We start from the raw sequence: 54318 nt of genomic DNA on the forward strand, positions 1-54318 counted from the left end.
GCTTCCGCCGTCCTCGTCCTTGCCGGTCAGGTACAGCTGGTCGATGTTGACGTCACAGGAGTTGCCCTCTTCGCACGAGATCTTGATCTCGTTGGTGCCCTTGTTGAGCTGGACGGCCGACCAGCTGTACGTCCAGCCCTTCTCGTAGTCGCCCTCCGGGGCATTCGAGAAGTTCTTGAGGTTGAGCGGGCGGCTCTGGGCCTTGCCGTTGACCGTGAGCGTGGCGTTGGCGTCCTTGCCGGGTACGCCGTAGACGACGTACAGCCGGTAGGAATCGGCCTTCGGGACGTCCTCCGCCTTCCACGTCACCGACGAACCCACCGAGTTGAAGTTCCCGACGTAGAACCCCCCGTCCGACTTGGCGCCGGGGACGTCGGACGCGATGGCCGCGTTGCCGCCGAGGAGGAGGGTCTTGGCCTCGGCCTTGGGGAGTTCCTGGGCTTCCGCCTTCTTCGACTTGCTGGCCGACGGGCTGGGGTCGGCGCTCTCCCCGGTGGTCGGGGTCGTCGAGGCGCCGGTGTTGTTGCCGGACGCGTCCTCGCCGTCGTCGCCGCCGAGCATGGCGATGCCGATGCCGATCACGACCGCCGCCACCACGGCGATCGCGCCGATGAGGAGGCCCTTGGTGTTGGGGCCACGGCCCCGGCCGCCGCCCCCGCCTTGGTGGCTCTGCTGCCGGGTCGTCGGAGGGCCGCCGGAGAAGCTCTCGGGGGCCTGGTAGTGCGCGTTCGGCCGGCCGGGGCCCGCCTGCTGGTGGCCGTACCCCTGCTGCGGGACCTGCCCGTACTGCGCGGTGGCGGCCTGCGGAGCCTGCTGGGTCTGCTGCCCGTACTGGCGTTCACCGACCGGCCGCGCACGGTTGACCGCGTTCGGGTAGCCGTAGCTCGCGCTGGGCGGCTGGGCTCCTCGGGCCTGCCCGTCCTCGTAGAGGTAGCCGAACGGGTCGTCGTCCTCGGGCGTGCTCGCGCCGTTGTTGCCGGGCGTCATCCCTAGGTCTCCTCAGCGGTGCGGTACTTACACGTACGGGTGGCGGGTTATTGCTCGGGGGTGTAGGAGAGCGAGCCTACCCGCTCGTGGTGACCGAAACGGGTGACTCGGACCTCATCGCCGGGCCCGCCCCTCGCCCACCAGGCCATTTCCTGCCACCGCACGCCTCTGACCTGCGGATATCGACCCATGTCTCCAGCGTCACCCCGGACGCTATCCGGCCCGCCTGTGCTGCCTGGGACGAGATCGTTTCTCGACGTACATCCGCTCGTCAGCTGATTTCAACACCTCGTCCGCCGTCATTCCGCAATGGGCCCATCCGATACCGAAACTGGCACCTACGCGCATTGCGCGGCCGTCGACCCGAATCGGCTGAATGATCTCGTTGCGCAGGCGTACGGCGAGGTCCTGGGCGTCCGCGCGGCCGAGGCCGTCGGCGAGGACGACGAACTCGTCGCCGCCGAGCCGGGCCACCGTGTCACCGTCGCGCACACCCCGGCTGAGCCGCCGGGCGACCTCGATGAGGACGGCGTCGCCCGAGTTGTGCCCGAACCGGTCGTTGATCGACTTGAACCCGTCGAGGTCGCAGAAGAGCACCGCGAGCCCCTTGGTCCCGTCGTCCCGCTCGTCCTCGGGCGCGACGGTGTGCACATGGTGGTCGAAGGCGTCGAACGGTCCGCCGGGCCGGTTGAAGTCGAATGCGTGCCCGCTGTGCCCCGCGGCCTCGTAGTCGTCGAAGGACGGGTGTGGCAGCCGCGCCGCGTGCTCCCCGAACTCGCCGTGCCCGGCGCCGGACTCCCCCTGCTCTCCGAAGGGCCCGAAGGCCGCGTTCATCGAGTCGGCCGCCGCGCCGGCCGGGAGCGACTGGGGGCGCTGACAGAGACGGGCGGCCAGGCGCGAACGCAGCTCGGCCGAGTTCGGCAGGCCGGTGAGGGCGTCGTGCGAGGCACGGTGCGCGAGCTGCAGCTCGCGCCGCTTGCGCTCCTCGATGTCCTCGACGTGGGTGAGCAGGAAGCGGGGCCCGTCGGCGGCGTCCGCGACCACGCTGTTGCGCAGCGACACCCAGACGTACGTCCCGTCGCGCCGCCCGAGCCGCAGCTCCGCGCGCCCGCCCTCGGCGGAGGTCCGCAGGAGGGTGCCTATGTCCTCGGGGTGGACGAGGTCGGAGAAGGAGTAGCGCCGCATCGCGGAGGCGGGCCGCCCGAGCAGCCGGCACAGCGCGTCGTTGGTCCGCAGGATCCGGCCGTGCTGGTCGCCGCCCATCTCGGCGATGGCCATGCCGGAGGGGGCGTACTCGAAGGCCTGCCGGAAGGACTCCTCGCTGGCGCGCAGCGCCTGCTGTTCCCTTTCGAGCCTGACCAGGGCACGCTGCATGTTGGCGCGCAGGCGGGCGTTGCTGATCGCGATGGCGGCCTGGAACGCGTACATCTGGAGCGCTTCGCGTCCCCATGCGCCCGGTCGCCGGCCGTTGCGCGGCCGGTCCACGGACACGACACCGAGCAGTTCCCCACAGGACGCGCCGCCGGCGCCCGGGGTGTACATCGGGGCGAAGAGACGGTCCGAGGGATGCCACTCGTCCTCGAACCGGGGAGCGGGGCCGTCGGTGTACCACTGCGGTACGTCGTCCTCGTCGAGCACCCAGCCCTCGGTGTGGGGTATGAACCGCAGGTCGCCCCAGGCCTCGCCCATGGTCAGCCGGCGTTCCCAGGATTCGCGGGAGCCGACGCGGCCGGTGATCAGGGCCTCGGCGGCGCTGTTCCCGGCGAGGGCGGCGACGACCAGGTCGCCGTCGGGGCGGACGAGGTTCACGCAGGCCAGTTCGTAGCCCAGGCCGTTGACCACGCCGTCGGCGACGGTCTGCAGCGTGTCGGCCAGGCTGCGCGCGGTGTTCATGTCCGCCATCACCTGGTGCAACTGCCGCAGCGTCGTCAGACGGACGTAGGGCTCCGAATCGGTTTCCATTCGCCCTCCCCCCGAGATCTCGTGGCAGCTCCAGGCTCCAGGTAACCTGCTTAACTCGCGGGCTTACTACCGCTTACAGTTCCCGCTTACAGCTTGCAGCGTCCCCGCCACTGAATCACAGCGCGAAGCCCACTCGGTACACAGGGTCAACAAAATATGGCTCCTGTGACTCAAGTCACAACAGAACATGAGCAATTGAGTGGAGTTTATGCGTTTCTCTCGTGCGTTTCCTGAACAGAATTCAGAACTCTGTGTAGGCGCTGTACGGGTGACTGACCGTGGCGGATGGCCGGCAGCCGGGCCCACCAGGGCTCCTGGCATGAGCCTGTCAGTGACACCGTGGAGCACCTCCGTCTGACGGCGGACGAGTCGGACAGGGTCAAAAGCGATCCCGACCGGACACGGAACCACATGGAGGCCGTCCGCGAGGGCGGGGGTCTTCCCCGTGGACGGCCGGGGTGGACGGCCGGGGTGGACGGCCGGGGTGGACGGCCTTTGCAAGGCCTTTGGAACCCCTCTGGAGCCCTAGGTCGCAGGTCCGGGGCCGGATCGGGCGGGGGCCCGATGTGGTGGGCGAGGGCCGGGAGCTAGCGTGCGGGCGTGCCGAAGAACTCGCTGTCAGACCCTCCCCCGGCTTCGCCCGCCCCCTCCCCGGTTTCGCCCGGCCTTCCCCTCTCGGTACATGCTGAGGGGGTGAGCGAAGACGAATTCCGCGCCGCGATGTCCCGGCTGGCGGCCGGTGTGGTCCTGGTCACCGCGCACGAGGCGGCGCTGGACCCGGAGGGGCCACGCGGCGAGGACGTCGGGATGACGGCCACCTCCTTCATGTCCGTGTCCCTCGACCCGCCCCTCGTCATGGTCAGCCTCCGCGAGGGCTCCCGGATGGACGACCTCCTCGCCGAGCAGCCGCTGTGGGCGGTCTCCGTCCTCGCCGAGCACCAGCGCACCGCCGCGGCCCGCTTCGCCATGAAGAACCGCGTGAGCGACCGCCTCCTCTTCGCGGACCTCGCGCACACCAGGGGCGGGATCACCGGAGCCCCCCTGATCGAAGGCGCCCTCGCCACCCTGGAGTGCCGCACCGAGCAGCGGGTGACCGCCGGCGACCACACCCTGGTCATCGGCCGGGTCCTCGCCTCGACGGCGGCAGGCGCGAACACGGGCCCGCTCAGCTACTTCCGGGGCCGCTACCGGCAACTGGCCCCGTAGGACGGGACGGGACGCGCGGCGAGGGACCGGCGGGGCCTGGGAGGACGCGGCAGGGCGCGCCAGGGAACCGCGCGTACGGACCGCGCGAGGGCCTCAGCCCCAGTCCCGCCCCTGCCGCCCCCGTTTGGTGTCGGACCGCTGCTTCTTCTCCCGCAGCCGCCGCTCGTTGATGCCGCGCGGGATACGGGTCGCCCGCCGCGGTTTGGGCGGCGGCGCGGTCGCCTCCGCGAGCAGCGCGGCCAGACGGACGGCGGCGGTCTCGCGGTTGCGCCACTGGGAGCGGTGCTCGGAGGCCCGGACGCTGACGACGCCGTCGACGAGCCGTCCCGCGAGCCGCTCCAGCGCCCGCGCCTTCCACACCTCGGGCAGCGCCTCGGTGTTCGCCAGGTCGAACCGCAGCTCGACCTGGGAGTCACTGGTGTTGACGTGCTGCCCGCCGGGACCGGAGGAGCGGGAGAAACGCCACTGGAGCTCGGCCTCGGGGAGCGAGACGGAGCCACGGATGACGTGAGGACCGGACATGCCCCCATGGTCGCGCGGATGTCCGGTCCACGTCACGCCCTTTTCACCGCGCCCGGGAAGCATGAGTAAAGAAAGTAAAAACCGCTGGAACCTCTGGCGCCCCTCCCGACGTTCATAGGGGTACAGGTAGCTTCGTCCCCGGCACGAAGCCCCGTAAGGCACGTACGCAACGAGGGAAGGACTCCCAACCATGGCTGTAAGCCTGTCCAAGGGTGGCAACGTCTCGCTCACCAAGGAGGCTCCGGGCCTGACCGCCGTCACCGTGGGCCTCGGCTGGGACGTCCGCACCACCACCGGCACGGACTTCGACCTCGACGCCTCCGCGATCGCGGTCAACCCGACGGGGAAGGTCTACTCCGACGGCCACTTCGTCTTCTTCAACAACAAGCAGACCCCGGACCAGACCATCGTCCACACCGGTGACAACCGCACCGGCGAGGGCGCGGGCGACGACGAGGCGATCAACGTCAACCTGGCGGGCCTCCCCGCCGACGTCGACAAGATCGTCTTCCCGGTCTCGATCTACGACGCCGAGAACCGCTCGCAGAACTTCGGCCAGGTCCGCAACGCGTACATCCGCATCGTCAATCAGGCCGGCGGCGCCGAGATCGCCCGCTACGACCTCTCCGAGGACGCGGCCACCGAGACGGCGATGGTCTTCGGCGAGCTGTACCGCAACGGCGCCGAGTGGAAGTTCCGCGCCGTCGGCCAGGGTTACGCCTCGGGCCTCGTCGGCATCGCCCAGGACTTCGGCGTCAACGTCTGACGTCTCCTGACGGCCCGACGGCTCGGCCCCACGGCTCGGCCCGACGGCTCGGCCCGACGGCCCCATGGCTCGGCCCGACGTCCGGAAGGGGCGTCGCCGCCCCGCCGCACGCACTGCCGAAGGCCCCGCCACGACACTCACCGTCGCGGCGGGGCCTTCGGCCGTCCCGGACGCGCGCGCCCCCGCCGCGAGCCCCACTCACCCCCGGTTCACACCCGCCAGTCGGCGGAGTACTGGATGTGCAGCGAGGCGGGCACGCCCCGCCGGTACCACGGGCGCGACCAGGGCCCCGCGCCCAGTTCGACACAGAAGTGCTGGGCGCTCGGATGCCGGTACGGGGAGGACGGGGCCTCGTCGACGAGGTGGCGCAGAAGGGTCCGGTCGGGCCGCTCGGTCCCGCGCCGTTGTCGGACCCGGTCGATAGCGTGCGGGTCATGCTGCTCACACCCCTGCGCACCGCCGAGGACGGAACCGTCCCCGGCCCCCTCCTCACCGAACTCACCGCCCTGTACGCCTCCCACCGCGACTTCTACGCCCTGAGCGGTGACTTCCCGGACGCGAACGACATCCGACCCGAACAGGTGGCCGCGGCACTGTCGGTGGAGCTGGCCGACCCGGAGGCGGAGATCCTGCTCGCGCGCGACGCCAGGGAGGGCGGCGAGACCGGGCGGGGCGGCGAGGGGCGGCTCGTCGGGGTCGCCATCACCCTGGCCCGTCATCCCGATCCGGCCGACCCCGACCCGTGGATCGGGCTGCTGCTCGTCGACGCCACCGCGCAACGGCGGGGGTACGGGAGCCGGTTGGCGAGCCTCGTCGAGGAACGGTTCCGGCGGGCCGGGCGTACCGCCGTACGGTTGGCGGTACTCGACAACAACCCTGAGGGCCTCGCGTTCTGGACGGCCCTCGGCTACGAGGTCGTGGAGCACCGCAGGGACCGTCAACTGGGGCGCCCCTGCGCCGTGTTGCGCAAGACGCTGCGTACGGCACGTCAGGCCGCGCGAGTCGCCGTACTCGATCCGGACGGCGCGGTCTTCCTGTTCGAGTACCACAACGAGGAGGTGGGCTCGCACTGGGCCCTGCCCGGTGGCGGTCTGAAGGCCGGTGAGACACCGCGCGAGGGAGCCCTGCGGGAACTGCGCGAGGAGACGGGCTGGACGGACGTGGAGCCGGACGCCTTCCTCCACACCTGGACCCACGACTTCACCCGCGCCGGCGTCCCCGTCCGCCAGCACGACCACATGTACGTGGCCCGGGGCCCGCGCCGCGAGCCGGTCGGCGGCCTCCTCGCCGCCGCGCGCGCCGAGGAGGGCATCCTGAGCTGGCGCTGGTGGACCCGCCGGGAACTCACCGAGGCGAGCGGGGCGGTATGGCCGCCCGAACTGCCCCGGCTGCTGACGGAGTTCGAGGACTCGGAGCGGTCGCCGCGACGAGGGAACTGACTCCCCTCAGGCCCGCGGCGGTCTTCCCTCCCCGTACAGCCAGTCCTTCCAGACCGGGCTCAGGTCCGCGTCCGGAGCCGCCTTTCCGGCGAACGTCTCCACGTACGCCGTGAAGCCGGCCGTGTCCGCGTTGCCGTGGCGGTGGGCGGTCGCCCAGCCCCGGAGCAGCCCGAAGAAGGCGTCGTCGCCGACGGCCTCGCGGATCTTGTGCAGCACCATGGCTCCGCGCTCGTACACCGGGCTGTCCGAGATACGGGCGGCGCTCGGCGGCTTCGCGGGCGGGAAGTCCCAGACGGCCTCGCTCTCGTCGGCGTCCTGGGAGTACTCGCCCTCGTACAGCGCGTCGAAGGTCTCCTGAGCGGTGTCTCCGCCGTGGTCCTCCTCCCACAGCCACTCGGCGTAGGTGGCGAAGCCCTCGTTGAGCCACATGTCCCGCCAGCTTCTCGGGGTCACGGAGTCGCCGTACCACTGATGGGCCAGCTCGTGGACGAGAAGCGGGAGGCCGGGCGCGCCGGGGAAGACGGGGCGGTTCTGGGTCTCCAGCGCGTACGCCACGTCCTCCGGCCGGTCGACGATCGCACCGACGGAGGAGAAGGGATACGGGCCGAAGTACCCCTCCGCCCAGTCGACGACCTCGGGGATCCGGTCCAGGACCGCACGGCTGTCCTCGGCCTGGGTGGGATCGACGGCGACGTACACCGGAAGCCGGTCCGTGCCCCGGTCCATGCCCCGGTCCGTGCCCCGGCCCACGCCCGCTTCGACCGTCGAGCGCCTGATCTCGAACCGGCCGATAGCGATCGTGGCCAGATAGCTCGCCATCGGCTCGTCGACGCGCCAGGAGTACGTCGTACGGCCGCCCTCGCCGGACTCGCTCGTCAACTCCCCGTTGGAGACGGCCCGCAGGCCCTCGGGGACGGTGACCGTGATGTCGTAGGTCGCCTTGTCGGAGGGGTGGTGGTTGCCGGGGAACCAGGTCATCGAGCCGGTCGGTTCGCCGAGGGCGAGGACGCCGTCGGCGGTCGGCAGCCAGCCCTCCCGGGAGCCGTCCGGGTCGGTGATCGTCTTCGGGGTCCCCGAGTACCGCACCCTCGTACGGAACGTCTCCCCCGCGCCGAGTCCGCCCCCGGGGGTGACCGTCAGCTCCTGTCCCGCCCGCTTCCAGCGCGCCGCCGCGCCCTCGACGGCGACCGACTCGACGTCCATCCCCGACAGGTCGAGGTTGAACGAGCCGAGGTCCCGGGTCGCCCGAGCGGTGATCACGGCGGTGCCGCGCAGGCGGCCGCCGGCCCCGGCCTCGGACGGGGGTGTGTATCCGAGGGTGAGGGTGTAGTGCGTGACGTCGTAGCCGCCGTTGCCGAGCTGCGGGAAGTAGGGGTCCCGCAGGCCGGCGGCGCCCTTGCCGGCCCCGGCCTCGCCACCGCCCTCGGCGCACGACGTGAGCGTGAGTGCCAGTGCGACGGTGAGCAGGGCGGCCGGGACAACCGGTGCGGATCGGGACACGTCGGCGATCCTATGAGGACATGACACCATCGCCTACGTGCTCGACATCGGCTACGCCCTCTCCAACCGCTTCCCCGACCCGCCGCAGACGGACTACCGCCGCGCCGACGTGTACGCGCTGCGGCACGACCTGTTCTGCGGGGACGTCTACCTCGCCGACGCGAAGGCGGACCGGGAGCTGTCCACAGCCTGGGGATGGGTGCCGGTGCTGGACTTCGCGTGGGCGCTGTGCGACATCGTGGAACGGCTCGACCGCGACCCGGCCGGGTCCCGCGCCTCCCGGCCCCAGCACGCGGAACTCGACTTCACCGAGTCCACCGACCGCATGCTCTTCGAGCGGCGCTTCGGCTGGGTGGACGTCGAGGCGGACTGGATGCGGGCCGAGGACCCCCCACTGACCTTCTCCCACTCCGAACTCCGCCGCGAGGCCCGCGACTTCCTCCACGACGTGATCGCCGACCTCTGCGATCTCCACGAAGCGCTGGCCGAGAACCCAGCGATCTGGACCCTCCAGTCCCGCTTCCCGAGGATGCCGTAGGGGGCGTGCCCGAGTGCGGTCAGCAGGGCGTCCAGGTTGTTCGTCACACAACGACCTTGGACGCCCTGTCCGCGTTCCCGGACACACCGTCAGCATGCGAATGACTCGGCCGGGGCGCCCGCTGCGGGGAACGAAACGAATTCCGGCCGGAGCGGGCTGTCCCTTGTGCGGGGCGGCGGGTTCACCTGGCGAGTTCGGCCGGCTCGTCGAGCCGTGTCAGCTTCTGCGGGTTCCGCACGATGTAGATCCGGGTGACCTGCCCGTTCTCCACCACGAGGCTCACCGCGGTCGGCTCGCCGTTCATCTCGATCCGGCCCGCGGGAGCGCCGTTGAGCCACACGGGCGTCATCTCGAACGGGACCGCGACCTGGTTCGCGCGTGTGAGCAGCCTCGCCACGGGTTCGGCCCCGTGGATCGGCGCCGGCACGGCGGCCACGACCCCTCCACCATCGGCGATCAGGACGACGTCCGGCGCCATGACCTCCAGCAGGTCCTGCAACTGCCCGGTGCGCAGGGCGACAAGGAAGCGGTCGACGACGGTCCGTTGCTCGGCCCGGCTCACCCGCATGCGCGGCTGCCGGGCGGCCACGTGCTCGCGTGCCCGCCGCGCGACCTGCCGTACCGTCGCCGCGGACTTCCCGATGGCCTCGCCGATCTCGCCGTACGGCATCTCGAAGACCTCCCGCAGTACGAACACCGCCCGCTCCGTCGGCCGCAGCGTTTCGAGGACGGTCAGCATCGCGATCGAGACGCTCTCCGCGAGTTCGACGTCCTCGGCGACATCAGGGCTGGTCAGCAGGGGTTCCGGCAGCCACTCGCCCACGTACTCCTCACGGCTGCGGGACAACGTACGCAGCCGGTTGAGCGCCTGCCGTGTGACGGTGCGGACGAGGTACCCCCGCGGTTCACGCACCTGCGACCTGTCGACGCCGGCCCACCGCAGCCAGGACTCCTGCAGTACGTCCTCCGCGTCGGCCGCCGAGCCGAGCATCTCGTAGGCGACCGTGAAGAGCAGGCTGCGGTGGGTGACGAAGGGGTCCTCGGTCATATCGCCGACGAGGCCGTGCCGGAGTTTTCCGCACGCGCGGCCAGCGGAGTTTCGCACGCGTCGGAGAAGCCCTGCGAGGTGATTCCGTGGGCCGTGTTGTTCCTGGTCGACAGGTTCGCGAAGGCGATCGACGCGGTGAGCTCGACCATCGCAGCCGGGCCGAGCCGGTCGAGCAGGCCGGCGTACAGCTCGTCGGTGACGGTCGGCGGCGTGTTCGTCATGGCCTCGGCGTACTCCAGCACGTCCCGCTCCAGCGGCGTGAACACCTCCGACTCCCGCCAGCGCGGCACCTGGCTCGCCTTGGCCAAGTCCAGGTCCTTGTGCAGCGCCAGGAAGTAGTTGATGTCGAGGCACCAACTGCAGCCGACCTGCGCGGCAACCGCCATGTGTGCGAACGTCTTGAGCCCCTCGTCGGCCATGTCCCACTCGCTGACCTGGCGCCCGAGCTCCGTGGAATCCTGGGCGACCTTGAGGTTGTGCGCCGTCACTTCGAAGGGCTCGGGCACGGCACCGAACTGTTTGATCATGTTCTCGGTGAGCTCGGCGGGGAGTTCTGCCTTCGGGATGCGCCGTGTCACGGTGTACTCCTTCTTCTCCATGTTCGTTGGCCTGTCGGCCTGTTGGACATGAAGACACCGCCGCGCTCGGGAACGTGACAGCCACTACGGCCCGAGGGGGCGTTCACCGGACCCTCGGCGCTGAGGGACGGGTAGGGGCGGCGGGGGCGAAACACACCCCCGGCCCCCCGAAGGTCACCCCTCCACTCGAATCCCCATCTCCCCCGCCAACACCGGCGCCAGATCCATCAACTGCGCCGCACTGATCACGGCCCCCGACAGCCGCTCCACCCCGCGCACGATCTCCACCGACGCGGCCCCCCGCAGATCCACATCCACGAAGCGCACCCCGGTCAGATCAACCCCCTTCAACGCACACCCCGCGAACGAGACCCGCTCCAATCGCGCACCCCCGAAATCCGGCTCGACCAGCACGCAGTCCTCGAACACCACGTCCCGGAGCCGGGCCTCCCGCAGATTCAGGTAGTCGATCTTCCCCCCACGCACCAGCACCCGCTCCAGCACGCCCCCGTGCAACTGCACCCCACCGAGCCGCGCGTCGACCAGCTCCACATCCCGCAGCGTCGCCCCGGCCAGATCCGTCCCCACCCCCCGTATCCCGGTGAGGACGGAATCGAGCACACGAGCCCGCTGCAACCGCGTCTCGTCCAGCGCGCACCCCGTCAGCGCGCAGTCCATGAACCGCGCACCCCCGCCGTCCTGCCCGACGAAGTCCAGCTCCCGGAACTCCAGCCCGTCATAGTCCCCGTCGGGCTCCAGCTCCCCGCCCCCGAACGCCTCCAGCACCGGCAACCGCACCTCCGGCCGCCGCGCCGCCTTCACCACCGACCTCGCCCGCACCATGTCCCCATCGTGCACCCCACCACTGACAATCCACGTGACCTGCGCGAACGCCCCGCCGAACCGCGCCGAGCAGCTACCGAACAACCACCGAGCAGCCACCGAACAACCACCGAAACCAGGCCATGTCACATTCCGGCCCCTCGACCCGTCGTACACGTGAACAGCCACCGACCCGGCCGGCACCGACCCGAGGGAGCCCCAGCCATGCGCACCAGCCGAACCCCCACCCCCCTCACCGTCGTCGGCGGCGGCTTCGCCGGACTCACCGCGGCGATCACCGCAGCGGAGGCGGGCGCGAAGGTCACCCTGTACGAGGCGCACCACACGCTCGGCGGCCGGGCCCGGACCGCGGAGGGGCCGTACCGGACGAACGAGGGACCGCACGCGCTCTACAGCGGCGGCCCGCACTGGACATGGCTCGGGCAGCGGGACCTGATCGGACCGCTCGCCCCGCTCCCGCCCCTGGAGAGCGCCCGGCTCCGTCTGCACCACAAGGGCGTCCTGCGCCGGACGCCGCCGTTCGCCATGCTCAAGCTCCTGCGCCCCCGCCGTGCGGGCCGGCACGCGCCCGTCGACGTCGACTTCCGCACCTGGGCGACCACACAGGCCGGCGAGGAGGCCGCGCGGGCCGCCGCCAACTACGCGGCGGTGGCGCTGTTCCACCACGACCCGGGCTCCCTGTCCGCCGCGTTCGTGCAGGAACGGCTGCGCCGGGCCACGAAGCTGCCCCCGGAGGCGCACTACCCGCGCGGCGGCTGGGCGAGCGTCATCGACCGGATGGCGGCCCGCGCCTGGAACCTGGGCGTCCGCATGGAGACCCTCAGCCGCGTCGACAGCCTCGACGCCCTCGGCGACCGGGCAGGCGGCGGGGGCACCGGTCCGATCGTGGTCGCCACCTCCCTGGACGCCGCCCGACGCCTGCTCGGGGACGACTCGCTGACCTGGCCGAGCGGCCGTACCGCCCTCGTCGACCTCGCCGTACGCACCCGCCGGGGCGACGCCTTCGCCGTCTCCGACCTGGACGCGCCCGGCTGGATCGAGCGGTTCACCGCGCAGGACCGCACGCTGGCCCCGGCGGGCGAGCAGCTGCTCCAGGGGCAGTTCCCGATCGGCCCGCACGAGTCGCGCGCCGACGGTGTCACCCGCGCCGAGCACCTGCTCGACCTGGGTTTCCCCGGCTGGCGGGACCGGGTCACCTGGCGCCGCGAAGCCACCTCGAACGGCCGTACGGGCGCGGTCGATCTGCCCGGCACCAGCTGGCGGGACCGCCCGGCCGTGGACCGGGGCGACGACGTCTACCTCGCCGGCGACCAGGTCGCGGCGCCGGGTGTCCTCTCGGAGGTGTCGTTCAACAGCGCCCTCGCGGCCGTCTCCCTGGCGCTGGGCAGGAGGTCGAAGACCCCCCTCGACCTGAAGCACGCCTGACGCCGGATGCCTGAGCCCTCCAGGTGAACACCCGACGCCTTCAGCGCCCTCAGTGCCGCCCCGCCACCCGATCCGCCACCCGCGCCAACCGCGACGACTCCCCCTTGTTCGACGCCGCCTCGCGCCGGTCGGCGGCACGGTACGTGGCGTACATGCCCTGCACCCCCGCCCACCGCAGCGGCTCCGGTTCCCACTTGCGCACCCGGTGGTTCACCCACGGCAGCGAGGTCAGCTCGGTGGCCCCGGCCTGCCCGGAGTCCCGCAGGACGAGATCGCGCAGGGTGCGGGCGGCGAGGTTGGTGGTGGCCACCCCCGAGCCGACGTAGCCGCCGGCCCAGCCGAGCCCCGTCGACCGGTCGAGGGTGACCGTGGCACACCAGTCACGGGGGACCCCGAGCACGCCCGACCAGGCGTGGTCGACCCGCACCCCCGCCAGCGAGGGGAAGAACCGCACCAGGATCTCGTACAGCGCCTCGATCGTCGCCGCCTGCGTACGCCCGTCGTTGTCCGTCCGCGACCCGAAGCGGTACGGCACGCCGCGGCCGCCGAGCGCGATCCGGTCGTCGGCGGTGCGCTGCGCGTACATGTACGCGTGCGCCATGTCGCCGAGCGTCTCGCGGCCCTCCCAGCCGATCGCGGCCCACTGCCCGGCCGTCAGCGGCGCGGTGGCGATCATCGAGGAGTTCATCGGCAGCCAGGTACGCCGCTGGCCCCTGAGGTTCGCCGTGAAACCCTCCGTGCAGCGCAGCAAGTAGGGCGCCCGGACCGTGCCGTACGGCGTGACCGCCTGCCGCGGCCGGATCTCTGTCACCGGCGTCAGCTCGTGCACGGTCACCCCCAGCCCCTCGACGACGGCCGCCAGCCCCGTCACCAGCTTCACCGGGTTCAGCCGCGCCCCGTGCGGCGTCCACGTCGACCCCACCGCGTCCGCGACCCTGATCCGCTCGGCCGTCTCCCGTGCGCCGTACAGCTCGCGGTCGTCCTCCCCGTACGCCCTCTCGTGCTCGTGGAAGGCCCGCAGGCGGCTCAACTGGGCAGGGGTGTAGGCGACTTCGAGTACCCCGCCCCGGTGGACGTCCGCCTCGACACCCTCCTCGCCCGCCACCCGCACGACCTCGTCGACGGTCTCGTTCATGGCCCGCTGCAACCGCACGGCGGCCTCCCGCCCGTGCAGGCGCGCGTACCGGTCCCGCCCCGCGACCCCGTTGTAGAGCCAGCCGCCGTTGCGCCCCGAAGCCCCGTATCCGCAGAACTTCTGCTCCAGGACGACGATCCGCAGACCGGGCGCGGCCTTCTTCAGGTAGTAGGCCGTCCACAGCCCGGTGTACCCGCCTCCGACGATCACCACGTCGGCGGACGCGTCCCCGGCCAGCGGCTCCCTCGGGACGGGGAGGCCGGTCTGCGCGTACCAGAAGGAGATCCCACCGTTGACGGTGCCGGCCATCGCGTCCGAGCTGCTCATGGCGGGACGCTAACCCTTGCCGAGGGCCTCTGTCTCCTACGGATTTCGTGGCCTACGGGGCGTCGCCGGGCCGGAAATCGAAGGCGCTTCGGGCAGGCACGCCCGTAGGGTCGCCCGCATGACCGATGCCATCCCGGTACCGGAGGAACTGGCCGCCACGCTGGCGATGTTCTTCGAGGAGGAGGGCCGGGCCTTCGCCGCCGCCCTGCCGGGCCTGGCCGCCCGGTTCCTGGACCACTGGGGCCTACGCCCGGACGGACCGGCCATGCACGGCATGTGCGCCCTGGTCCTGCCCGTGGTCCGCACGGCCGACGCGACCCCGGCCGTCCTCAAGCTCCAGATCCTCGACGACGAGAGCGAGGGCGAGCCGGTCGCCCTGCGCGTCTGGGACGGCGACGGCGCGGTACGGCTCCTGGACCACGACCCGGAGACGGGCAGCATGCTGCTCGAACGCCTCGACCCGGCCCGCATGCTGTCCCACGAACCCGACACCCACGCGGCCGTCCTGGTCATCGCCCGCCTCCTGGCCCACCTGACCGCCACCCCGGCCCCGCGGGCCCTGCGCCGCCTGGCCGACATCGCGGCGGACATGCTGGACCGCACGCCCCCCGTGCTGGCCCGCGTCCCGGACCCCTCCGACCGCCGCCTGCTCGCGGACTGCGCGGCCGCGCTCCGCGAGGTCGGGGCCGAACCCGGCGACCGCCTCCTCCACTGGGACCTGCACTTCGACAACGTCCTGGGCGCCGACCGCGCCCCCTGGCTCGCCATCGACCCCAAGCCCCTCGCCGGCGACCCCGCCTTCGACCTCTGGCCGGCCCTGAACAACCGCTTCGACCCGGACGACGTCCCCTGGCGCTTCGACGCGATGACCGACGTCCTCTCCCTGGACCGTGACCGCGCCCGGGCCTGGACCCTCGCCCGCCTCCTCCAGAACGCCCTCTGGGAGATCGAGGAGGGGCGCCCCCTCGACCCCGACGACCTGGAACTGGCCCGCCGGCTGCGCTGACCCACCCCCTGGGCGCGACGTCCCGGGCCGACTCGCCCCCGACGCGCGGTCCCGGGCCGCCCCCGCGGCCCGGGACCCGCCGTCACTTGCCGCTGCCGCCGGGGACGCCGATGCGGGTGATCCTGTGGTCGCGGTCCAGGTCGACGACGAGCTTGACCGTGCCTCCCATACCCCAGGTGAGAGTGACAGCGACCTTGTCGGCGGTGGCGCCGTTCTTGACCGTCCACTTCGCCGGGACGTTCTGGGCGTGCAGGATGCCGTCCGCGTTGTTGCGGTCCTCCCACTTCTCCACCTTGCGCAGAGCGTCGGGGCGGACGTAGAACTCGCGGAGTTCGGTGGTCAGCCTGCCGTTGTCGGCGTCGAGCTGGGCGTCGATGTAGGCGCCGTAGAAGTCCGCGACCCGGGTCACGTTGTCCGACGACTTGCCACTGATCGTCCGCTGCGCGACGGCACCCGCCGTCGTCCCTCCCGTGGTCGCCTCCGCCGACGCGGTGAGCCCCAGCGGGAGGACGACGGCGGCGACGAGGCCGGCGATCAGAGCGGTGCGGCGGACGTGCTTGCGGGTGGTCGTGTTGCTGTTCATGAGCGAGTTCCCCGATGTCGTGTGGTGATGGATCGAAAGTGCGTCGCGGTGTACGGGGCGGCCCCTCGACCCCTGGTGAGGGGCGGCTCCGGCGACACCCAGAGCTTCGGCGGCCCGCCGGACCCACCACAACGGCCGGCGGCCCACCCGCAACGGTGGAACCGTCCCAGGCCCGCTGACCTCTCCTCTTGGGGAGTGCCTGGGATGCCGTCCTGGGATGCGAGGCAGGAGGAACCGGTGTCGTCCCAGGACGAGGTGGAGGAGTTCGCGGCGCTGCTACGGCGCCTGAAGGCCCGTACGGACCGCAGCTACGCGGCGCTCGCGCGCCCCCTGAACATGAACGCCTCGACGCTGCACCGGTACTGCTCGGGCGAGGCCGTGCCGCTCGGCTTCGCGACCGTGGAACGTATCGCCGCGCTGTGCGAGGCCACCCGGGCCGAGCGGGTCGAGCTGCACCGGCGGTGGGTCCTGGCCGTGGCGGCCCGACAACGGTCCCGGACGACGCCCGCACCGACCGCACCGGCCGCACCGACCGCAGCCGAGCCAGCCGAACCCGCCGCGGCTCCAGCCGAAGCGGAAACGGAAGCCGAAGCCGAAGCCGCAACCGCCGCAACCGCCGCAGCCGCCGCAGCCGTCGCAGCCGTCGAGATCGTGTCCGGCGGCGGGGCGCCCCCGGCCCCCGTCTCCACGACGACCGCCGACACCGCGCCCGTGGCAGCTACGGCATCGGGCCCCGTACCGCGACAGCCCTGGTACAGGCACCGCAGGCACCGCATCGCGCTCGCCGCCGCTGTCGTGGCCGCGCTGACGGCCGCCCTGGGCGGCCTGTCCGCCCTGACATCCGCCACGACGACCGCGAAGACGGCGGGCGCCCGCCACGGCTCCCCGACACCGTCCGTGCCCGCCTCCCCCGCACGCGGCCTGCCGTCCCACACCCCCGCACCGAAGGCGTCCACCGCGGGCGACCGCTCACCGACCCCGTCCACGAGCCCACCCGTGAGCCCCTCCGCGAACTCCCCCGCCAAGGAGACCGTCTCCACCGCCCCGCCCCTCACCTGGACCGTGAACTCCCAGCTCTGGGCGACGGGTTGCGACCACGACTACGTCATCGACAAGGCACCCCGCCAGGTACCCCCGCCCCCGCTCCCGCAGGACGCCGCCCCCTGGGCGCGTTCGCAGGGCGCGGTGCACGGCGGCCAGACACTCGTGGACATCGCCGTGCAGGGGCGGACGGACACGGCCGTCGTCCTGGAGGCGCTGCGCGTCCGCGTCGTGGGCCGGGCGGCCCCGATGAAGGGCACCGTCTACTTCACGGGCCAGGGCTGCGGCGGCGACCTGGACCCCCGCTCGTTCGCGGTGGACCTGGACATGGACCGCCCGGTCGCCCGCCCGGCCCAGGGCCCCGAGGGCGGAACGGACACCCCGGCCACCCGCATGCCCTACCAGGTGTCCGCGAAGGCTCCCGAGGTCCTCATGATCGACGCCCGCACCGTCGACTGCGACTGCCGCTGGTACCTGGAACTCGACTGGTCCTCACAGGGCCGCACAGGCACCGCACGCATCGACGACCACGGCACCCCGTTCCGCACCACGGGCATCAAGGGCCTGCCCCAGTACTGGTACGCGAACGACGGCTGGACCCCCACGACCTGAACCACAACCCGAGGCACACAAAACCCCCAGGCCAGAGAACATCTGGCCTGGGGCAGCAAGAGAGCCCCCTGTCGGATTCGAACCGACGACCTACGCATTACAAGTGCGTTGCTCTGGCCAGCTGAGCTAAGGAGGCGTGGCCCCTCGCGGGGGCGCCCGTGCAGTGTACCCACGTCACAGGGTGTGCTCGTCGAAAATTTCCGCGAAGTTCACAGGGGTCCAGGTACTGACAGACCAGGTGAACGACGGGTACCGTCCTGACCCAATCCACTCCCGTGGACTACACCACCGTGGAACCGTCCGCGGTGGATCACCACCTTTACTCGGATCGTCCGGCACGTTCCTGCCGGTGAAGGGGGCCTACGACCCATGGCCACAGTTTCGTTCGACAAGGCGACCCGCATCTACCCGGGTTCCACCAAGCCCGCCGTGGACGCGCTCGAGATCGAGATCGAGGACGGCGAGTTCCTCGTACTGGTCGGCCCGTCCGGTTGTGGCAAGTCCACCTCGCTCCGCATGCTCGCGGGGCTCGAGGACGTCAACGGCGGCGCCATCCGCATCGGTGACCGCGACGTCACGCACCTGCCGCCGAAGGACCGGGACATCGCCATGGTGTTCCAGAACTACGCGCTCTACCCGCACATGACCGTCGCCGACAACATGGGCTTCGCGCTCAAGATCGCCGGCGTCAACAAGGCGGAGATCCGGCAGAAGGTCGAGGAGGCCGCGAAGATCCTCGACCTCACCGAATACCTGGACCGCAAGCCGAAGGCCCTCTCCGGCGGTCAGCGCCAGCGTGTCGCCATGGGTCGCGCCATCGTGCGTGAGCCCCAGGTCTTCCTCATGGACGAGCCGCTGTCGAACCTCGACGCCAAGCTCCGTGTCTCGACCCGTACGCAGATCGCGTCGCTCCAGCGCCGCCTCGGCATCACCACCGTCTACGTCACCCACGACCAGGTCGAGGCCATGACGATGGGCGACCGCGTGGCGGTCCTCAAGGACGGTCTGCTCCAGCAGGTCGACACCCCGCGCAACATGTACGACCGCCCGGCCAACCTCTTCGTCGCCGGCTTCATCGGCTCCCCGGCCATGAACCTGGTCGAGGTCCCGATCACCGACGGCGGCGTGAAGTTCGGCAACAGCGTCGTCCCGGTCAACCGTGACGCCCTCAAGGCCGCCTCCGACAAGGGTGACACCACGGTCACCGTCGGTGTCCGCCCCGAGCACTTCGACATCGTCGAGCACGACGGCAGCGTCGCCTCCGCCCTGTCGAAGGACACCGACGACGCCCCGGCCGGCCTCGCCGTCACCGTCAACGTCGTCGAGGAGCTCGGCGCCGACGGTTACGTCTACGGCACCGCCGAGGTCGGCGGCGAGACCAAGGACCTCGTGGTCCGCGTCAACGGCCGCCGGGTCCCCGAGAAGGGCGCGACGCTGCACGTCGTGCCGCGTCCGGGCGAGAACCACGTGTTCTCGACCTCGACGGGCGAGCGCCTCTCCGACTGATCCGGACACGGCGTGTCCGTGACCGTGCGCGAAACCTCCAGCCCGGGATAAATCACCCAGGTTGACGAAGAAGGCCCCGCAGACACCCGCGGGGCCTTTTTCCTTGCCCCCAACTACCCCGGCAAATAGGTTGTTTTCGACCAGTGTGCGTCAACCTGCCACCCGGAAGACGGAGCTTCGACATCCCCCGTATCGGTGACCTAATGTCGCCATATCACTACCCCGCGCTACCCTCACTCGCGTGAAGCACACCCACACCCACACGCAACGGACGCGCCACGGCCGCGGTCCCGCCCGCAGGATCGGCCGCTCCCTGGCCCTAGTCCTGCCCGTCGTCATGGTCCTCTCCGGCACCCTCGCGGTCACCCGGGTCAACTGGTCGGGCACCGACCCGGCGGAGTCGATGCTCGCCGCCTCGGAGGTCTCCCAACGCGCCAAGACCCGCGCCCCGCACGAGGTGCTGCGCGACAAACTCCTCGTGGAGCTGCAGGAGGAGAACCCGGGCGTCGCCCTCACCCACCTCCAGCAGGCGGTGAACGGCCGCCCGGCGCTGGCCAAGCACTGCACCTCCATCGCCCGCGCCCTCGGCCGCGCCGCGGTCCGCGCCTACGGCCCCACCCGCGCCCAGTCCTTCGCCCGCCCGGTCTGTGACACGTCCTTCGCGACAGGAGTGGCCGCCCAGTTCAGCTGAGACAGCGCGACGCATCGCCGGTGACCGCGCGACGCACCGCTGAGGGCCCCGCAGCGCCGTAGAGAGCTTCCAGCGGCTCCAAGGGGCTCCCAGAGGCTTCCAGTAGGCCCACCAGGCCCCGCAGGATCCCCGAGGGCTCCAGGCGCTCGGCATCCCCGTACACCGATCCCAGGGCCGTGCTCCCGCGAACGGGGCGCCACGTACAGTTCGGGCATGACCGATCCGAACGCCGCGTCGCGCCCCGTTCAAGCCGTGATCCTCGCCGGTGGCCAGGGCTCACGGCTGCGTCCGTACACCGACGACCGGCCCAAGCCCATGGTCGAGATCCCCGGTACGGGCACCCCGATCATCGGCCATCAGCTCACCTGGCTCGCCGAGGAGGGCGTGACCGACGTGGTCGTCTCCTGCGGCCACCTCGCCGACGTCCTGCAGACGTGGCTGGACTCGGCCGACCTGCCGGTCCGCGTCACCACGGTCGTCGAGACGGAACCCCTCGGCCGAGGCGGCGGCCTCAAGTACGCCGCCTCCCACCTGCCCCACCCCGACCGCCCCTGGTACGCCACCAACGGCGACATCTGGACCCGCTTCTCGCTCCGCGACATGGCGGACTTCCACGCCGAACGCGACGCCCTCGCCACCCTCGCCCTCGCCCGCCCCCGCATCCCCTGGGGCGCGGTGAAGACGGACGGCTTCGGCCGCGTGACGGACTTCATCGAGGCCCCGCCCACGACGTACGAGATCAACGCCGGCGTCTACGTCTTCTCCCCGGAGTTCACCGACCTCCTCCCGGCCCGCGGCGACCACGAGCGCACCACGTTCCCCCGCCTGGCCCGCGAACGCCGTCTGGCCGGCTTCCCCCTCCCCCAGGGCGCCTACTGGCGAGCCATCGACACGGCCAAGGACCTCACGGAAGCAGCCAAGGAACTGGCGGCCCTGAGCCGCTGAACGGCGCCCGGCGCAGGCGCTCCTCAGCCGTCTCCCCGCCCCCACCGAACACAGCGGTGGGCCCCGCGCCAAGAAGCACGCGGGGCCCACCGGCACATCGGCACAGCCGACGGAACCTACCCGAGCAGTCCACCCACCAGCCCAGGCTGCCCACCCGAGGAACTCCCGCCGGTGGAACCTCCGTTGGACCCGGTGGCTCCTCCGGTCGCACCGCCGGAGGCCCCTCCGCTGGAGCTGGGCCCGGCAGTGGTGCTCGGCACCTGCTCGACCGGCGTGGTCTGCTGCGGCGGCGCCTGTCCCGCCGTCCCCTGCGTCTGGCTCGGCTGCCCGCCGGTGACCGCTCCGGTGGACGGCGCGGCCCCCGGCGTCGTGGCCGCCTGCGAAGGCGTCGCCGATGTCGCGCCCGCCGAAGGCGAGTTGGACGCGCTCGGGCTGTTCTCGCGCCGCGCGCTCGGCTCACCCGGCAGCGGCGACCCCGGCAGCTCGTTGCGCGGCGCCTCCCCGGGCCCGGGGACGACGATCCGGTCGGCGTCGCGCACGGCCCCGCCGAGCACGGACCCCACGAGCAGCGTCAGCCCGACGACGATCGCGGCGACGAGCGCGCCCCGGCGCAGTACGTACCGCCGCAGCTCCCAGATGTCGGCGCGCGGCCCGAGCGTGCGCCAGGCGCCGCCCGCGAGCCGCCCGTCGACGGAGTACACCGGCGCGCCCGCGATGATCAGCGGGGACCAGGCGGCGAGGTAGATGATGTCGGGCGTCTCGTAGACGGGGACGGTCTTCCAGCTGACGGTGACGAGCAGCGCGGCCGACAGCAGCGCCCCGACACCGGCGGCGACCCGCTGCCAGAGTCCGAAGACGGTCAGCACGCCCACGATGACCTGGGCGAAGGCGATGACGAGCCCCGAGCCCACCGGGTGTTCGAGGGCGAACTGCCGCAGCGGCTCGGCGACTTCCCACGGGTGCAGCGTGTTCAGCCACTTCACCATGGAGCCGCGCTTGCCGCCGTCGAAGTAGTGCGGGTCGCAGAGCTTGCCCATGCCGGCGTAGGCGGAGATGAAGCCGAGGAAGACGCGCAGCGGCAGCAGCACCACGCCGAGGTTCATCCGGCGCCCGGGGTAATAGGCGTGCCGGACGGACTCGTTGCCGGTCCGGCGCCCGCCGCGCTCGTCGTCGCCGTCGCCGTACGGTTCCGCGAACTCCCCGTCGGCGTAGGCGTCCTGGCCGTACTCCGGTTCGTCGTAGGTGCTGCCGACGGTGCGCATGGCGGGCAGGAGCCGGGTGCCGTCGGCGGCGTGGTCGCCGTGGGTGCGCTGGCTGCCCACGAGGGGCGTCTCGACGGTCTCGACGGTCAGGTCGGCGCCGTAGCGCCCGCTCGCGTCGCCGTAACGCCCGCCGCCGGTGTCGTAGGCGCTGCCGCCCACGCCGTCGACGCGGGGGATGACCTGCGTCGAGCCGGTGTCGCCCAGCGGGTCGGCGGCCCCTCGGCCGACGCCCGCGCCACGTACCGCCTGGAGGAGCCGGTGGGCTCCGGTGTCGTCCGGCGCGGACTTCCCGCTCCAGACGACTGGCGCGCGCCGGCGCCCGGCGGCGGGCGCGCCGGAGCGCCCGGCCGTGCCCGCGACCGGGATGCGCGCGGTGTCCTCGCCGACGCTCAAGTGCCGTGCGATGCGCGGGGACGCCCGCGTGGAGACGCCCAACTGCACGCGAAAACTCGCGTGGTTGACGATGACCTGCGCCGGATCGCTCGGCACCTTCACCATGCTCAGCGCGGGAGCGTCGTCGAATCCCGAGTCGAATCCCGACGAACGGTCCCCCGTAGGTGTGCGGGGTGTTCTGGTGTCCACACTCATCTAACCGAGTGACGTGTCGTTAGGACACTGCTTTGACCGCCCCGATCTGTCCGGACCCCGTCAAGGTCGTCCGGAACACCCGGAACCCCCAGTTGGGGCCCGGTTTCACACCCGTCACACCGACGGAACTACGCCCGGCGCCGAGCCGCCTCGTAGAGCACAACTCCCGCCGCGACACCGGCGTTCAGAGACTCGGCCCCACCCGGCATCGGGATCCGCACCCGGTAGTCGCACGTCTCGCCCACGAGGCGGGACAGGCCCTTGCCCTCGCTACCGACGACGATGACGACCGGACCGCCGAGGGCCTCCAGGTCACCGATCTCGGACTCGCCGTCGGCGGCGAGACCGACCACCACGACACCGGCCTTCTTGTAGGCCTCCAGCGCGCGCGTCAGGTTGGTGCAGCGGGCGACGGGCGTACGCGCGGCCGTGCCGGCGGATGTCTTCCACGCGCCGGCGGTCATGCCGGCCGCGCGCCGCTCGGGTACGACGACGCCGTGGCCGCCGAACGCGGAGACCGACCGGACGACGGCACCGAGGTTGCGCGGGTCGGTCACGCCGTCGAGGGCGACGATCAGCGGGTCCTGGCCCTCGTCGTACGCGGCGTTCGTCAGGTCCTCGGGGTGCGCGTACTCGTACGCCGGAACCTGGAGGACGAGACCCTGGTGGTTGAGCCCGTTGGTCATGCGGTCCAGCTCGGGGCGCGGCGCCTCCATGAGGTTGATGCCGCCGCGCTCGGCCGCGAGCTGCAGCGCCTCGCGCACCCGCTCGTCGTTGTCGATGAACTGCTGGACGTACAGCGTCGAGGCGGGCACGCCCTCGCGCAGCGCCTCGACGACGGGGTTGCGTCCGACCACCATCTCGGACGTGCCCTTCCCGCCCCGGCCACGCGGCGCGGGACGGCGTGCGGCCTGCTTCGCCTTGGCGTTGGCGATGCGGTTCGCCTTGTGCTTCTTGCGCATCTCGGCGGGCGGGGTCGGGCCCTTGCCCTCAAGACCCTTGCGCCGCTGGCCGCCACTGCCGACCTGCGCGCCCTTCTTGCCGGACATGCGGCGGTTGTTAGCGGCCATGACCTACCCGTCTCTCAGGAGCGTGTGCGCGTACGCGTCAGGCGTACGTCGTCGTGTGTACGTAATGCAGTGTGCCGCCCGGAGGCCCGGGCGGCACAATCGATCAAGGTGACCGGACGTTCGGGCTCAGCGCGGGCCGAGCGTCCAGCGCGGGCCGTCGGGGCTGTCCTCGATGACCAGACCCGACTGGTTGAGCTGGTCGCGGATGGCGTCCGCGGTGGCCCAGTCCTTGCGGCCGCGGGCGGCCTCGCGCTGCTGGAGGACCAGTCCGACGAGCGTGTCGACGACCCCGTGGAGGTCCTCGCCGCGGTCGCCGGCGGCCCCGGCCCAGTGCGGGTCGAGCGGGTCGAGGCCGAGGACCCCGAGCATGGCCCGCACCTCGGCGAGGCGCGCCACGGCCTCTTCCTTGTCGTCGGCGGCCAGCGCGCTGTTGCCCTGCCGGACCGTGGTGTGCACGACGGCGAGCGCCTGCGGCACCCCCAGGTCGTCGTCCATCGCCTCGGCGAAGGCCGGCGGCACCTCGGCCGCGGGCTCCACGACCCCGCCGGCCTTCTCGACGACCCGCTGGACGAACCCCTCGATCCGGGCGAACGCCGACTCGGCCTCGCGCAGGGCGTCCTCGCTGTACTCGATCATCGAGCGGTAGTGCGGGGTGCCCAGGTAGTACCGGAGCACGATGGGCCGCCAGTGCTTGACCATCTCGGAGACGAGGACGCTGTTGCCCAGCGACTTCGACATCTTCTCGCCGCTCATGGTGACCCAGGCGTTGTGCACCCAGTACGTCGCGAACGCGTCGCCGAAGGCCTTGGCCTGCGCGATCTCGTTCTCGTGGTGCGGGAAGATCAGGTCGAGGCCGCCGCCGTGGATGTCGAAGGCGGTGCCCAGGTACTTGTGCGCCATGGCCGAGCATTCCAGGTGCCAGCCCGGCCGCCCCCGCCCCCATGGCGTCTCCCAGGTCGGCTCCCCCGGCTTCGCCGACTTCCACATGGCGAAGTCACGGGGATCGCGCTTACCGGTCTCGCCCTCGCCGGAGGGCTGGAGGAGGTTGTCGAGCTCCTGGTTGGACAGCGCCAGGTACTCGGGGAAGGACCGCACGTCGAAGTAGACGTTCCCGTCGGCCTCGTACGCGTGTCCGCGCTCGATCAGCCCGCGCATCATCTCGACCATCTCGGTCACATGCCCGGTGGCCCGCGGCTCGTAGGTGGGCGGCAGGCAACCGAGCACGCCGTACCCGTCGTTGAACGCGCGCTCGTTCTCGTACCCGATGGACCACCAGGGGCGGCCCTGGTCGGCCGACTTCGCGATGATCTTGTCGTCGATGTCCGTGACATTCCGGACGAACGTCACGGCGTACCCGCGGTACTCGAACCACCGGCGCATGATGTCGAAGTTGAGCCCCGACCGGATGTGCCCGATGTGCGGGGCCGCCTGCACCGTGGCGCCACACAGGTAGATCGAGACACAACCCGGCGTGAGCGGGGCGAAGTCACGAATCTGCCGGGCGCTGGTGTCGTACAGGCGAATAGTCACGCCCCCAAGCGTAGTGGCCCACCAGCCGTGCCCAGAGCCCTTCACCCCAAGGACGACAGATTCGTGACGTATGCGCGCCCGCATACGGCCACCGCGCCCTTTGGACGGACCGAAGGCCCGAAATAGGGGCGCGGGGAACGGCGCGGGCAACCACTACGCTCCCGCACCCGAACAAGCACGCGGGGGGCACGGGGGCGCAGCCCCCGGGATGGGACGGGTAGGGGCGGCGGGGGCGAAAAGAGCCACCCCACCACCCGGAGTCAAGAAGTCACCCCACCCGCACCACGAGCGCCGTGGCCACCGCCATCAACCCCTCACCCCGCCCGGGGAAGCCCAGCCCGTCGGTGGTCGCCCCCGACACGGAAACCGGCGCCCCCACCACCTCGGAAAGCACCTTCTGCGCCTCGTCCCGCCGCTTACCGATCTTCGGCCGAGGCCCCACCACCTGCACGGCCACGTTCCCGATGACGAACCCCCCGGCCCGCACGATCCGCGCGGCCTCCGCCAGCAAGGTCACCCCGGACGCCCCCGACCACTCCGGCCGCCCGGTCCCGAAGTGCTGCCCCAGATCGCCGAGCCCGGCGGCGGAGAACAGCGCGTTGCAGGCGGCGTGCGCCACCACGTCCGCGTCGGAGTGCCCGGCGAGCCCCGGCCCCTCCCCCTCCCACTTCAGCCCGGCGCACCACAGCTCCCGCCCCTCCTCGAAGGCGTGGATGTCGGTACCGATCCCGACCTGCGGCAACACCATTGCGCCCAGCCCGGCCTTCTCGGAACCCACGGCCTTCTCAGAACCCATCGTTCAGCCTCCTGCGCGCCAGAACCGCCTCCGCGAGCACCAGATCCAGCGGCCGCGTCACCTTGAACGCCTCCTCGTGCCCGGGCACGACCACGACACCGCGCCCGAGCCGCTCCACCATGCTCGCGTCGTCGGTCACCTCCCCGGTGACCGTCTCGTGCGCCCGGAGCAGCGTCTCCCGGTCGAACCCCTGGGGCGTCTGCACGGCCCGCAGCCGCGCGCGCTCGGGCGTGGCGACGACCGGCTCCGGCGCGCCCGGCGCGCCCGCGGGCTCGACCTCCTTGACCGTGTCGGCGAGCGGCAGCGCGGGCACCACGGCGGGCGCCCCGTCCCGTACGGCCTCGATGACCGCGTCGACGGTGTCGACGGGCACGAGCGGACGGGCCGCGTCGTGGACGAGGACGATGTCGTAGCCGGGCGGCAGCGCGTCGAGCCCGAGTTTCACCGACTCCTGGCGCGATTCGCCGCCGGGGACGACGAGGAAGTCCGTCCGCTCGGGCAGGGCGTGCGCGTCGAGCAGGGTCTTGACCTCGGGGGCGCCGTCGGGCGGTGCCACGACGATCACCAGGGAGACGGCACGGGAGGCGGCCATGGCGCGTACCGCGTGGATCAGCATCGGGGTGCCGTTCAGCGCGCGCAGCGCTTTGGGGGCGCCCGGGCCGAGGCGTACGCCCCGGCCGGCGGCCGGGATCACGGCCGCGGTGCGGGTCGCCGTACGGGTTGCCGTACCGGTCGCGGAAGGCGAAGGACGCGAATCGTCAGACATCGGTTCCTGTCAGGTTTGTGTGCTCGGCCTAGGTGGGTATGGCCACAGCGTGCCGGGCGCGACACCTTGACCGGACCCTTCCGTGACATCTGGTCGAGCCAGCTGCCCGGGCCCGGCACGCCAAGTAGGAGCGGTAGGGCGCGTACGACAAGTACGAGCACTCCGTACACACATGAGCACCGGGGCACGCCAAGTATCGCCGAGTATCGGAGTCCCCTATCAGGCGTTCGGCATCCGGACATGAACATGCCGCAGCGCCCGGCGACATTACGTACGTCATCGGGCACCGCGGCATTTCGATGCGCTGCGCTGAACGGCTGAGCGGGCTGGCTGCCTGCCACAGGAGTCAGTTCAGGACGCGAGGACCTCGTCGAGCAGGGCCTCGGCCTTGTCCTCGTTCGTGTTCTCCGCGAGGGCGAGCTCGCTCACCAGGATCTGGCGGGCCTTTGCGAGCATGCGCTTCTCACCGGCGGAGAGTCCGCGCTCCCGCTCGCGACGCCACAGGTCACGCACGACTTCCGCGACCTTGATGACATCGCCGGAGGCGAGCTTCTCCAGATTTGCCTTGTAGCGACGCGACCAGTTCGTGGGCTCCTCGGCATACGGTGCGCGCAGCACCTCGAAGACCCGGTCCAGGCCGTCTTGACCGACCACATCACGTACGCCGACGAACTCCGCATTGTCCGCTGGCACACGCACCGTCAGGTCGCCCTGAGCGACCTTGAGCACCAAGTAGGTCTTGTCCACGCCTTTGATCTGGCGAGTTTCGATGGCCTCAATCAGCGCGGCCCCGTGATGGGGATAGACCACGGTGTCGCCAACCTTGAACGTCATGTGACAGGTACCCCTTCCGTGGCTATCCAGGGTAACACGGAAACGGCGTGTTCTGAATGGCGTTTTCGCAGGTCAGGGCGCATCTCGGGGCTTGACAACTGCAACAGGAACGTGCTGCGAGGGCCGAACGGAGGAGGGTATTCGCAGGTCGGAGCGGCTCTCCGGGCGGAGCGAAACGCGTACGTTACACGCATCCGGAGGGTCGCACGAGCGCCCGAACGTCCTGCTTTGTCCACACCCATGTGTGCGACTTACGCTACTCCGTTCGGTGAGCGGAGTCGGGTACGAGACGAATCCGGAATTGATCAAGGAGTTCGATCAACGGGTGCCGTTCCGCCGTTACCGGATCGTGTTCTGGGCCTGTTCCTTCCGCCTTCCGGCGACGGTTCCCGCACGCGTTCCGCCCGGTGTTCGGTCCCTGTTCCGATCCGTGTTCCGGTCCGGGTTCCGGCCGGTGTTCCGACGGGCGTGCGGCCGTTGTTCCGACGGCTGATCGATTTTCCGTACCGGCGCGCATTCCTCGGTGGAAATCCAGGGCGCGATGGCGGCGAGTTCGGCGGGGGTTATGTGAATGCCGGACAGGCGTGTCGGCGGCGACCGTCAATTGCCTCCGACGACTTGTCCGGGGACTTGGGGAGGGTCGGGTGCGGCGGGGACGGGACGGCTCGGTAACCTGAGCCCGCTACAGACCACGTACCGCCCACGTTCTAGGAGTTGCCGCCGCCGTGAGCAGCAGCCTTCGACGCGGCGCCCTCGCCGCCGCCGCCATCGCGTTCTCGATCGCCTCACTCGCCGCGTGCGCCGCCGGCAACAACGCCCAGACGCTGGAGGTCAAGCCGGACAACGCTGCCACGAGCGTCGGCGACATCAAGATCCAGAACGCGATCGTGGTCACCCAGCCCGGCACCGAGACCAAGGGCCCCGCCGTGGTCTCCGCGACCGTGTTCAACGGCGCCGACACCGACCAGACCCTGGACTCCGTCACCGTCGAGGGCGCCGGCACCGTCGAGCTGACCCCCGCCAAGGGTGCGGGCAAGGGCGGCAAGATCGTCGTCCCGGCCGGCGGCTCCGTCATCCTGGGCGGCGAGAACAACGCCTCCGCGGTCCTGACGGACCTCACCGACGCGGTCAAGGACGGCAACGCCCAGAAGGTCACCTTCGACTTCAGCGAGACCGGCGAGGTCGGCCTGCGCGCCTTCGTGGTCCCCGCCGAGCACTACTTCGAGAAGTGGGGCCCGAGCGACATCCCCGAGTCCCCCGCCTCCAGCGCCTCCCCGTCCGAGGAGACCTCCGGCTCCCCGTCCGCGACCGCCTCGGGCTCACCCGCCACCGACGAGACCGCCGAGGAGGGCATCGCCGCCGGCTCCACGGCCTCCCCGTCCACCTCGTCCTCCGAGGAAGCGACCGGCCACTGAGCCCCGCGCACCTACGCCGAAGGGCGGCACCCCTGAGAGAGGGGTGCCGCCCTTCGGCGTAGAACCACCGGATCGGCCTACGGCTCGAACTTGTACCCGAGGCCCCGCACCGTCACCAGGTATCTCGGGGCGCCCGGGTCGGGCTCGATCTTGGCGCGGAGACGCTTGACGTGGACGTCGAGGGTCTTGGTGTCTCCGACGTAGTCGGCGCCCCAGACACGGTCGATGAGCTGCATACGGGTCAGGACACGGCCCGCGTTGCGCAGCAGCATTTCGAGCAGGTCGAACTCCTTGAGGGGGAGGTCGACCTTGGAGCCGGAGACGGTGACGACGTGCCGGTCGACGTCCATCCGGACGGGCCCCGCCTCCAGCGCGGCGGGGGTGACCTCCTCGGGCTCGCCGCGGCGGCGCAGTACGGCCCGGATACGGGCGACGAGCTCGCGGGAGGAGAAGGGCTTGGTGACATAGTCATCGGCTCCTATTTCCAGGCCCACGACCTTGTCGATCTCGCTGTCCTTGGCGGTCACCATGATCACCGGGACATTGGAACGGCCGCGCAGCTGACGGCAGACCTCGGTACCCGGCAGTCCGGGCAGCATCAGGTCGAGCAGGACGAGGTCGGCTCCGTTGCGCTCGAACTCGTCGAGACCGTCGGGTCCGGTGGTCGCGATGGCGACCTCGAAGCCCTCTTTGCGGAGCATGTAGGACAGGGCGTCGGAGAAGGACTCCTCGTCCTCGACGACGAGCACTCGGGTCACGGAAGGACCTCCGGGGCGGGAAGCGGGTCGTACGGTCCGTACGGGGATGGGTCGGGGTGAGGCTGTCCGTCCTCGTCGTCGAGGTCCGGGTGCTGGGCCGCGCGGTCACGGGCCGCGCCCGCCTCCGGCAGCCTGAGGGTGAACGTGGAGCCCTGTCCCTCCGAGCTCCACACCGTGACCTCCCCGCCGTGCGAGGCGGCCACGTGCTTGACGATCGCGAGACCGAGACCCGTACCGCCGGTCTGGCGGGAACGGGCCGGGTCCACGCGATAGAAGCGCTCGAAGATGCGCTCCTTGTCCTTGTCCGAGATGCCGATGCCCTGGTCGGTCACGGCGATCTCGATATGGTCCCCGCCGGGCGCGCCCACCTGGCGTGCGGCTATGCCGACGCGGGTGCGGGCCGGGGAGTAGTTGACGGCGTTCTCGACGAGGTTGCCGAGGGCGGCGGCGAGCTGCCCCCGGTTGCCCCAGACGCGCAGCTCGGCCGTGCCGCCGGCGGCCATCGTGATCTGTTTGGTGCCGGCCTGGTGGCGGCAGCGGTCGACGGCCTCGGCGACCAGCTCGTCCACCCGGACCGGCTCGGCGTCCTCCAGCGGGTCGTCGTTCTGCACCCGGGAGAGGTCGATCAGCTCCTGCACGAGGTTGGTGAGCCGGGTGGCCTCGATCTGCATGCGCCCGGCGAACCGTTCCACGGCCTCGGGGTCGTCCGACGCGCCCATGACAGCCTCGCTCAGCAGCGACAGCGCGCCCACCGGCGTCTTCAGCTCATGGCTGACATTGGCGACGAAGTCACGTCGCACGGCCTCGATCCGGCGGGCCTCGGTGAGGTCCTCGACCAGGAGCAGCACGAGCCGGGAGCCCAGTGGCGCGACGCGCGCGGAGACGGCGAGCGCCTCCCCGCGTCCCGTGCCACGCCGGGGCAGGTCCAGTTCGACCTGGCGTATCTCGCCGTCCCGGCGGGTGTCGCGCGCCATCTTCAGCATCGGCTCGATGGAGAGCTTCCCGCCGCGGACCAGCCCGAGGGCGTACGCGGCGGAGCTGGCCTTGACGACGGCGTCGGACTCGTCGAGCACGACGGCGGAGGAGCGGAGCACCGACAGCACCGTGTCCACACCGGGCGGAAGCACCGGGTCCGTGTGCAGGGAGGTTCTGGTGGGACGCTTCTGCTCGCGTTCACTCACACGGAACGCCAGCATGGCGATGACGCCGGTGAGTACTCCGGCGATCGCTGCCGCTGCGGCGACCGCCGCGTTCACGTCCATGCTTCCAGGTTAGGCACGAGGTCGGACATCCCCACAGCGATCGGAGGGCGACCTCGAACACTCGTCGCCCAGAGTTCACCTTGGAGCCAGTATTGGTTCATTTGGGATGGCCGAAACGGACGCGTACGGGCCTGAACGTGGGAGCGTGGGGTTCGTCCGGGCCCCCGGTCACCGTTTCGCCGTCGCCGTTCATTCGGTCGTTCGGCCTTCCTGGCCTGGCGGAACGGCCTCCGGAACGGCTTTTCTGGTTACCCACGAGCTGACGTACGTAAGAGAGGGACACCCTGATGCGGGACGCGTACCACGAGGAACTTGACTCGATCGGTGAGGGCCTGGTCGAGATGGCCCGACTGGTGGGGTCGGCTATCGGTCGCGCCACGACGGCGATGCTCGACGCCGACCTCAAGCTGGCCGAGAGCGTGATCGAGGCGGACAAGAAGGTCGACGACCTTCAGCACGACCTGGAGGCCCGCGCGATAGCCCTGCTGGCCAGGCAGCAGCCGGTGGCGACGGATCTGCGGATCGTCGTGACGTCGCTGCGCATGTCGGCGGACCTGGAGCGCTCCGGCGACCTCGCCCAGCACGTGGCCAAGCTGACCCGGCTCCGTTTCCCCGAGAACACCGTCCCGCGTGACCTGCACGCGACGATCCTGGAGATGGGCCAGCTCGCGCAGCGCCTGATGGCGAAGGCCGCCGAGGTCATCATCACCAAGGACGTCGACCTCGCGCTCCAGCTGGAGAGCGACGACGACGCGATGGACCTCCTGCACCGCACCCTCTTCCAGCACCTCATGGACGACCGCTGGAAGCACGGCATCGAGACCGCCGTCGACGTCACCCTCCTCGGCCGCTACTACGAGCGCTTCGCCGACCACGCGGTCTCCGTCGCCAAGCGCGTGGTGTACCTGGTGACGGGTGAGCACGCGGACGAGCTGCAGGCGGACATCCAGCCCGTCACGGGGGTGGAGGGGGCGTAGGGCTTCCGCTGGTGCGGGGAGGGGGAGGAGCGCGGGGCTCACGTTGCGGGGCTCCGGCGCCTCACGGTCGGGCGGGGCGTGCAGACGCCTCCGTGCGCCGTTGATGCGCCCGGCTGAACGGGCCTGCAATGGGGCAACCCATGGGCACGGGCAGGAGACGGGCAGCGCGCAGGCCGCCGGCCCTTTCGCGGTCCTGGCTGCCCGGCTGCCACCGACTGCCCGCCGCCCCAGCTACCTCCGAGGAGGGACCATGGCCGAATCCCCATCCCCCGCCAGCCCCAGCACTCCGGACCCGACACAGCTACGGGACACCCATCAGCCCGCGGACATCAGGACCCTGCCTCTGTTCGGCGCCTGTGGCTGCGGCTCCGGGTGTGCGTGCGGATGCCAGTCCGGCAACCCGTGCCAGTGCGGCTGACCGGCACGGGCTGCTTCTGTCCGTAGCCGCGAGGAGGGGCCGTCGCTCGGGACGGCCCCTCCTCGCGCTCACGCATCCCACCCGTGCCGCGTGCGTTCAGCACCAGGCCTCGGAGCTGTCGGCAGCGGCAGCGATCTCGACCGCGAACGAGCCGTCGGCCGGCCCCTCCAGCATCAGACTGGCGAGCGCCCCGTCGATCCGCTTGGTGAAGCAGTCGTCGGCCCGGTGTCGCCACCCATCGGCCTGCGCGGCGTCGCGGTAGTGCCTGAGAACGCCCTCCCTGGCACCGTCGTACCGGTACGCCCTGCCGACGACGACCGTCAGATCGTCGTCGTCGCACTCCTGGTACGTGTCCACGACGGCGGCCCCGGCGGCCCCGGCGATCCCCGCACCGAGCACGGACTCGTCGGCGAGCGTCACCCCGAACCGCTCCTCCTCCCTGCCACACCCGTACGCGACGAGGAAGTAGCCCACGGGCAACCCCACGAACAGCAGCGCCATGACGGCCACGACACCCGTCGCCGTCGTCCCCGCCCTCTTGATCCCCATGACGGGGACGCTAGCGCACGGCGGTTCGACGCCGGTCCGATGCGCGAGGGGTCGCAGGCACGGCCGGGCGGGCGCAGCATGTAGGGAGAGAACGGGACGCTGAGAGAAGAGGGAGGTGCGGCCATGGGCAAGTTCATGGACGTCCACCACAACATGAAGGGCATCACGGCGGACCAACTGCGCGAGGCGCACAACGCCGACCTGGCCATCGAGAAGGACGAGAAGGTCCACTTCGAGAGCGCGTGGGCCGACCCCGAGTCCGGCACCGTGTACTGCCTCTCCGAGGCCCCCTCCGCCGACGCCGTCCAGCGCATCCACGAACGCGCCGGCCACAAGGCGGACGAGATCCACCCGGTGCCCCTGGCGATCTGAGCGCGCGGGCCCCTCGGGCGGGCGCCGGTACGCCTCCGCACGCCCTGTCCGGCGCGGCTCGCGGGCTGGAACCATCCCCATGGCGCATGCCGCATGGCGCATGCCGGCACCGGTGGCGAACAAGGGGGATCTGCGATGGCTGTAGTGATGTCGATGCTCTGGGCGGACGTGACTCCGGAGCAGTACGACACCGTGCGGGACGCGGTCGACTGGGAGGCGGTCCCGGCGGCCGGCGGTCAGGTGCACGTCGCCTGGTTCGACGAGCGGGGCCTCCATGTCACCGACGTCTGGGAATCCCAGGAGGCCTTCGAGACCTTCTTCACCGAACGCCTCGCCCCCGCGGTCCGGAAAGCCGGCCTCACGGGCACCCCGGAAACCGGCCTGAGCCCCCTGCACCGCCGCTTCGTCGCGCCGGACGTCACGGGCGCGTCCGCGTAGCCCTACCTGGACCCGCGCGCCGTAATGGCCTTGCCGCGACGAGGTGAGCCGACGATGCCGGCCCGATGCCCGGGCAGCGCAAGAGGAGACATGGCCGTCAGGACGAGGCGCGGCGGGCTGCCGCTCGTTTCGCCTCGGACGCGGGCCGCTGGGAGGTGCTTCTCGAAACCCAGGACGAGTCGGAATGGCACGCTCGTCTCCGCCACCTCCGAGCGTCGGACAGCGGGATCGACTGGACGGCGGTGCGGGTGGACAGGTTCTGCGGGCGCCGGACCCACCCGACCACCTTCCGGCTGAGCCTCTTCGTACCGAGGGCCACCCCCCGTCCGGACCAGGTCGCTCCCCGCGGCACGGTCGGCGCTTCGGGTGACGGACCCGTGGACTCGTGAACTGAGCTTGCTGCGAGCCGAGTTGAGTACGGGTACTCACGACGGAGTCCTGGTTCCGCCGGGAGCATGGGGTGCGTGGGAAGCACCAAGTCTCCGGGGGGAATCCGATGAACGCTCGCACCCTGTTTCGCCTGACCTTCGCCAACCCCGCTTCGGCGGCCTATCTGGGGCTCGTCGGCGCGTCCGTCGTGCTGGAGGTGGCTGTCGTACTGTTCGGGGACCCCGGACTGGTCGGGGTATGGCCCTTCCTTCTCACCGCCCCCACCTCCCTGGTGACAACAGGTGCCATCGGGGCGCTCTGGGGTGCGGGCGCGCCCTACTGGTACCTGGTCGTCGGGGTCGCCATCAGCGCGCTGGTCCAGTCGTTCGCCCTCGGAGCACTCCTGCAGGCCCTGCGCGGCGGCGCCCGCGGCGGCGCCCGCGGCCTCGCCCGCCCGAGCCGCGGCTGAACACAACAACGAGCCCCCTACCGGCGGAGAACCCGCGGGTAGGGGGCTTGTTCGGTCTGCTTACTTCTTCTTGCCCTGGGTCTTGCCGGGGATCTTGGTGAGCTGGGTTTTTGCTGGTCAGGGGCTGTGGGCTCGTGCGCCTGGCGGTCGTCGTTGGTCGTCCTTGGCCACTGTTGAGTGACGTCGGACGGCCCAGGGACGGCCCAGACTTCTGCTCATCTGCCCGCCTCGGTGGCGGTGCCGTTGGCTGCCGCGGCTCTCCGGTGTGACCGCATCGCGGTGCGCAGAGCTTCGAGTTCGGTTCGGGGAAACGGCCTGCCCCATTGCGACTCGTAGGCATCTTCGCCCTGCTCGTAGTCGATCCGGTCGAAGGCGCGGACGGCGGACCGCGCGAGTGCCATGACGGTGTGGCGACCTGACCAGAGAACTACCCCTGAGCTGTCCGGAGCTTGGGCGTCGTCGGCGCGGACCAGACGGACATCGACCGCAGATCCGTCTCTGTGGAAGAACCACCGGTAGACCTGTGGCTCTCCCTCCAACTCAACGCGGGTGTCCTCGTCACCGAGGACGATCCGGGCAACGGCGTAAAGGAACTCCTCGGGCGCACCAGTGATGTAAGAAGCAATGACCTCCGCCTCACCATGATCATCAACTACCTTGACGCTCGCCCAACCGCGACTGCCCAACGCCCATGTGATCGCTAGAGACGACATCTCCCCTCCTCCGAGGTGACTCCATGGACTCAGGCGCCGTGCGGCCGAGCCCTCAGCCTGGGAAGCTGCGGGCACTTGGCGCGGCTAGGGCTGCTGATCTGGGCGTTTGCCTGACACCAGATCTCATTGCCCTGGTCGCTTTCACCGTGGTTCCCCGCAGTTCCCGGCTCTATCTGGTGCGCTTGTGGTGCGTCGGTCGTGTCCTGGCCCGGTGCCGTCGACTCGTCGGCTCCGCCGTACAGATCGGCGCGTAGGCGCTCCTTGGCCGCTTCGAGGCGTGGGCCGTAATCGGGCATGAAGATCTCGCTCAGCGTCTTGTCCAGCGTCCCGGAAATCGCGTAGATCGGTGACCAGACGGCTCGGTCGTGCACGATCCCTTCAAGGCCGTCGGACTGGAACATGACTTGGGTAGAGCCAGTCCGACAGCACGAACGCTTGATCGCGGGTGAGCTTGATGGTGATCGCTTCCTCGTTCACGCCCTCAACCTAGTGCCGCATCAGGCAACGTTCGCCCTGCCGATGGCTACTCTGACAACGTGGCCGATGAAGAGGACAGTGGGAGCGGCTCGATCCGACACCCCTCGTGGGACCACCCGGTGGTGTCCACCGTCGCGCTGGAAGTGGTCGGCCTCGCTATCTCCGGGTTGGTCGCTCTGATGGGGTGGCCGTTCGGGTGGCTGCCCGACATCGGTCTCGTCGTCCTCGTGACGGGCCTGATCGCGATCGGGCCTGCGGCTGAGTTGTATCGCGGGGCGGGCCCGCCGCGTCGGCTTGCTGTTTTCGCCGCTCTCCTTGCGCTGGCAACGGTGAGACTGCTCGTGGCTGCAGCAGTGAACTGGGCCTTTCCTGCGCTGGCTGATCCGGGTGTCGGTATCCTCATCGGCTACCTTGTTGCGTTGCCCATCGGCGTGGCTGTGTTGGCTTGGTTCCTCGCCAGGGCGAACGTTGCCTGATGCGGCACTAGCTGCCGCGACTCGCGGTGTCGTGGGCCGGCGCTGCCGTGAAGACCAACATGCTTTCCAACTGTGGTGGTGGGCTCAGCGGCCTCGGACGGGGCCGTTCACCTGCGTTCATGGACGTCCGGTCGAAGGGGTAGCCACCGCCCTTGGTCTCGTCTGAACGGCCGTGAACGGCGCTGAATGAGACGGAAACTGAGACGGGTCACCCGTCTCACTCGTGCTGCTCTGCAGCCCGCTATTGGTTCGTTCCTGGGATGGGGGGACGAGGGAGGCGCTGAGCCCAGGCGCCCGTCTCCTCGGCGCAGATCTCTTCAACGCGGGCGGCAAGAATCCCTGGAGCGGCAGCCGGGTCCCGGTACTCATCCAAGGCTTGCTTGTAGCGGACTACCTCGGTTTCGATCTGCACGTTCGCCCGGCTGAACGAGATCCAGTCTCCTTGCGGATCGAAGACATGGCGCATCCCTGTCAGGAGCGAGGTAAGGGAGCCTAGAAGCGCAACAATCCAGATGTCAGCCTTGATCGCGACGGCGAAGGGCACCCCCGCAGCTAGAACCAGGATCGTCAGATCCAGGAGCTTGGCCTTCCAGCGGGCATTGTGCATGTTCTGCCGGTACCACGTCCCGCGCGTGACAACACTCGGCGGAACGTCGGGCCACTCGACCTTGGGCAGATCCTCCCACCAGGTTCGTGATCCCAACGAGTTCTACCTTCCGCACGCCCCTACGGACCGAGGCGTTCCACCTGCGGCTTGGCGCGACATCACACCAGAGCGAAGCCCACATAGCTCCGCAACACGCGGTGTGTTCCCTCCCGTGGTGTAACCCCTCTATGACAACCGGTGCGCTGGCAGCATCAAGCTCTACGCCCGCCCCTGGGCTCGTCGTCGGCTGGTCAGGCGATCCTGCGGGGGTGATGCTGTGTGCCGCTGTCCGGGCTCGTTGATGTCAGCGTTGGATGTCAGGGACCAGATGATCCACCTGCTCCCGCAGCCCGATGGCGTCACCAGTCGCGCCAGGCGTCGGTGATCTCCGCTCGGTTGATGCCTCTCCTTGCCGCCAGAGCTGCCACGTCCACACCGTGCTCGCTCAAGGTGAGGTCGATGTACCCGCACAGCTGCTCCCGCTCTTCCGTGCAGTAGCCGGCGCCTCCATGGCTGTCGTCCTCGTCGACGGCGTTGAGCGCGAGAACAACCCGCTCGACCGTCCCGAAGACCTCTTCGTCGGAGGGCCCCACGAGTGCACGCACCTCTGCCTCGAACGCCGCCAGCGCCGTGTCCGTCGCCCTCAGCAAGGACTCGGGGTACATCTCAGCCGCACCGGCGCACTCCGGTTCCAACCTCCCGGCCGCCGCCTCTCCAGCTACTTCCGCCATCCAGGCACGCCAGTCCTCCGGGGGTCTCTTCGCCATGGCGACAAGGTACGCCGGAGCACTGACAGTCCCGGACACGGCTCCGGAGGCCTGTTGGGTACCAGGTAACGGGTCAGGTCACGGCCCTGCCCGTGGCAGATCAGGCGGGACGAGTCCACGGATAGTCCACGGCTGGCTGAGCACCGCGTCAGGAGTTCGATCCGAGCTTGCTCCGGCTGCCCCTGCTCACTGACACGACGGCTGGACAGAGACGCTGGGGTACGCCTCCGTCCGGCGCCGTTGATGTCAGCCGTGATGTCAAAGACCTTCTGATCCGTAGCTCTACAGAGATCGGTCGGGGAGGGTCATTCCGGTTGCTCGGGAGCGTCTGACGGGGGCTGAAGGTTGGGGGAGGTTGCTGAGGTTGCTGTATCCGATTGCTGTACGGCTGCTGCGGCATCGCGGGCGCGGGCGAGGTTGTTACGGGCGGCGAGGATGTGGGGATGGTCCTCGCCGAGTATCCGCTCGTACTCGGCCAGGACCCGCCCGAGCAGGGCGAGGGCGTCCTCGACTCGCCCGGCATCGTTGTAGGAGTCGGCGAGGTTGTTGCGGCTGGCCAGGGTGTGGGGGTGGGTGTCGCCCAGGACCTGCTCGCGCTGGGCGAGGATGGTCTCCAGCAGGGGGATGGCGTGTGCCAGGTCTCCCGCCTCCCGGTAGACGTAGGCGAGGCTGTTGCGGCTGGCCAGGGTGTTGGGGTGGATATCGCCCAGGACCTGCTCGCACTGCGCGAGGGCGGTCTTCAGCAGGGGGATGGCCCGGCCCAGGTCTCCCGCCGCCCTGTAGGCCCAGGCGAGGTTGTTGCGGCTGGCCAGCGTCTGGGGGTGGGTGTCGCCCAGGACCTGCTCGCTCTGGGCGAGCGTGGTCTCGTACAAGGGGATGGCGCGTGCCAGGTCCCCGGCCGTCAGGTAGGCGCCGGCGAGGTTGTGGCGGCTGCCAAGGGTGTTGGGGTGGGTGTCGCCCAGGACCTGCTCGCTCTGGGCGAGCGTGGTCTCGTACAAGGGGATGGCGCGTGCCAGGTCCCCGGCCGCCTCGTAGGCGCCGGCGAGGCTGTTGCGGCTAACCAGGGTGTGGGGGTGGGTGTCGCCCAAGACCTGCTCGCGCTGGACAAGGGCGGTCTTCAGCAAGGGGATGGCCCGGCCCAGGTCTCCCACCTCCTTGTAGGCCCAGGCAAGGTCGTGACGGCTGACCAGCGTCTGGGGATGGGTGTCGCCCAGGACCTGCTCGCTCTGGGCGAGGGCGGTCTCGTACAAGGGGATGGCCCGGCCCAGGTCCCCGGCCGTCTCGTAGGCGCCGGCGAGGTTGTTGCGGCTGGCCAGGGTGTGGGGGTGGGCGTCGCCCAGGACCTCTTCGCTCTGGGCGAGGGCGGTCTCGTACAAGGGGATGGCCCGGCCCAGGTCTCCCGCCACCCTGTAGGCCCAGGCGAGGTTGCTGCGGCTGACCAGCGTCTGGGGGTGTGTGCCGCCCAGGACCTGCTCGCTCTGGGCGAGGGCGGTCTCGTACAAGGGGATGGCCCGGCCCAGGTCTCCCGCCTCCTTGTAGGCCCAGGCAAGGTCGTGACGGCTGACCAGCGTCTGGGGGTGGGTGTCGCCCAGGACCTGCTCGCGCTGGGCGAGGGCGGTCTCGTACAAGGGGATGGCCCGGCCCAGGTCTCCCGCCTCCTTGTAGGCGCCGGCGAGGTTGTTGCGGCTGGCCAGGGTGTGGGGGTGGGTGTCGCCCAGGACCTGCTCGCGCTGGACAAGGGCGGCCTCCAGCAGGGGAATGGTGCGGGCGGTTTGGCCTTGCTGTTGAAGCCGGTGTGCGGCGGTCTCATACGCATCCGTCAGGGGGGCGTTGTGGTGTGCCGGTGGGGTGGTGGCGGCGAGGGCAACCAGCTGGGGCGTGAGAATCTCCCACTGGCTGTCGGTGATGTTGTCCTGCCCCGGGGGAGGGATCAGGTGGTGGAGGACTGCTTGTTCGGCGCGGTCGCGTCCGTGGAGGTGGCGCGCTGACTGGGATTCGTCGTGACTGTGACGGGTGCGAAGGACCCTTTGGACCAGGCGGTGGACGCTGAGCGTGTTACCGGTGTCGGTAACCATGCTGTAGGCGGCCAGAGTGCCGATGGCTTCCGCGGTGTCGTCCGGGTCGGTGCCAGGCGGGGTGAGCAGGGTGTGCGGGATGTCGTCGGGAGCGAGCCAGGCGGCGGTGTACAGCGCCTCCACACCGAGCGGAGCGGCCTCCTCCAGAGCGCGGAGGGTGACGCTCCAGAGCTGGGCGATGGTGCGTTCGGCGTCGACGCCGTAGGCGGTCTTGCCGAGTTTGACGCCCAGGCGTCGGCGGTAGGCGTCGAGACTGATTCCGCGATTCTGGGCAAGGTAGGCGCCAGCCTGTTTGATCCCCAGCGGCAGATACCCCAGGTCGGCGGCGAGCGCGCGGGCGTCAGCCTGCTGCCGTGGCGTGGGGGTGGTGTCCTTGAAGACGAGACGGCACAGCAGGGCGGTGGCGTCGTCGGGGTCGAGGTTGCCCAGGGGCAGCGTGGGGGCACTGTCGGGCCAGCCCGTGGAGCGGCGGCTGGTGGCCAGATGGTGGCCCTGGTGGAGTGCGCCGGTGTACGGGGCGAGGTCGTCGGGGTCCTCGACGTTGTCGTAGACCAGCAGCCAGCCCGGATGCCATGCCAGCCACTGCATGGCCCACGCTACGTGCGCCGCGCGCCCTGCCTTGGCGGCCCAGCCGGGGACCAGGGTCTGCGTGAGTCCGGCGAGGGACGTCTCGATCTCGTCGGAGGATGCAGCGTTGATCCACCAGATCACGGCGTAGTCGCCGCGGTGGCGGTGGGCGTAGTGCAGGGCGAGGGTGCTCTTGCCGATCCCGCCCAGGCCGTGCACCGCCCCGCTCTGGGTGATCGCACCCTCACGCTGGCCGGTCAGGGTCCGGCGCAGCCAGGCCAGTTCCTCCTCACGTCCCAGGCAGAGGGTCTGCGGGGGCAGGTTCGAGGTGCCCGGGGCCGCCGTAACCCTGTCAGCCGCGTGCAACGCATCGGCGGGCAGCACGTCCCCGGTGTAGGCGTTGGTGATCCGCTCGGCCGCTATCGACCGGTCCCCGGCAGCCTCGATGCGCTGCCCGGATGCGGCATCGTCCGTGGTCACGGCCGTGGCGGGGTGTGACCGTCACCGGTGATCGCGGTGCCGATGTTTTGGGCGGCGATCGACCGCTCGCCGGACGCCGTGATGGTGACCGTGCCCGCGGCCGGGCCGGGCAGCATGTCGGCCAGTTCCGTCCGCAGCTCGGCATCGTCCTGCAACGCGCGTTTGAGCAACCTGCTCAGCACGGCCGTGGTGTACGTGTCGTCCTGTTCGTCAGCGGCCTCGTCCACCACGCGTTCCAGCTCGGCCCGGCCCACCTCATCCTCACGACGCCACACCGCCTGAAGGATCCGCTGCCCAAGCCCGACCGTGGCATCGGCAGCAGCGTCCTGAGCCCGGATCAGCACCGCCGCCCCGTAGGCGCCCACCGCCGCCGTCATGGCAGGGCCGGCCTGCTGCACCCACTGCACGATCTCCGCACTGATCATGCCCAACCCCCGTCACGTGCCTGGCCGTTACCGGGACATCCCCGGACGTCCCTGCATCCAAGAGTAGGGCTGTGCACCCCCATGCGCAGGGTGTGCAGGAAAACCAATGAGGGCGTATAGCAGCACGCGCTCGGTGGAGCGTCCGGGCCAAGACCTGACCTCTTGCCTGGGTGTTGTCGGGGATCCTGGTGAACTGGGTTTTTGCTGCGCAAAGGCGGTGAGCTCGGGCGCTTGGTGGTCGTCATTGGCCACTGTTGAGCAGCGTCGGACGGCCCAGACAACGGCCCGTTCGGCGGCCTACGAGCTGACGGACAACTCTCGTGCTCGCTGCCGTGCTTGGGCTCGTATCTCCTTCAGACGACTGTGGAACGCGTTGTGGCGGTTCTGGTCGAGGTTCAGCGGGAGGTCGAGCTGGGAGATGAGCTGTGACTCCAGGTCCCATGGTTCGCTCTGCTCGATCCAGCACACCCGCGCGTTGTCCGCCATCCACCGGCGGACGGGCTTCCGGTGACCAAACGGCTGATCTTCACCGGTCCCCGTGGCGGGCACGTCTGGCGTACGTCACTCAATGAGAAGGCGTGGAAACCGGCGCTCGCCGCTGCTGGGGTCATACCGGTTCCGGATCGTGGCCAGCCCTACGCTGAGTCCCGCGAGAACGGCATGCATGCGCTCCGGCACTTCTACGCGTCGGTGCTCCTGGACGCCGGAGAGAACATCAAGGCACGCGCCGAGTACCTAGGCCACTCGGATCCGGGACTGACGCTGCGGGTGTACGCGCACCTCATGCCGTCCAGCCAAGAGCGCACCCGCAAGGCCATATCCGCCGTGTTCACCGGCCCGAAAGCCTCCACCACTACGGCATAGCAACTGCCCTGCTGACGCCGGGAGGGGTTTCCATCACACTGGCTGGAACTTAAGGGGGAGGCAATTGTCCGGGTCTTTCTGGGACGGCAGCGGATCGGCTTTGCTGGGCTCGATGCTGTCCGGCGCCTTGGCAGTAGGAACCTTTTACGCCACTCGTTGGCACGAGCGAAAGATCGCGCGAGAGCAGCTGGCGTACCAGGCGGCCGAGGACATAGCCAAAGCACTCCTCGTTCTGGAAGAGGCCCTCAGCCCACGTCCTTGGGCGGAACAACCACGCGGTGACTGGAAAGCGCTGTGGAAGGCAGCCGATGAATGTGGAGAGGTCTGCATTGTGCGTATCGCGGCCCTGTCCGAGCCGCCCTTGTTCCACGCCGTCCAGGAGATCTACAACATGGTCTACGACGCGCTACGGGTTATGAGGCGCCTCTCAGAACCTGATCCCGGTCTTGTCGCTGGTGTGGATGTCGACGTGATGTTGCGCGACACGATCATGTACCTGGAACGGGTAGTGAATGCCTTGACGAACTGGCGCAGCCGGTCGGTAGCGAAGAAGCCTGATGTTCCGGACATGCCATGGCGGAACCTCCTCGAACCCGCGCCTCCCCGCATGGGAGGCCGGCAACCTGAATCGCGACGCGGCGTCCTGGGTTGGGCAAGGCGACCGGACATGGGCTGAGCGCGACGGCTCACGGCCCAGAGACGGCCCAGCCCCACCAAAAAGCCCCCTACCAGCGGACAACCCGCAGGTAGAGGGCTTGATCAGCTCGGCTTACTTCTTCTTGCCCTGATTCTTGACCGCCTCGATCGCCGCCGCCGCCGCGTCCGGGTCGAGGTAGGTGCCGCCCGGGTTGAGGGGCTTGAAGTCGGCGTCCAGTTCGTAGGAGAGCGGGATGCCCGTGGGGATGTTGAGGCCCGCGATGTCGGCGTCCGAGACGTTGTCGAGGTGCTTGACGAGGGCGCGGAGGGAGTTGCCGTGGGCGGCGACGAGGACCGTGCGGCCGGCGAGGAGGTCGGGGACGATGCCGTCGTACCAGTACGGGAGCATACGGACGACGACGTCCTTGAGGCACTCCGTGCGGGGGCGTAGCTCCGGCGGGATGGTCGCGTAGCGCGCGTCCGAGGCCTGGGAGAACTCCGAGTCGTCCGCGAGCGGGGGCGGCGGGGTGTCGTACGAGCGGCGCCACAGCATGAACTGCTCCTCGCCGAACTCGGCCAGGGTCTGCGCCTTGTCCTTGCCCTGGAGGGCGCCGTAGTGGCGCTCGTTCAGGCGCCACGAGCGGTGTACGGGAATCCAGTGGCGGTCGGCGGACTCCAGAGCCAGCTGCGCGGTGCGGATCGCGCGCCGCTGGAGGGAGGTGTGGAGCACGTCCGGGAGCAGGCCGGCGTCCTTCAGCAGCTCACCGCCGCGCGTCGCCTCCTTCTCTCCCTTCGGCGTGAGGTTGACGTCCACCCAGCCGGTGAACAGGTTCTTCTCGTTCCACTCGCTCTCGCCGTGGCGGAGGAGGATCAGCTTGTACGGTGCGTCGGCCATGGCTCCGAGCGTAATCCACGGCCGGGAATCGTCGCCCACCTGGCCGACAGGCGGACAGGCCCGGCCCGCCCCGTCCCTTCCGTCATCGCCGGCTGACCGGGGTCGCTAATTGAGTGGCCCGGCCCCCGACCCCGCTCGTAAGGTGTGCCCGCCAACTTGGCTACTTACGTCCGTGGGGGATCCGCATGCCACTCGTCGCTGCCGGACGTGCCGTCCGGGAGTCCGTCTCCGGGCTGCCCCGGGAGTTCTGGTGGCTGTGGACCAGCACGCTGGTGAACCGCCTGGGCGCGTTCGTCGCCACGTTCATGGCGCTGTATCTGACGCTGGACCGCGGATACTCCGCCTCGTACGCCGGACTCGTCGCCTCGCTGCACGGCCTCGGCGGGGTCGTCTCCTCGCTCGGCGGCGGGGTCATGGCCGACCGGCTCGGGCGGCGGCCCACCCTCCTCATCGCGCAGGCGTCGACGGCCGGATCGGTCGCGCTCCTCGGCTTCGTACAGGATCCCGTGGCCATCGCCGCCGTCGCCTTCCTCGTCGGCGCGACCAGCAACGCCTCCCGCCCCGCCGTTCAGGCGATGATGGCGGACATCGTCCGGCCGGAGGACCGCGTACGCGCGTTCTCCCTCAACTACTGGGCCATCAACCTCGGTTTCGCCGTCTCCTCCATGGGCGCCGGGTTCATCGCCGAGGTCAGCTACCGCGCCGGGTTCCTGGCCGAGGCGGGGATGACGCTGGTCTGCGCGATCGTCGTCTTCCTGAAGCTGCCGGAGTCGCGGCCGGAGCGGACGGCGGTGGAGAGGGCCGGGACGCAGGACGTCGGGCTGGGGACCGTGGTGCGCGACGGGCGGTTCATGGGCGTCGTCGGGCTGTCCTTCCTCGTCGCGTTGATCTTCCAGCAGGGGTCGGTGGGGCTGCCGGTCGCCATGGGAGAGGCCGGTTTCACGCCCGCCGACTACGGGCTCGCCATCGCCGTCAACGGGGTGCTGATCGTGGCCCTGCAGATCCCGGTCACCCGGGTCATCGAGCACCGCGACCCCGGGCGGCTCCTCGTCGTCTCGTCCGTGCTCGCCGGATACGGCTTCGGCCTCACCGCCTTCGCCGGGTCGATCGGCGTCTTCGCCCTCACCATCTGCGTCTGGACCCTCGCGGAGATCGTCAACGCGCCCACCCAGACCGGTCTCGTCGTCCGCCTCTCGCCCGTACAGGGGCGCGGTCGCTACCAGGGCATGTACACGATGTCGTGGTCCGTCGCCGCGCTCGTCGCGCCGCTGATGTCCGGGGTCGTCATCGACCGCTGGGGCGCCGAGTGGCTGTGGGGACTGTGCGCGGTGATCGGCACCGTGGCGGGGGTGGGGTACTGGGCGCTGATGCGCCGGATGCCCGGGTCGGAGGCGGCGGCGGAGGCGGAGGTGAAGGCGGAGGCCAAGGCCGCCGCGAGGGGTCCGGCTGCGGAGACGCCGTCCCTCGCGGGCCCGGGCCCGGACGCGGACGCGGACGCGGACGCGGACGTGCGTACGACCCCGTAGGCGCCATGGAGAACCCGTACGCCCCCGAGGCCGCACGGCCGACACCGGCTCGGCCCGAGCGGCCCGGGCCGGCCTACGAATGCATCCGCGCCCCCTTCACCACCTTGTCCACTCCGTTGCGCGGCCCGTACACCGCCAGCCCCACCAGGTCCAGCTCCCCCGCCCCCACGGCTCGTACGGCCGCGCGGTTGTCGCGGTCGTTGCCCGTGGTGAAGAGGTCGGACGTGAAGACGGCGCGGGGCAGGGCCCGGGCCAGCGCACGGGTGTGAGCCGTCCTCAGCACCTCCTTCGTCCCCTCGAAGACGAGGACGGGCTGGCGGAACATCGGGAGGTACGCCGTGCCGTCGGCGTCCTCGTACGGCTCGCCGATCACCTCCGGGATCATCGGTCCGATACCGCTGACCAGGAAGGACGTGACGTTGAGGCGTTGCCAGGTCTCCAGGTCGTCGCGGAGGAGGACGACGATCTTGGTGTCGAAGCGGATGGGGGCCGTGCCGGCGGAGGTCTCGCTGCTCATGGGACGAGACTGCCGACCGGCGTACGCCCCCGTCTTGTACGTTCTTTGCATGTGCCCCCAGCGGCCGAAGCCCCACCGGCCGACAGCTCAGCCGTCCCCCCAGCGCGAGGTCACCGCCTGGCGGCCGCGGGTGCCCGGCATCGTCGAGGTGTTCCACGCGCACTACACGGAGTACGCGTACCCGATGCACGTACACGACGTCTGGACGCTGCTGATCGTCGACGACGGGGCCGTGCGCTACGAGTTGGACCGGCATGAGCACGGGACACCGAACGACACGGTCTCGTTGTTGCCGCCGTTCGTGCCGCACAACGGGGCGCCGGTCACGGACCGGGGTTTCCGCAAGCGGGTGTTGTACCTGGACCTGGATTCGAGCTCGCTGGACGAGAGCCTGATCGGGGCAGCCGTGGACGGTCCCGACCTGCGGGATCCGTTGCTGCGACGGCGGGTGGGGCAGTTGCACGCGGCCCTCGCGCGGCCGGGGGACGAGCTGGAGGCGGAGAGCCGGCTGGCCCTCGTCGGGGAGCGGCTGCGCGGGCATCTGCGCAGGCCACCGGCGCGTTCGGCCGCACAGCCGCCCGGCGGCCCCACGGTCGCCCACCGGCTGCGCGAACTCCTCGACGAGCGGGTCGCGGACGGGGTCACCCTGGCGGAGGCCGCGGGCACGGTGCACGCCCACCCCGCGCATCTCGTACGGGCGTTCGGGGCGACCTTCGGGATCGCGCCGCACCAGTATCTGATGTCCCGGCGGGTGGAGCGGGCCAGGAGGCTGCTGCTGGACGGGATGCGGCCGGGCGAGGCCGCGGCGGTGGCCGGGTTCTACGACCAGGCCCATCTGACGCGGCACTTCAGGCGGTGGGTGGGTGTCACCCCTGGCCGCTATCGGAGCGGTCGGCCTCCGCACGGGTCAGGTGGCTGAACGCGTCCAGGTTGCGTGTCGACTCCCCCCGGGACACGCGCCAGGCGTACTCCTTGCGGATCGCGGAGGCGAAGCCCAGTTCGAGAAGGGTGTTGAAGGCGCCGTCGGCCGCTTCCAGGACCTGGCCGAGGAGGCCGTCGATGCCGTCGGGGGTGACGGCGGACAGGGGCAGCCGGGCCGTGACGTAGACGTCGCCGAGCGGGTCGACGGCGTAACTCACGCCGTACAGCTTGAGGTTGCGCTCCAGGAGCCAGCGGTGGACGCCCGCCTCGTTCTCGTCGGGGTGGCGGATCACGAAGGCGTTGAGGGAGAGGGAGTGGCGGCCGACGATCAGGGAGACGGTCGTGGAGAGTTTGCGGGTGCCTGGGAGCTTCACGACGTAGGTGCCGGGTGCCGGGCTCTCCCACTCCAGCTCGGCCTCGTTGAGGACCTGCTCGATGATCGACGCTTCGTCAGCCATGGGGCGAGCGTACCCGCCGGTAGGGGTGGGCGGCGGCCGGCGGGCGGCGACCTGCCCGGGCGGGCGTGCCACACCGCCGCTCACGCGTAGTGGCCCCGCACCCGGTGCTTGCGGTGGTCCTGCACGGCCGCCGCGTAGACGTCCGCGGTGGCGGCGGCCGAGGTGTCCCAGCCGAAGGACTCGGCGTGGACGGCTGCGGCCGCGCCCATGCGGGCGGGCAGTTCCGGGTTGTCGGCGAAATCGCGGAGCACGCGCGCGTAGGCGGCGGGATCGTGGCCCCGCACCAGGAAGCCGGTCCGCCCGTCCCGCACGGCGACCGGGAGGCCGCCCACCGAGGCCGCCAGCACCGGCGTACCGGCCGCCTGCGCCTCGATGGCGACGAGCCCGAAGGACTCGCTGTACGACGGCATGACCAGCACGGACGCCGCCCGGAACCAGTCCGCGAGCTGCTCCTGGCCGACGGGCGGCCGGAACCGTACGACATCGGCTATGCCGAGCCGCGCGGCCAGCTTCTGCAGGCCTTCCGGCTTGGCGAGGCCGCTGCCGCTCGGCCCGCCGACCACCGGCACCACGATCCTCGACCGCAGCTCGGGACGCTCGTCGAGGAGGACGGCGACGGCGCGCAGCAGGACGTCAGGGGCCTTCAGGGGCTGGATACGGCCGGCGAAGAGGGGGATCAGCGCGTCCTGGGGCAGGCCGAGACGGGCTCTCGCCGCCGCGCGGCCGTCGGCCGGACGGAAGCGGTCGAGGTTCACGCCCGGGTGGACGACGGCGACCTTGGCCGGGTCGGCCTCGTAGTGGCGTACGAGTTCGTCGGCCTCCTCCGCCGTGTTGGCGATGAGGCGGTCGGCGGCGCGGACGATCTGGGTCTCGCCGATGACGCGGGCGGCGGGCTCGGGGGTGTCGTCGTCGGCGAGCGCGGCGTTCTTGACCTTGGCCATCGTGTGCATGGCGTGCACCAGGGGGACGCCCCAGCGTTCGGCGGCGAGCCAGCCGACATGACCGGAGAGCCAGTAGTGCGAGTGGACCAGGTCGTAGTAGCCGGGCCGGTGGCCCGCCCACGCCTGCATCACACCGTGCGTGAAGGCGCACAGCTGGGCCGGGAGTTCCTCCTTCGCCAGCCCTTCGTACGGGCCCGCGTCGACGTGCCGGACGAGGACGCCCGGGGCCAGCTCGACCGTCGGGGGCAGGGCGCCCGTCGTGGCCCGGGTGAAGATCTCCACCTCGACGTTCTGCGCGGCCAGCCGCTGCGCCAGCTCCACGATGTAGACGTTCATCCCGCCCGCGTCACCCGTGCCGGGCTGGTGCAGCGGCGACGTGTGCACCGACAGCATCGCGACCCGGCGGGGCTTCCGGTGCAGCCGAAGCCGCCCGGCGCCGGCCGGGGAGCGCCGTCCGAGCCTGCTGACGTAGTGGCTCACGTGGCGTCCTCCTCGCTCCGGGCATGCCGTTCGGAGGGTGTGGGGCCCTCTGGTCGGGCAGAACGCCGGAGGAGGCCGTTCCATTTCCGCTTTGCAGAATTATTACCGAATCTCGCTCAACCGTTCGACCGCGTGGTGAGTGGTGGAGCTGTGACGCCTTCCAGGGGCGGGTGCCCCTCGGCGGGGAAGCGCACGATCACCCGAAGGCGCCGGAGGAATACGCTCACTGCATGGCAAGACCAGTCGGCACCGTGACGCGCGGCACCACCAACCCCAACCGCCTGCGCCGCATGGACCGCTGGATCGCGGCGACTCACGGCGCCGAACTCCGCCGCGCCGCCGCTCCCCTCGCCGTCGACCTCGGCTACGGCGCCGCCCCCTGGACCGCTGTCGAGCTTCTGCGCCGCCTGCGCGAGACGGCACCCCGCACCGAGGTGGTCGGCGTCGAGATCGACCCGGCCAGGGTCGCGGCGGCGAAGCCGTACGCGTGCGAGGGCCTGACCTTCCGGCACGGCGGCTTCGAGGTGCCCGTACCGGGCCGCCCGACCCTCGTCCGGGCGGCGAACGTCCTGCGCCAGTACGACGAGGACGAGGTCAGGGCCGTCTGGGAGCGCCTGTGCGCCCGTCTCGCACCGGCCACGCCCTCGTCCTCGGGGGGCCTGCTCGTCGAGGGCACCTGCGACGAGATCGGCCGCCGCCACGTCTGGGTCGCACTCGGTCCGGAGGGCCCCCGCACGGTCACCTTCGCCACCCGCCTCGGCTCCCTGGACCGCCCCTCCGACCTCGCCGAACGCCTCCCCAAGGCCCTCATCCACCGCAATGTCCCCGGCGAACCGGTGCACGCCTTCCTCCGCGACTTCGACCGCGCCTGGGCCGCCGCGGCCCCCTACGCCTCGTACGGGGCCCGCCAGCGCTGGATCCGCACCGCTCGCGCCCTCGGCGCGGACTGGCCGGTTCGGGACGGGGTGACGCGATGGCGGCAGGGCGAAGTCACGGTGGCGTGGGCGGCGTTGGCACCGAGGGTGTGAGCGCGCGTTCGACCCGCGTCCACGTTGATTACGTAGAGCGATATTTCCGTGACAGAAGGGAACGATCGCCTCGGGCCGATCGTCACACAGACGGGAGCAACGATCTCCCCGACTCGTGAGTCACACAGATGCGAGCGGAAGCGGGCGAGCGGAAGAGAGCACTGAGAAGGAGGGGCGGGGAGTGCAGGGGAGGGCATGGGAGTACAGGGGAGGACCGGGGGAGCGGACGCGGGGCCGCAAGGGGGAGCCAGGGACGGGGAGTTCGTGGTCGCGCACCCCTGTTGGATCACGCGACGCCGTGACACGATCACCGAGCACCGGCAAGTTACTGACGGTTAACCAGTTCTTTTTCCAGTGGGGTTGGGGGCAAGGGGTATGGGAGCCGGCAAGCGGAGCCTGACCATGGCGGCCGTGGCCGTGGTCTGTGCGATGACCGTGCTGGGCGCACCGGTCAACGCGTACGCGAGCCAGACGAAACCGACCGAGCCGACCCCGGGTCCGACCCCGTCGCCGTCGAACACCGCGGGCGGTTCCAGCACTCCGGAGACGTACCCGACTCCCGTGACGAATGAGGAGTTGGAGGCCGTACGCACGAAGCTGGAAGGTCTCTACCACGACGTGGCGGTCGCCACGGACGCGTACAACGCGGCCGAGGAGAAGGCCGACAAGCAGTCCGAGGAGCTCGTCGATCTGGCCCACGAGGTCGACAAGGGCCACGCGAAGCTGGACAGGTTGCAGGATCTCATCGGCGCCGCGGCCCGCGCCCAGTACCGCGGCGGCGGCCTCCCGCCCGAGGTGCAGCTGTGGCTGACGGAGAACCCCCAGGACTTCCTGGAGGGTGCGGACCGTCTGCGCCAGGGCCAGCTCGCGACCAAGGGTCTGCTCGCCGAGATGACCCGGACCCAGGAGGACTTGGAGCAGTACGCCAAGGACGCCTCCGCGCGCTGGAAGAAGCTGGAGGCCAACCGCAAGGTCAAGGAGAAGGCCAAGAAGAAGGTCAAGAAGCAGATCGCCGCCGCCGAGGAGCTGGAAGGCCAGCTGGAGGACGACGAGCGGGAGCGGCTGGCGCAGTTGGAAGAGGCGGCCGCGGAGAAATCACAGGCCACATGGCTGGGCTCCGGCATCCTGGACGAGATCAACGGCAAGGCGTCACCGCAGGGCAAGCAGGCCGTGAAGTTCGCGACGGACCAGATAGGCAAGTGGTACGAGTGGGGCGCCGAGGGCCCCGACACCTACGACTGCTCCGGTCTCACCAGCAAGGCCTGGGCCGCCGCCGGCCTGACCATCCCCCGCACCTCCCAGGAGCAGTGGCGCCTGCTCAAGCACATCGACATCCAGGACATGCGCCCCGGCGACCTCATCATCTACAACGCCGACGCCAGCCATGTCGCCATGTACCTGGGCAACGGCTCCATAGTCCACGCCCCCCGCCCGAACCGTAAGGTGTCGATCGCCGGGGCAGGGACGATGCAGATCCTGGGAGTCGTACGACCGGACGCGTGAGCGGGTCGTCCACGGCGAGGGAGGCGGGGCGGGGCGATCCGGTTGCCGGTGCCGATGCCGGTGCCGATGCCCATGCCGGTCGGCGGCGGCAGCAGCAGCAGCAGCAGCAGCTGAACCGGCGCCCCTGCCGGGCGGGTGCGCCTGACGCGTGAGCGCTTTTCGTACCGGATGGCGGGTGGGGCGGGTGGGGCGGGAGGCTGCGTGGCGACGCGCACCAATCCGTTGGCCGCACGGCCACCGGGGCAGCAGGCAGCAGGGTGCGCACAACCGGCGGGGGTGGGCCCATGGGCACACCGACCGTGCCCCCCGTCCTTCACGTGACCCACCCCACGTGACTCGCAACACCTTCCCCGACCCGGCTCAACCTCAGCCGCGTGACATACGTCATCCCAGGAGAAAGCCCTGCCATGTCCAAGTGCGGTACATGATGCGGCATATGACTCCGGCCGTTTGCCGCCCGGCGTCCCGCCCAGCATTCCGTTGCGGCGGCGCCTGGCGCTATGGTCCCCGTCGGTGGGTCGAGGTCCCTCGCCCCGCCGTGCCCTCGGGGGGAGGGAAGGAACCCAAACACGATGCCCGTACCCGTACCGCGGCAGAGAGCGATCCCGGCCGTGGAGAGTGGTCAGGCGCACGCCGTGTCCGCATCCAGCGCACCGTCCGGAGAGGGGGCGGCCATGAACGCCTCGGCCCTGGCCCCTGCAGACAAGTCGAAGACGCCCGGCCCCACCGGCGACCGCGCCACGGGCCCGGCAGGCCTGCCCGGCCCCGCCGCGCAGCCCGGCGGACCCACCAACCTCACGGTCCTCCTCATCGAGGACGACCCGGCGGGTTCCCTCAACGTGCCCGAGCTGCTCGACTCCACGGGCAAGCCGATCCGCGTCCGCACCGCCCGCAACCTCACCGAGGCCCAGCGGCTGCTGACCGACGACGTCAACTGCATCCTCCTGGACCTGGCACTCCCGGCCCCGGCCCGCCCGACCGACTCGGACACCGAAGCAGCCGACCGCCCCGAGGACGAACTCTCCGTCCTCAAACACGTCCTGCAACTGGCCCCCCGCCACGCCGTTCTGGCCCTCACCGACTCCGGCGACGCCGAACGCGGCACCGAGGCGGTACGGGTCGGAGCACAGGACTACCTCTTCCGGGACGAAGTGGACGGCCGACTGCTGAGCCGCGCGATCCGCTACGCGGTGGAACGGAAGCGGTCGGACACGGCCGAGCGCCGGCTCACGGAGTCCAAGCTGCGCGCTCAGGAGAACGCCCGCCTGGAGCGTGGCCTGCTGCCGACGCCGTTGCTGGAGGGCTCGTCCCTGCGGTTCGCCGCCCGCTACCGGCCGGGCCGTTCCCGCGCCCTGCTCGGCGGCGACTTCTACGACACCGTCCGCACTCCCGACGGCACCGTGCACGTCATGATCGGTGACGTCTGCGGACACGGCCCCGACGAGGCGGCACTCGGTGTGGAGCTGCGGATCGCCTGGCGGGCGCTGACGTTCGCGGGGCTGTGCGGGGACGAACTGCTGTCCACGCTGCAGCGCGTCCTGGAACACGAACGCGAGAGCGACGAGATCTTCGCGACGCTCTGCACGGTCGACATCGCCCCCGACGGCCGCCGCGCGGGCCTCTGCCTCGCCGGCCACCCGGCCCCGCTGATCGCGCGCCACGGCCGCGGCATCCGGCCCACCCCGCCGGCCGAACTACTGCCGTACGACAACGGCGGCCCGGCCCTCGGCCTGCTGCCGAACGCCCGCTGGCCGCGTACACAGATCGAGCTGGGCGCCGCCTGGAGTCTGATGCTCTACACGGACGGCCTGATAGAGGGCCGGATCGGCCAGGGCAAGGAGCGGCTGGGTCAGGACGGCATGGTCCAGATGGTCCGCCGCCAGCTCGCCGAGGGTCTGCGCGGCGAGGATCTGCTGCGCGCCGCGGTGAACGAGGTCCGCGACCTCAACGGCGGCGAACTGACCGACGACGTGGCGGTCCTCCTGCTGGACCGAGAGGGCTGACGAATCCGGCCGAGGCTCGTCCCCGGCTCTTTCGCCCTGCCTTCGCCCGCCTTCGCCCTGCCCTGCTCGGGGGTCAGCGACCGCCGTTGTACGGGCCGTACGGACCGTCACTGCTGGAGCCTCGGCGGCCACCGCCACCACCGCCGCCGGAGATCTGCTTGACCGCGGGCCGCACATCCACGATGTACACGATGCTCGCGATGACGCCGATGATCGGCAGGAACGACAGGATCGAGAAGAGATAGCTCACGACGAGGGCGATCCCCAGGATGATCAGCCAGAACACCTTGGTCTGCTTGTCCGCCGCGCGGAACGCGTCCTCACGCCGGAACGCGGCGTCGAAGAGCCCGAACGCGGCGAGAGCCATCAGGACGATCTTCAGAAGTCCCAGGAACCCCACGAAGCCCGTCATCAGCATGCCGCCCACACCACCCGTTCCGTTCGCCCATCCGCCTGCCGGCCGGCTGTCCGGTGCCGAGGCCGACTCCTACGCGGCCACCGTACCCGTAGAACGGGCCGGCCACCCCAAAGGTGCCCGGCCCGTCTCCGTACCGCGAAGTACCGCGCGGGTACCTCCGAGATACCGCGCGGGTATCTCTCGCTCTGTCGCCGACCTCTCCGTCGGCTATGTCGCCCACCGGGCGGCGCGCCCTGCCGCCTACTTCGCCGGCGGGGTGGTCTTCTTCGCGGCCGGCGCCTTGCGGACCGGGGCCGGCTTCTTCGGCGCGGCCTTCTTGGCGGCGGGGGCGGGCGCGGCCTGGGCCGGAACCGGCTTGGCGGCCGCCGGCTCGTCCTTGACCTCGACCGGCTTGGAGTTCGGCTCGACGGCGATCGCCAGCTCCTCGATCTCCTCGGCGGCCTCGCCACGCCAGGTCTTCACGGCCTGCTCACCGTGCTCGGCGACCTTCTCGTACGTCTCGCGGGCCTTCACCGCGTACTCGGCGGCGACGCCGACGCTGCGCAGCGCGAGGTCCTGCGCGGTCTCACCGAGCTTCTTCAGGTCGGTGTCGAGGGTGCCGATGAGCTCGGTGACCTTGGTCTGCAGGTTCTCCTGGGTCTCCTTGACCCGGGCGGTCGCCTTCTCCTGGACGGCCTTCGGGTCCGTCTGGCGTACGGCGTCGATCCGGGCCGGCGCCTCGGCGCGCAGCTGCTCGACGATGCCGGGGACCTTCTTCGCCTGCTGCAGGGCGAGGTCGGCGGTGCCGGCGGCGAAGTAGAACGGCGTCGGGTCGGTGACGGCCTTGCGGATGTCGTCGGTGATGGCCATGGTGATGGTCCTCCGGGTTGCTGTCAGCTGAGGGTTTGTGTGGTTCGGGTCCGCGTACGAGACTCCGGCGCCGAAGCGGGCGAAGTCAGCGAGGTCTTCTGATCATCGAGGTCGTCAACT

General features: G+C 70.7%; 54 protein-coding genes, 1 tRNA gene and 1 pseudogene (2 of these 56 cut by a window edge). 23 read left to right on the plus strand and 33 right to left on the minus strand.

Going from position 1 to position 54318, the window contains the following annotated elements; genetic code table 11:
- Together ACWCRJ_RS11535 and cdgB are read right to left on the minus strand one after the other, a co-directional pair.
- Positions 1 to 987 carry the 5' portion of a carbohydrate-binding protein gene (locus tag ACWCRJ_RS11535; protein WP_450939079.1) on the minus strand. 3 nt of this gene lie to the left of the window's left edge, so the window shows 987 of its 990 coding nt (coding positions 1–987); the start codon lies at positions 985 to 987; its stop codon lies beyond the left edge, outside the window.
- Positions 988 to 1200: 213 nt separating this feature from the next.
- On the minus strand, positions 1201 to 2949 hold the full coding sequence (gene cdgB, locus ACWCRJ_RS11540) for a diguanylate cyclase CdgB (RefSeq protein WP_450939080.1): 1749 nt from the start codon (positions 2947 to 2949) through the stop codon (positions 1201 to 1203).
- Between the two features lie 693 nt (positions 2950 to 3642).
- Between cdgB and ACWCRJ_RS11545 the strand changes: the two genes are divergently transcribed.
- A complete protein-coding gene (locus tag ACWCRJ_RS11545; RefSeq protein ID WP_450939081.1) occupies positions 3643 to 4155 on the plus strand; it encodes a flavin reductase family protein in 513 nt (170 codons plus the stop codon).
- Positions 4156 to 4248: 93 nt separating this feature from the next.
- On the opposite strand, the gene arfB is transcribed toward ACWCRJ_RS11545, so the two are convergent.
- Positions 4249 to 4677, minus strand: a complete 429-nt coding sequence (arfB, locus tag ACWCRJ_RS11550; protein ID WP_046916792.1) for an alternative ribosome rescue aminoacyl-tRNA hydrolase ArfB — start codon at positions 4675 to 4677, stop codon at positions 4249 to 4251.
- A 190-nt stretch (positions 4678 to 4867) separates the two neighbouring features.
- On the opposite strand from arfB, the gene ACWCRJ_RS11555 reads away from it, so the two are divergent.
- Both ACWCRJ_RS11555 and ACWCRJ_RS11560 read left to right on the plus strand, forming a co-directional pair.
- Entirely contained in the window at positions 4868 to 5443 is a 576-nt protein-coding gene (locus ACWCRJ_RS11555) for a TerD family protein (RefSeq protein ID WP_107906089.1), read from the plus strand.
- A gap of 434 nt (positions 5444 to 5877) precedes the next feature.
- Positions 5878 to 6882, plus strand: coding sequence for a GNAT family N-acetyltransferase (locus ACWCRJ_RS11560; protein WP_450939082.1), 1005 nt, complete (start codon positions 5878 to 5880; stop codon positions 6880 to 6882).
- A gap of 6 nt (positions 6883 to 6888) precedes the next feature.
- On the opposite strand, the gene ACWCRJ_RS11565 is transcribed toward ACWCRJ_RS11560, so the two are convergent.
- Positions 6889 to 8412, minus strand: a complete 1524-nt coding sequence (locus tag ACWCRJ_RS11565) for a M1 family metallopeptidase (protein ID WP_450939083.1) — start codon at positions 8410 to 8412, stop codon at positions 6889 to 6891.
- A gap of 7 nt (positions 8413 to 8419) precedes the next feature.
- Here ACWCRJ_RS11565 and ACWCRJ_RS11570 point away from each other — a divergent pair, with 7 nt between their 5' ends.
- Entirely contained in the window at positions 8420 to 8920 is a 501-nt protein-coding gene (locus tag ACWCRJ_RS11570) for a hypothetical protein (protein ID WP_450939084.1), read from the plus strand.
- 181 nt (positions 8921 to 9101) lie between these two features.
- Here the strand turns inward: ACWCRJ_RS11570 and ACWCRJ_RS11575 are convergent, their stop codons facing one another.
- From ACWCRJ_RS11575 to ACWCRJ_RS11585, 3 genes are all read right to left on the minus strand, one after another.
- Entirely contained in the window at positions 9102 to 9968 is an 867-nt protein-coding gene (locus ACWCRJ_RS11575; RefSeq protein ID WP_450939085.1) for an RNA polymerase sigma-70 factor, read from the minus strand.
- Positions 9965 to 10546 carry a carboxymuconolactone decarboxylase family protein gene (locus ACWCRJ_RS11580; protein ID WP_450939086.1) on the minus strand — a complete coding sequence of 194 codons (582 nt, stop codon included), beginning with the start codon at positions 10544 to 10546 and terminating at the stop codon, positions 9965 to 9967. Before ACWCRJ_RS11580 ends, ACWCRJ_RS11575 begins: the two co-directional genes overlap by 4 nt.
- Positions 10547 to 10720: 174 nt before the next feature.
- Positions 10721 to 11389 (minus strand): pentapeptide repeat-containing protein, encoded by a 669-nt coding sequence (locus ACWCRJ_RS11585; RefSeq protein ID WP_450939087.1) that lies wholly within the window; start codon positions 11387 to 11389, stop codon positions 10721 to 10723.
- Positions 11390 to 11593: 204 nt separating this feature from the next.
- Between ACWCRJ_RS11585 and ACWCRJ_RS11590 the strand changes: the two genes are divergently transcribed.
- Complete coding sequence (locus ACWCRJ_RS11590; protein WP_450939088.1) at positions 11594 to 12814, plus strand: FAD-dependent oxidoreductase; 1221 nt, start codon at positions 11594 to 11596, stop codon at positions 12812 to 12814.
- Positions 12815 to 12863: 49 nt separating this feature from the next.
- Here ACWCRJ_RS11590 and ACWCRJ_RS11595 read toward each other — a convergent pair whose 3' ends face one another.
- Complete coding sequence (locus ACWCRJ_RS11595) at positions 12864 to 14276, minus strand: NAD(P)/FAD-dependent oxidoreductase (RefSeq protein ID WP_450939089.1); 1413 nt, start codon at positions 14274 to 14276, stop codon at positions 12864 to 12866.
- Positions 14277 to 14394: 118 nt separating this feature from the next.
- Between ACWCRJ_RS11595 and ACWCRJ_RS11600 the strand changes: the two genes are divergently transcribed.
- On the plus strand, positions 14395 to 15282 hold the full coding sequence (locus ACWCRJ_RS11600; RefSeq protein ID WP_450939090.1) for an aminoglycoside phosphotransferase family protein: 888 nt from the start codon (positions 14395 to 14397) through the stop codon (positions 15280 to 15282).
- An 82-nt stretch (positions 15283 to 15364) separates the two neighbouring features.
- Here the strand turns inward: ACWCRJ_RS11600 and ACWCRJ_RS11605 are convergent, their stop codons facing one another.
- Entirely contained in the window at positions 15365 to 15865 is a 501-nt protein-coding gene (locus ACWCRJ_RS11605; protein WP_450939091.1) for a hypothetical protein, read from the minus strand.
- A 204-nt stretch (positions 15866 to 16069) separates the two neighbouring features.
- Here ACWCRJ_RS11605 and ACWCRJ_RS11610 point away from each other — a divergent pair, with 204 nt between their 5' ends.
- Positions 16070 to 17518: a helix-turn-helix domain-containing protein gene (locus ACWCRJ_RS11610; protein ID WP_450939092.1), complete on the plus strand. Its 1449-nt coding sequence runs from the start codon at positions 16070 to 16072 to the stop codon at positions 17516 to 17518.
- Positions 17519 to 17580: 62 nt separating this feature from the next.
- Here the strand turns inward: ACWCRJ_RS11610 and ACWCRJ_RS11615 are convergent.
- Positions 17581 to 17654 (minus strand) — tRNA-Thr (locus tag ACWCRJ_RS11615).
- A gap of 233 nt (positions 17655 to 17887) precedes the next feature.
- On the opposite strand from ACWCRJ_RS11615, the gene ACWCRJ_RS11620 reads away from it, so the two are divergent.
- From ACWCRJ_RS11620 to ACWCRJ_RS11630, 3 genes are all read left to right on the plus strand, one after another.
- Positions 17888 to 19024, plus strand: coding sequence for an ABC transporter ATP-binding protein (locus tag ACWCRJ_RS11620; protein WP_450939093.1), 1137 nt, complete (start codon positions 17888 to 17890; stop codon positions 19022 to 19024).
- A gap of 241 nt (positions 19025 to 19265) precedes the next feature.
- Positions 19266 to 19715, plus strand: a complete 450-nt coding sequence (locus ACWCRJ_RS11625) for a hypothetical protein (protein ID WP_046915792.1) — start codon at positions 19266 to 19268, stop codon at positions 19713 to 19715.
- A 213-nt stretch (positions 19716 to 19928) separates the two neighbouring features.
- Positions 19929 to 20660: a nucleotidyltransferase family protein gene (locus ACWCRJ_RS11630; RefSeq protein ID WP_450939094.1), complete on the plus strand. Its 732-nt coding sequence runs from the start codon at positions 19929 to 19931 to the stop codon at positions 20658 to 20660.
- A gap of 116 nt (positions 20661 to 20776) precedes the next feature.
- Here the strand turns inward: ACWCRJ_RS11630 and ACWCRJ_RS11635 are convergent, their stop codons facing one another.
- From ACWCRJ_RS11635 to ACWCRJ_RS11660, 6 genes are all read right to left on the minus strand, one after another.
- On the minus strand, positions 20777 to 22504 hold the full coding sequence (locus tag ACWCRJ_RS11635; RefSeq protein WP_450939185.1) for a DoxX family protein: 1728 nt from the start codon (positions 22502 to 22504) through the stop codon (positions 20777 to 20779).
- Between the two features lie 134 nt (positions 22505 to 22638).
- Positions 22639 to 23580: a 23S rRNA (guanosine(2251)-2'-O)-methyltransferase RlmB gene (gene rlmB, locus ACWCRJ_RS11640; protein ID WP_450939095.1), complete on the minus strand. Its 942-nt coding sequence runs from the start codon at positions 23578 to 23580 to the stop codon at positions 22639 to 22641.
- Positions 23581 to 23706: 126 nt separating this feature from the next.
- Positions 23707 to 25110, minus strand: coding sequence for a cysteine--tRNA ligase (gene cysS, locus ACWCRJ_RS11645; protein ID WP_450939096.1), 1404 nt, complete (start codon positions 25108 to 25110; stop codon positions 23707 to 23709).
- A 268-nt stretch (positions 25111 to 25378) separates the two neighbouring features.
- Positions 25379 to 25906 carry a 2-C-methyl-D-erythritol 2,4-cyclodiphosphate synthase gene (gene ispF, locus ACWCRJ_RS11650; RefSeq protein WP_450939097.1) on the minus strand — a complete coding sequence of 176 codons (528 nt, stop codon included), beginning with the start codon at positions 25904 to 25906 and terminating at the stop codon, positions 25379 to 25381.
- Entirely contained in the window at positions 25896 to 26672 is a 777-nt protein-coding gene (gene ispD / locus ACWCRJ_RS11655; RefSeq protein ID WP_450939098.1) for a 2-C-methyl-D-erythritol 4-phosphate cytidylyltransferase, read from the minus strand. Before ispD ends, ispF begins: the two co-directional genes overlap by 11 nt.
- Positions 26673 to 27023: 351 nt before the next feature.
- The gene (locus ACWCRJ_RS11660; RefSeq protein ID WP_003953493.1) at positions 27024 to 27506 is read right to left on the minus strand and encodes a CarD family transcriptional regulator; all 483 of its coding nucleotides are present in this window, start codon (positions 27504 to 27506) and stop codon (positions 27024 to 27026) included.
- A gap of 725 nt (positions 27507 to 28231) precedes the next feature.
- Between ACWCRJ_RS11660 and ACWCRJ_RS11665 the strand changes: the two genes are divergently transcribed.
- A complete protein-coding gene (locus tag ACWCRJ_RS11665) occupies positions 28232 to 28921 on the plus strand; it encodes a copper chaperone PCu(A)C (protein ID WP_450939099.1) in 690 nt (229 codons plus the stop codon).
- 77 nt (positions 28922 to 28998) lie between these two features.
- On the opposite strand, the gene ACWCRJ_RS11670 is transcribed toward ACWCRJ_RS11665, so the two are convergent.
- Together ACWCRJ_RS11670 and ACWCRJ_RS11675 are read right to left on the minus strand one after the other, a co-directional pair.
- Positions 28999 to 29679 (minus strand): response regulator transcription factor, encoded by a 681-nt coding sequence (locus ACWCRJ_RS11670; protein ID WP_009340348.1) that lies wholly within the window; start codon positions 29677 to 29679, stop codon positions 28999 to 29001.
- A complete protein-coding gene (locus ACWCRJ_RS11675) occupies positions 29676 to 30941 on the minus strand; it encodes a sensor histidine kinase (protein ID WP_450939100.1) in 1266 nt (421 codons plus the stop codon). Before ACWCRJ_RS11675 ends, ACWCRJ_RS11670 begins: the two co-directional genes overlap by 4 nt.
- A gap of 287 nt (positions 30942 to 31228) precedes the next feature.
- Here ACWCRJ_RS11675 and phoU point away from each other — a divergent pair, with 287 nt between their 5' ends.
- Positions 31229 to 31918, plus strand: coding sequence for a phosphate signaling complex protein PhoU (phoU, locus tag ACWCRJ_RS11680; RefSeq protein ID WP_005476809.1), 690 nt, complete (start codon positions 31229 to 31231; stop codon positions 31916 to 31918).
- 514 nt (positions 31919 to 32432) lie between these two features.
- Here the strand turns inward: phoU and ACWCRJ_RS11685 are convergent.
- Entirely contained in the window at positions 32433 to 32885 is a 453-nt protein-coding gene (locus ACWCRJ_RS11685; protein ID WP_450939101.1) for a hypothetical protein, read from the minus strand.
- Positions 32886 to 33008: 123 nt separating this feature from the next.
- Here ACWCRJ_RS11685 and ACWCRJ_RS11690 point away from each other — a divergent pair, with 123 nt between their 5' ends.
- The 3 genes from ACWCRJ_RS11690 to ACWCRJ_RS11700 all read left to right on the plus strand — a co-directional run bounded on the left by ACWCRJ_RS11690 (position 33009) and on the right by ACWCRJ_RS11700 (position 34533).
- Positions 33009 to 33257, plus strand: coding sequence for an SCO4226 family nickel-binding protein (locus tag ACWCRJ_RS11690; RefSeq protein WP_020115722.1), 249 nt, complete (start codon positions 33009 to 33011; stop codon positions 33255 to 33257).
- 135 nt (positions 33258 to 33392) lie between these two features.
- Positions 33393 to 33695, plus strand: coding sequence for a hypothetical protein (locus ACWCRJ_RS11695; RefSeq protein WP_450939102.1), 303 nt, complete (start codon positions 33393 to 33395; stop codon positions 33693 to 33695).
- 496 nt (positions 33696 to 34191) lie between these two features.
- Positions 34192 to 34533: an SCO4225 family membrane protein gene (locus ACWCRJ_RS11700; RefSeq protein ID WP_450939103.1), complete on the plus strand. Its 342-nt coding sequence runs from the start codon at positions 34192 to 34194 to the stop codon at positions 34531 to 34533.
- Positions 34534 to 34748: 215 nt separating this feature from the next.
- On the opposite strand, the gene ACWCRJ_RS11705 is transcribed toward ACWCRJ_RS11700, so the two are convergent.
- A complete protein-coding gene (locus ACWCRJ_RS11705; protein WP_450939104.1) occupies positions 34749 to 35246 on the minus strand; it encodes a hypothetical protein in 498 nt (165 codons plus the stop codon).
- A gap of 29 nt (positions 35247 to 35275) precedes the next feature.
- A complete protein-coding gene (locus tag ACWCRJ_RS11710; RefSeq protein ID WP_450939105.1) occupies positions 35276 to 35647 on the minus strand; it encodes a hypothetical protein in 372 nt (123 codons plus the stop codon).
- A gap of 135 nt (positions 35648 to 35782) precedes the next feature.
- Here ACWCRJ_RS11710 and ACWCRJ_RS11715 point away from each other — a divergent pair, with 135 nt between their 5' ends.
- Positions 35783 to 36199, plus strand: a complete 417-nt coding sequence (locus ACWCRJ_RS11715) for a hypothetical protein (protein WP_450939106.1) — start codon at positions 35783 to 35785, stop codon at positions 36197 to 36199.
- A 241-nt stretch (positions 36200 to 36440) separates the two neighbouring features.
- On the opposite strand, the gene ACWCRJ_RS11720 is transcribed toward ACWCRJ_RS11715, so the two are convergent.
- The 5 genes from ACWCRJ_RS11720 to ACWCRJ_RS11740 all read right to left on the minus strand — a co-directional run bounded on the left by ACWCRJ_RS11720 (position 36441) and on the right by ACWCRJ_RS11740 (position 41645).
- On the minus strand, positions 36441 to 36902 hold the full coding sequence (locus ACWCRJ_RS11720) for a DUF4231 domain-containing protein (RefSeq protein ID WP_450939107.1): 462 nt from the start codon (positions 36900 to 36902) through the stop codon (positions 36441 to 36443).
- A 302-nt stretch (positions 36903 to 37204) separates the two neighbouring features.
- Positions 37205 to 37612, minus strand: coding sequence for a hypothetical protein (locus ACWCRJ_RS11725; RefSeq protein ID WP_450939108.1), 408 nt, complete (start codon positions 37610 to 37612; stop codon positions 37205 to 37207).
- A 305-nt stretch (positions 37613 to 37917) separates the two neighbouring features.
- Complete coding sequence (locus ACWCRJ_RS11730; RefSeq protein ID WP_450939109.1) at positions 37918 to 40734, minus strand: tetratricopeptide repeat protein; 2817 nt, start codon at positions 40732 to 40734, stop codon at positions 37918 to 37920.
- The gene (locus tag ACWCRJ_RS11735; RefSeq protein ID WP_450939110.1) at positions 40731 to 41132 is read right to left on the minus strand and encodes a hypothetical protein; all 402 of its coding nucleotides are present in this window, start codon (positions 41130 to 41132) and stop codon (positions 40731 to 40733) included. Before ACWCRJ_RS11735 ends, ACWCRJ_RS11730 begins: the two co-directional genes overlap by 4 nt.
- A gap of 324 nt (positions 41133 to 41456) precedes the next feature.
- Positions 41457 to 41645: a GIY-YIG nuclease family protein gene (locus ACWCRJ_RS11740; RefSeq protein ID WP_450939111.1), complete on the minus strand. Its 189-nt coding sequence runs from the start codon at positions 41643 to 41645 to the stop codon at positions 41457 to 41459.
- Between the two features lie 6 nt (positions 41646 to 41651).
- On the opposite strand from ACWCRJ_RS11740, the pseudogene ACWCRJ_RS11745 reads away from it, so the two are divergent.
- A pseudogene (locus ACWCRJ_RS11745) lies at positions 41652 to 42023 on the plus strand (site-specific integrase); the annotation flags it as partial.
- A 64-nt stretch (positions 42024 to 42087) separates the two neighbouring features.
- Positions 42088 to 42699: a hypothetical protein gene (locus ACWCRJ_RS11750; RefSeq protein WP_450939112.1), complete on the plus strand. Its 612-nt coding sequence runs from the start codon at positions 42088 to 42090 to the stop codon at positions 42697 to 42699.
- A 93-nt stretch (positions 42700 to 42792) separates the two neighbouring features.
- On the opposite strand, the gene ACWCRJ_RS11755 is transcribed toward ACWCRJ_RS11750, so the two are convergent.
- On the minus strand, positions 42793 to 43554 hold the full coding sequence (locus ACWCRJ_RS11755; protein WP_450939113.1) for a phosphoglyceromutase: 762 nt from the start codon (positions 43552 to 43554) through the stop codon (positions 42793 to 42795).
- A 185-nt stretch (positions 43555 to 43739) separates the two neighbouring features.
- Between ACWCRJ_RS11755 and ACWCRJ_RS11760 the strand changes: the two genes are divergently transcribed.
- A complete protein-coding gene (locus tag ACWCRJ_RS11760; RefSeq protein ID WP_450939114.1) occupies positions 43740 to 45080 on the plus strand; it encodes an MDR family MFS transporter in 1341 nt (446 codons plus the stop codon).
- Positions 45081 to 45153: 73 nt separating this feature from the next.
- On the opposite strand, the gene ACWCRJ_RS11765 is transcribed toward ACWCRJ_RS11760, so the two are convergent.
- The gene (locus ACWCRJ_RS11765; RefSeq protein ID WP_450939115.1) at positions 45154 to 45597 is read right to left on the minus strand and encodes a DUF2000 family protein; all 444 of its coding nucleotides are present in this window, start codon (positions 45595 to 45597) and stop codon (positions 45154 to 45156) included.
- Between the two features lie 49 nt (positions 45598 to 45646).
- Between ACWCRJ_RS11765 and ACWCRJ_RS11770 the strand changes: the two genes are divergently transcribed.
- A complete protein-coding gene (locus ACWCRJ_RS11770) occupies positions 45647 to 46516 on the plus strand; it encodes an AraC family transcriptional regulator (RefSeq protein ID WP_450939116.1) in 870 nt (289 codons plus the stop codon).
- Here ACWCRJ_RS11770 and ACWCRJ_RS11775 read toward each other — a convergent pair.
- Positions 46464 to 46976, minus strand: a complete 513-nt coding sequence (locus tag ACWCRJ_RS11775; protein WP_450939117.1) for a YbjN domain-containing protein — start codon at positions 46974 to 46976, stop codon at positions 46464 to 46466. The two genes, ACWCRJ_RS11770 and ACWCRJ_RS11775, sit on opposite strands and share 53 nt — an antisense overlap.
- An 80-nt stretch (positions 46977 to 47056) precedes the next feature.
- Entirely contained in the window at positions 47057 to 48397 is a 1341-nt protein-coding gene (mshA, locus tag ACWCRJ_RS11780) for a D-inositol-3-phosphate glycosyltransferase (protein WP_450939118.1), read from the minus strand.
- Between the two features lie 230 nt (positions 48398 to 48627).
- Here mshA and ACWCRJ_RS11785 point away from each other — a divergent pair, with 230 nt between their 5' ends.
- From ACWCRJ_RS11785 to ACWCRJ_RS11795, 3 genes are all read left to right on the plus strand, one after another.
- Entirely contained in the window at positions 48628 to 49425 is a 798-nt protein-coding gene (locus tag ACWCRJ_RS11785; protein ID WP_450939119.1) for a class I SAM-dependent methyltransferase, read from the plus strand.
- A gap of 375 nt (positions 49426 to 49800) precedes the next feature.
- Positions 49801 to 50928, plus strand: a complete 1128-nt coding sequence (locus ACWCRJ_RS11790; protein ID WP_450939120.1) for a C40 family peptidase — start codon at positions 49801 to 49803, stop codon at positions 50926 to 50928.
- Positions 50929 to 51602: 674 nt separating this feature from the next.
- Positions 51603 to 52931, plus strand: coding sequence for a SpoIIE family protein phosphatase (locus ACWCRJ_RS11795; protein WP_450939121.1), 1329 nt, complete (start codon positions 51603 to 51605; stop codon positions 52929 to 52931).
- Between the two features lie 73 nt (positions 52932 to 53004).
- Here the strand turns inward: ACWCRJ_RS11795 and ACWCRJ_RS11800 are convergent, their stop codons facing one another.
- From ACWCRJ_RS11800 to ACWCRJ_RS11810, 3 genes are all read right to left on the minus strand, one after another.
- Positions 53005 to 53349, minus strand: coding sequence for a DUF2516 family protein (locus ACWCRJ_RS11800; RefSeq protein WP_202499175.1), 345 nt, complete (start codon positions 53347 to 53349; stop codon positions 53005 to 53007).
- A gap of 240 nt (positions 53350 to 53589) precedes the next feature.
- A complete protein-coding gene (locus tag ACWCRJ_RS11805) occupies positions 53590 to 54198 on the minus strand; it encodes a hypothetical protein (protein WP_450939122.1) in 609 nt (202 codons plus the stop codon).
- A gap of 114 nt (positions 54199 to 54312) precedes the next feature.
- Positions 54313 to 54318 carry the final stretch of a helix-turn-helix domain-containing protein gene (locus ACWCRJ_RS11810; RefSeq protein WP_450939123.1) on the minus strand. Its footprint extends 462 nt past the window's final position, so 6 of the gene's 468 nt are visible here — the last part of the coding sequence; its start codon lies beyond the right edge, outside the window; it ends in the stop codon at positions 54313 to 54315.

It is taken from the genome of Streptomyces sp. NPDC002324 (genome assembly GCF_053593335.1).

Coding starts and splice junctions, on each gene's coding strand:
- cdgB (WP_450939080.1), bottom strand. CDS start 2,949: ATGGAAACCGATTCGGAGCCCTACGTCCGTCTGACGACGCTGCGGCAG.
- arfB (WP_046916792.1), bottom strand. CDS start 4,677: ATGTCCGGTCCTCACGTCATCCGTGGCTCCGTCTCGCTCCCCGAGGCC.
- ACWCRJ_RS11555 (WP_107906089.1), top strand. CDS start 4,868: ATGGCTGTAAGCCTGTCCAAGGGTGGCAACGTCTCGCTCACCAAGGAG.
- ACWCRJ_RS11560 (WP_450939082.1), top strand. CDS start 5,878: ATGCTGCTCACACCCCTGCGCACCGCCGAGGACGGAACCGTCCCCGGC.
- ACWCRJ_RS11565 (WP_450939083.1), bottom strand. CDS start 8,412: ATGGTGTCATGTCCTCATAGGATCGCCGACGTGTCCCGATCCGCACCG.
- ACWCRJ_RS11575 (WP_450939085.1), bottom strand. CDS start 9,968: ATGACCGAGGACCCCTTCGTCACCCACCGCAGCCTGCTCTTCACGGTC.
- ACWCRJ_RS11585 (WP_450939087.1), bottom strand. CDS start 11,389: ATGGTGCGGGCGAGGTCGGTGGTGAAGGCGGCGCGGCGGCCGGAGGTG.
- ACWCRJ_RS11590 (WP_450939088.1), top strand. CDS start 11,594: ATGCGCACCAGCCGAACCCCCACCCCCCTCACCGTCGTCGGCGGCGGC.
- ACWCRJ_RS11595 (WP_450939089.1), bottom strand. CDS start 14,276: ATGAGCAGCTCGGACGCGATGGCCGGCACCGTCAACGGTGGGATCTCC.
- ACWCRJ_RS11600 (WP_450939090.1), top strand. CDS start 14,395: ATGACCGATGCCATCCCGGTACCGGAGGAACTGGCCGCCACGCTGGCG.
- ACWCRJ_RS11605 (WP_450939091.1), bottom strand. CDS start 15,865: ATGAACAGCAACACGACCACCCGCAAGCACGTCCGCCGCACCGCTCTG.
- ACWCRJ_RS11610 (WP_450939092.1), top strand. CDS start 16,070: ATGCCGTCCTGGGATGCGAGGCAGGAGGAACCGGTGTCGTCCCAGGAC.
- ACWCRJ_RS11620 (WP_450939093.1), top strand. CDS start 17,888: ATGGCCACAGTTTCGTTCGACAAGGCGACCCGCATCTACCCGGGTTCC.
- ACWCRJ_RS11630 (WP_450939094.1), top strand. CDS start 19,929: ATGACCGATCCGAACGCCGCGTCGCGCCCCGTTCAAGCCGTGATCCTC.
- rlmB (WP_450939095.1), bottom strand. CDS start 23,580: ATGGCCGCTAACAACCGCCGCATGTCCGGCAAGAAGGGCGCGCAGGTC.
- ispF (WP_450939097.1), bottom strand. CDS start 25,906: ATGGGTTCTGAGAAGGCCGTGGGTTCCGAGAAGGCCGGGCTGGGCGCA.
- ispD (WP_450939098.1), bottom strand. CDS start 26,672: ATGTCTGACGATTCGCGTCCTTCGCCTTCCGCGACCGGTACGGCAACC.
- ACWCRJ_RS11660 (WP_003953493.1), bottom strand. CDS start 27,506: ATGACGTTCAAGGTTGGCGACACCGTGGTCTATCCCCATCACGGGGCC.
- ACWCRJ_RS11675 (WP_450939100.1), bottom strand. CDS start 30,941: ATGGACGTGAACGCGGCGGTCGCCGCAGCGGCAGCGATCGCCGGAGTA.
- phoU (WP_005476809.1), top strand. CDS start 31,229: ATGCGGGACGCGTACCACGAGGAACTTGACTCGATCGGTGAGGGCCTG.
- ACWCRJ_RS11685 (WP_450939101.1), bottom strand. CDS start 32,885: ATGGGGATCAAGAGGGCGGGGACGACGGCGACGGGTGTCGTGGCCGTC.
- ACWCRJ_RS11690 (WP_020115722.1), top strand. CDS start 33,009: ATGGGCAAGTTCATGGACGTCCACCACAACATGAAGGGCATCACGGCG.
- ACWCRJ_RS11695 (WP_450939102.1), top strand. CDS start 33,393: ATGGCTGTAGTGATGTCGATGCTCTGGGCGGACGTGACTCCGGAGCAG.
- ACWCRJ_RS11700 (WP_450939103.1), top strand. CDS start 34,192: ATGAACGCTCGCACCCTGTTTCGCCTGACCTTCGCCAACCCCGCTTCG.
- ACWCRJ_RS11705 (WP_450939104.1), bottom strand. CDS start 35,246: ATGTCGTCTCTAGCGATCACATGGGCGTTGGGCAGTCGCGGTTGGGCG.
- ACWCRJ_RS11710 (WP_450939105.1), bottom strand. CDS start 35,647: ATGTTCCAGTCCGACGGCCTTGAAGGGATCGTGCACGACCGAGCCGTC.
- ACWCRJ_RS11725 (WP_450939108.1), bottom strand. CDS start 37,612: ATGGCGAAGAGACCCCCGGAGGACTGGCGTGCCTGGATGGCGGAAGTA.
- ACWCRJ_RS11740 (WP_450939111.1), bottom strand. CDS start 41,645: ATGGCGGACAACGCGCGGGTGTGCTGGATCGAGCAGAGCGAACCATGG.
- ACWCRJ_RS11755 (WP_450939113.1), bottom strand. CDS start 43,554: ATGGCCGACGCACCGTACAAGCTGATCCTCCTCCGCCACGGCGAGAGC.
- ACWCRJ_RS11760 (WP_450939114.1), top strand. CDS start 43,740: ATGCCACTCGTCGCTGCCGGACGTGCCGTCCGGGAGTCCGTCTCCGGG.
- ACWCRJ_RS11765 (WP_450939115.1), bottom strand. CDS start 45,597: ATGAGCAGCGAGACCTCCGCCGGCACGGCCCCCATCCGCTTCGACACC.
- ACWCRJ_RS11770 (WP_450939116.1), top strand. CDS start 45,647: ATGTGCCCCCAGCGGCCGAAGCCCCACCGGCCGACAGCTCAGCCGTCC.
- ACWCRJ_RS11775 (WP_450939117.1), bottom strand. CDS start 46,976: ATGGCTGACGAAGCGTCGATCATCGAGCAGGTCCTCAACGAGGCCGAG.
- ACWCRJ_RS11785 (WP_450939119.1), top strand. CDS start 48,628: ATGGCAAGACCAGTCGGCACCGTGACGCGCGGCACCACCAACCCCAAC.
- ACWCRJ_RS11790 (WP_450939120.1), top strand. CDS start 49,801: ATGGGAGCCGGCAAGCGGAGCCTGACCATGGCGGCCGTGGCCGTGGTC.
- ACWCRJ_RS11795 (WP_450939121.1), top strand. CDS start 51,603: ATGAACGCCTCGGCCCTGGCCCCTGCAGACAAGTCGAAGACGCCCGGC.
- ACWCRJ_RS11800 (WP_202499175.1), bottom strand. CDS start 53,349: ATGCTGATGACGGGCTTCGTGGGGTTCCTGGGACTTCTGAAGATCGTC.
- ACWCRJ_RS11805 (WP_450939122.1), bottom strand. CDS start 54,198: ATGGCCATCACCGACGACATCCGCAAGGCCGTCACCGACCCGACGCCG.